Raw genomic sequence first — 57,671 nt, forward strand, 5'->3', positions numbered from 1 at the left:
GTGAGCGGTTGAGCAGCAGGCCGAGGGCGGTGAGATAGGGAGCACAGTGCTGTTGTCGCGTCGCCAGCTCGATGGTCATGGCAACGAACGCCCGGATCAGGTCCGCTTTGGTGTCGTGGCCGATGCGCTCTAGGCTGCCAGCGAGATAGACGAGCTCCGCAGTCAGCTTGCTCCGCGCCAGGATCTTTGCCAGCTCCGGCGCCAGGATTCGCTGTTGCCGTTCGGNGGAAAGTCCGCCGGCCAGCCGCCGCCATAGGATGTGTTCCTGCAGCCGGCTACGCTTGCCGGGAAAGGCAAGCCCGGCCTCGCGCAAACGCCACAGCCCGTCCAGGCGCAGATCGTCCAGCGGCGCGCCGAAACCTGGTCGCAGCAGGAAACCGGCGATGATCAGCCACGTTTCCTCGTGATCTGGTGAGGCAGCGCGCTGTGGCAGGCAGTCTTCCAGAGCCGGCCACAGCGAGCGGACGAGCATCCAGTTCCAATCGGCACGCGCCAGCCCGAGCGCCGATTCAAGACTTCGAAACAAGCGGGTCGCGGTCAGTTTGTCGCGCTGATAGCTGCGGGCGAAGGCGTTACCAATCGCCTCGATGCCGGCGGTAAGGCTCCGGGCATCGACATTGGCTGTCACAGCCGCGGCGCTGACGGCAAGGAGTGCTGCGGAGACATCCTGCGGACGCAAGTTGAACTCCAGTGGCCATGATTGCGGCTGAGCGGGGTCGGTGGACGGCTCGGTGCTGACGCAGGCAAGTTGCAGCAGGCCGAGGTCGTTGATCCGGGCGCGCAGGCTCACCGGCAACGAGCGCAGGGCGTCGCCGTGTCCGCTCGTGACTGCCTTCGCCACCGTCTCCAGCGGCGGCAGCGGGTGAAAGTCGCGGGCATTCCAGGCGACGACATCGCCGGCCCGGCAGTCGCCATGGCGGGTGGAAGAGTAAGCCTGAAAGCGCACCGGCCGATTGACCCGCAGTTCCAGCGCCAGATTGCTGATATCGAAGCTGTCTTCGGGATTAGCGCCGCGCGGCAGGATACAGATCAGCGACGGGTCCTTCTCACCGTCGCCGCTCACACGCTGCGTGCTGTGGGCGGCGATGAACACCGCGCGCGCCGCGCCGGCGGCGATCCGCTCCGCCTTCTGGGCGATCAGCTTGCCAAAGCGGGCGGCACCGCGGGCAACCGCCAGATCCGGCGACGGGTTGTCGAGCAGCAACGGCACCGCGCCATTCTGCCAACTGGCGATAGCGTCGGCCAGCCGCTGGCGCAGCACTTTCGGGTACAGCGAGCCGCCATTGAACAGCACCGCGTCGACGCGCGGCCGGCCGGCGAGGAACTCGGCCAGGTGCCGGGTCACCCGGCTGTCAGTGGCAAAGGGCAGGCCCCATTCCTTCAGCGCTGCGTGCGTCCGCCGGCGGCCGCTCATCGGCGGCGCAGGGGGAAAGAAGCCTTCGAACAGCACTGTGTCGATTTCGCCTCGCGACACCTGGGTTGCGACCGAGCCGGCGAATAGGCTCGAACCACGCGCCGGAATGGCGATCGGGTAGAGTGTATCCGCCGTCGCCTCCGCCGCCAGCGCCAGCTCCTTCAGGTCGCGGCAGCGGGCGACGAGGTGGTGCCATTGGCTGCCGACCAGATGTTCCTCATCGCCGGCGAGGCGGCCTTCCACCAAGTGGGCAAGCGCCAGATCGATATTGTCGCCACCGAGCAGCAGATGCTCGCTGACCGCAACGCGCCGAATCGCCGGCGCCGATTCGGTCTCGCCACCCAGCTCGAACAGGCTGAAGTCTGAGGTGCCGCCGCCGATATCCACCACCAGCACATGCGGCGCGTCGCCGGTGGTGGGCGGCAGTTTCGCTGCCAGATCGGCGGTCGCATCGTGGCGTTCAAGCCAAGCGTAAAAGGCGGCCTGTGGNNATTCTTCCAGCAGGCGAACGCCGGCAGGATAGCCGGCTTCGGCGGCGGCATCCAGCGTCAGGCGCTGTGCTGCGGCATCGAAAGACGCCGGAACGGTGATGGTGATGTCTTGCAGATCGAACTGGAAGTCGACGCCGGCATTGGCGAAACGATCGTTCCAGGCACCGCGCAGGGCGTTGAGGATCAGCGCCGAGGCGCGCAATGGGGAAATCTTCCGCTGCTCGTCGATGTCCTCAGAGCCCCAGGGGAGAAACGCCGCGGCGCGATCGGCGCTGTGGTGCGCGAGCCAGGACTTGGCAGAATGAACCACCCGTCCTGGCGTTTCCGACGCCCGCTTGCGGGCGAGGGCACCTGCGATCCATTCACCGCTTTGGCCGCGGCGGCCCTGCAGCTGGCTCGCCGCTGCTTCTTCCGGTAGATAGAGGAAGGAAGGCAGCGTGGTCGCTTCGGCGACGCTTGCTAGTGAATCCCACTGGACGATGGGGAGAACCTCGGCGGCGGCGTCCCCATCTGTGAGCGGGGCGAACGCCAGCGCCGAGTTGGTGGTGCCGAGATCAATGCCGATGCTGAAGCGGGCCTGCGTCATCGTTACCGCGCGGCCGGATCAATGATCGCCGTGGCGTCGTCGGCATCGACGTCGGCCGAGGTAAGGGCAGCAGCCGGCGGCAAGCGCCAGACCCGCTACTCCGTCCGCACGGTGAATTCGACCTTCCATCGCCGATCCGACTTGGTGTGCTTCATCCACAATTCGAGCGTGCCAAGCTCGGTGATCACCGGATTGATCTGCACCGGAACGGCCGGGCCGGTCGAGAGATCGTCGAGCGTCGGGAGATTGACCTCCAGCCGGCTCGTCTCTTCCAGTTCCCCTTCGGCGTCGGCAAGGATCTGGCCCGGCGTATCGCCACTGCGGACTTCCGAGGAGAAGAAGCGGAACTCCGCCGGGTGGCCGGTGATGAGGCCGAACTCCTTGCCTTCGATCACCAGTTGCGAGCCCTCTTCCATTCCCTGCGGGACGACGCATACCGCTTTCACCGGCGGGGTGAACCCCGGTACCGTCGGCATCGAGGATTCGAGGCCGATGTAGTAGGACCGTGCCGCGCCCGCCTTGATCCGGATGCCTTTGCCGGTAGCCCGGTTGCGACCGTAGACTGAGGCTCCTTTCGCCACCGCCAGATCGGGCTGAAACCCCTGCAGCTCGCGCACCGGCTTGCCATCGTTCCAGGCGGTGAGCAGGCCCAAGATGCGCTCACGGATCACCGCCGCCTTGAAGACACCGCCGTTGAACAGCACCGCGGTGGGGGCGAGGAAATCCTTCGCATCCGCCGCTGCGCCCACCAGGGCGGCCAGCTTCTCGCTCGCCTTGACGTTGGCGAGGCTGCGGCTGAGGAAGCGGGCGAGATGGCGGCTGACCGCCGCATCAGCCGCATAAGGCAGGCCGAACTCCTGCAGGCCGACCCGGCGCCCTTCCCGCGGCATGTCGCTCACCGCCGTCTTGGGGAAGAAGCCGTCGAGGATCACCTGCTCCAGCATGCTACGCTCAAGCGTGGTGGCAACCGTGCCGGCGAACAGACTCGACCCCCGCGAGGGCACCGCAATTGGTGCGGCGGCCAGAGCCGCGTCGTCGAACAGCGCCACCTTGGCTTTCGCAGCGGCGTGGACCAGGGCGAGGAACTGCCAGGCGTCGAGCGACTTGCCTTCGGTTTCCAGCTTCGCCCGCAACGTGTAGGCGAGGGCCAGATCCATGTTGTCGCCGCCGAGCAGGATGTGCTCGCCGACGCTGATCCGCTCCAGCTCCAGCTCACCGTCCGTCTCGTTGACGGCGATCAGGCTGAAGTCCGCCGTGCCACCGCCTACGTCGCAGACGAGAACGATGTCGCCCGGGCTCACCTGCGTCCGCCATTCCTTGCCGGCGTGCTGGGTCCAGGCATAGAAGGCCGCCTGTGGTTCTTCGAGCAGAGTGACCTTGCCGAGACCGGCTGCCTCCGCCGCCTCCGCTGTCAGATTGCGGGCGACGTCGTCAAAGGACGCGGGGACGGTGAGGACGATCTGCCCTTCGGCCAGTTCCCAGCCCTTGGCTTTCGCCGCCTCGCCGTGGCGAAAGGCGTCGCGGATGTGCTGCAGATAGAGGCGCGAACAGTCGAAGGCAGACAGCTTCTTCTCTTCGATCTCTGACTTCCACGGCAGCGCCGGATCCTTCGGATCGATGTGCGGGTTCGACAGCCAGGACTTGGCGGAGGTCACGAGGCGATCAGGGACAAGGGCACCGTGGTCGCGGGCGAACTGACCGATGATCACCAGCCGATCAGCGCTCTCGTTCCACGGCAAGGTGAATGCGTCGGCGGGAAACTCGTCCGGGTGGGCAACGTAAAGCGCCGACGGCAGCGTTGCGATGTCGCCGATCTGGCCGGGACGCAGGACCTGCGCTACCTCAACGAGCTCGGTCGTATCACTCTCCAGGTCGGTGACCGCGATGGCACTGTTGCTGGTCCCGAGATCAATGCCGAGGCTGAAACGGTGAGTCATGGTGTGCAATGATCCGCAGGTGCTAGGAAATAGTGTTGTGGCCGATACTGAAAGTTGCGCCGGTAAGAAATAGGTGCGGCGGGAAGGTGGCACGCGAGCAGCAAGCTTATGCCGGCGCCGCACCTGATCCAGCCGGAGTTACTTAAGCTCCACCTCGGCCGGCGCAATGGTCGGCAACCGGTCACCACCGCTATGCAAAACCCGCGGCAGTTTGACCGACTCGGGCTTCCAGCCGCGGTGAATGAGCGTGCCGGAAAAGGGCGGCTCACCGCTGATCTTGCCGATCAGGCGATATTCGTCCGCGGCATAGCCGGGAGCGACGGTAATGCGGGCGCCTTCTTTCTCATCGCGGACGGGACGGATACGGATGTGGTCCTGCAGCGCCGCCTTGCAGCCGGAGTGGACGACGCGGGCGGCGGCCCCGACCTGTTCGTTGTTGTAGGCGCTGATGTCATCCATCAGGAAATCCACCAACCGCCCCTTGTCCTGCAGCACGGCGAGGAAGCTGACCACCTCCGCCTCCGCCTGCTTGGCGGCTGGTGGCGGCGGCGCCACCGGACGGGCCGCTTCGGCGACCACGGGGGCCGGGCTGGCGCTGCCGGGACGTTGCAGCAGCGCCGACAGGAAGGCGACGACGGCCGCTGCCAAGGCGCCAATGATCAGTTGCGGCTGATAGATGGCTGTCTGGGGGACCATCGTCAGCGCCAGCAGCGCAACGACGACGACCGCGGCGATGAGAGTGACGACGCGCATTGTTCCCAAGTCTCTTCGCTCATTGACGGGGCGCACCTCTGGCGTGGCGCCATGGGCGAGGTGGCAAAGGGCACAGATTCGCCGGTTTGGCAAGAGACAAACCGGCGACGTCGGGAGCCGTTCAGCCGCCGGCGGCGCGGGTCAGCGCTTGGTCCAAATCCTCGATCAGGTCTTCGGCGTCTTCCAGTCCGATCGATATCCGCACCGTGTCCTCAAGAATGCCGAGACGCGCCCGCTCCTCGACCGTCAGCTTCTGGTGCGTCGTTGTCGCCGGATGGGTGGCAAGCGACTTGGCATCACCCAGGTTGTTGGAAATGTCGATCAGATTGAGGGCATTGAGGAAGCCGAACGCCTGCGCCCGGCCGCCACGGACGTTGATGGTGACGATGCTGCCGCCGTCGCTCATCTGCTGGCGCGCTAGGGCGTGATGTGGATGCGAGGCAAGGTAGGGGAAGAACGTCCGTTCCACTCCCGGGTGACCTTCGAGGAAGCTGGCCACCGTGTGGGCGTTCTCACAGTGACGACGGACCCGGAGGTCCAGCGTTTCCAGTCCCTTGACCATCAGCCAAGCGTTAAAAGGACTCAGGCTCGGTCCGGTGTTGCGGATAAAAGGGATCAGCGAGGTTTCAAACCAGCTCTGGTCGGCGGTGAGGATCGCCCCGCCGAGACAGCGGCCCTGGCCGTCGATGTGCTTGGTGGCCGAATAGACGACCACATCCGCCCCGAATTCGAGCGGGTGCTGCAGTAGCGGCGTGGCGAAGACATTGTCGACGATCACCCGGGCGCCGGCGGCGTGTGCCATGGTGCTCACTGCGGCGAGGTCGATGATGTCCAGCATCGGATTGGAGGGAGTTTCAAGAAACACCGCCGCCGCCGGACGGCTAAGGGCGGCCTCCCACTGGTCGAGATCGGTGCCGTCGACGAAATCGGCGCTGATGCCATATGTGGGCAGAATGACCGAGGCGATGTGGTAGCAGGAGCCGAAAAGCGCGCGCGAGGCGACGATGCGGTCGCCGGCACGCAGAAAGCACGCTAATGCCGCGAACACCGCCGCCATCCCGGTGGCGGTCGCGCGGCAAAACGGCGCCCCTTCGATCAGCGCCAGCCGATCCTCAAACATACGCACGGTCGGATTGCCGAAGCGCGAATACTGGTAGCGTTCGATTTCCTGTTTGAACGTCTGCTCTGCCTCTTCGGCGCTCTGGTAGACAAAGCCGGAGGTCAGGAACAGCGCCTCGCAGGTTTCATCGAAGCCCGAGCGCTGAAGACCGCCGCGCACCAGATTGGTGGCGGGACGCCATTGCTTGTTTTGCCGTGCGTTCGTTGTCATCGTGCCATCCTGTTCGCCAATCGCCGAAGGCAGGCGATCGGTTGCCTAGGGTGTCCTGGGCTGAGGATCGGCGGTGCTGCGCCGCCGCTCCGTGGCCCTGCCGCCCAATGCGCGGCTCGACGTGCGATTGTCAAGATCCCATATCGAGATGCGGAGCTGTTGCCCACACTGTCGCCCGAACTATCGCTCACAGGCCCGCCACCAGCTGATCCGGAACGCAAGGACGCCAAACGCCGATGACTGCGCTGATGACCACCGACGATCTTTTCTACCGTCGCACCAATCTGGACCAACGGCGCGTCGAGCGCATTGTCGACGATGCGCTGGCAGGATGTGAGGACGGCGAACTGTTCCTCGAATACGCGCAATCGGAAAGCTTTGTTCTCGATGATGGCTGTCTGAAAAGCGCCAGCTTCAATACCAGCTTCGGTTTCGGCCTGCGCTCGGTCATGGGCGAGGTTACCGGGCTCGCTCATTCCGCCGACCTGTCGGAAGACGCGTTGAAGCGCGCCAGTGCCACTGTGCGCGCGGTGCGCGGCGATACCTCGGTGCGGTTGGCGCCGCCGCCGCCGGGGACCAACGCCAGTCTCTATGCCCCGGACAATCCACTGGATTCAATGCCTTTCGAGGCCAAGGTGGCGCTGTTGCGGCAGATCGACGCGCACGCCCGCCAACGGGATCCGCGCGTCCGTCAGGTGATCGCCTCGCTGGCCGGCTCCTGGCAAGCTGTGCAGGTGGTTCGGCCAAGTGGCCACCGTGTCGCCGATATCCGGCCGCTGGTGCGACTGTCGGTAACGATCATCGCCGGCGATGGCGATCGGCTGGAAACGGGAAGCTACGGCACCGGTGGCCGCAGCGCCTACGCGCCTTTCGTCAGTGAGCCAGTCTGGCGTGGCGCCATCGACGAAGCGCTCCGCCAGGCGCTGGTCAATCTTGACTCGGTGCCGGCACCAGCCGGAGAAATGCCGGTGGTCCTCGGGCCGGGTTGGCCGGGCATCCTCCTGCACGAAGCGATCGGCCATGGGCTGGAAGGCGATTTCAACCGCAAGAAGACCTCGGCGTTTGCCGGTCTGGTCGGACAGAAGGTTGCCGCGGCGGGGATCACCGTCGTCGACGACGGCACCATCGCCGATCGGCGCGGCTCGCTGACCATAGACGACGAAGGCACGCCGTCGGCTAATACGGTGCTGATTGAGGATGGCGTGCTGAAGGGCTTCATGCAGGATCGGATGAACGCACGGCTGATGGGCTTGGCGACCACTGGCAACGGCCGACGGGAGAGCTACGCCCACCGACCGATGCCGAGGATGACCAACACCTACATGCTGGCCGGCAAGCACCAGCCGGAGGAGATTCTCGCGTCAGTAAAGAACGGGCTGTACGCCGTTGCCTTCGGCGGCGGTCAGGTGGACATCACCTCGGGCAAGTTCGTCTTCACCTGCACCGAAGCCTATCGGATCGAAGACGGCAAGATCGGCGCGCCGGTTAAGGGGGCAACGCTAATCGGCAGCGGCCCCGAGGTGCTGACGCGGGTATCGATGTTAGGCAACGATACCCGCCTCGACAGCGGCATCGGCACCTGTGGCAAGGATGGGCAATCGGTGCCGGTGGGTGTGGGTCAGCCGACGCTGCTGATCGATCGCCTCACCGTCGGCGGCACGGCGCTGTAGCGGGAGTGCCTCAGTAGGCGTACTCGCGAAAGACCGGATCGACCGAGCCGTCCCAGCGGCGGCGGAAGGCGCAGAGCAGGTCTTCCGCCGGGGTGAAGTTGGCCTCGGCGATCTGGAACAGTGGTGCCAGGAACATGGTCTCGTCGCGGCCGAGCTTGTCCTCGATGTGGCGGCGGCATAGTCCCTGGTGGGAAATTCGCAGCGCTTCCAGCGCCAGATCGCGCACGGTGCGATTGCGGAAGGGCGTCCCCAGGGCATGGGTGGGCACATCGGCGCGCATCGTCGCCCGCTCTTCCTCTGTCCAGTCCTTGACCAGGTCCCAGGCGGCGTCGCGCGCCACCCTATCGTAGAGCAGGCCGACCCAGAAGGCGGGCAATGCGCACAGCCGGTTCCACGGGCCACCATCGGCGCCGCGCATTTCGAGAAAACGCTTCAGGCGAACTTCGAGAAAGGCGGTGGTGAGATGATCGGCCCAGTCGGTCATCGTCGGGTAGACGCCGACCAAACCCGGCAGCCGGCCGGCCATGAAGGCGCGGAAGGACTGACCGGAGACATCAATGTAGCGGCCATCGCGCTTGATTAAATACATCGGCACGTCGAGCATGTAATCGACATAGCGCTCGAAACCGAACCCCTCATCGAAGACGAAGGGAGCGACGCCGCAGCGGTCAGGGTCGGTATCGGTCCAGATGTGGCTGCGATACGACAGATAGCCGGTGGGTTTGCCTTCGCGGAAGGGCGAATTGGCGAACAGGGCGGTGGCGATCGGCTGCAGGGCGAGACCGATACGGAACATCCGTACCATCGATGCTTCACTGTCGAAGTCGAGGTTCACCTGCACGGTGCAGGTGGCTTGCATCATGTGCAGACCCAAGCTGCCCTTCTTCGGCATGTAATTGCGCATGATGTCGTAACGTGCCTTCGGCATCCATGGCAGATCCGCCAAGGGCCACTTCGGCTGATAGCCGATGCCGAGGAAACCGAGATTGAGTTCGGCGCCGATTTCCTTCACTTGCCGCAGGTGACGGCCGATCTCGGCGCAGGTTTGATGCACATTCTTCAATGGCGCGCCAGAGAGTTCGAGCTGACCAGCCGGTTCGAGCGTGATCGAACCGCCACGCGAGTCGGTCAAGGCGATGATATTGCCGTCCTCCAATACCGGCTGCCAGCCAAAGCGCACCAGACCTTCGAGGACGGCGCGAATGCTGCGATCGCCCTCATAGGGTAGCGGCCGGTAGTCGTCGAGGCGGTAGGCGAGCTTTTCGTGTTCGGTACCGATCCGCCAGTCGCTGGCGGGCTTGCAGCCGGCTTCCAGATAGGCGACCAGCGCCTGTTTCTCTACCGCCGGCATCTCGCCCGCAGTGCCCAGGTCTTGTGGCGATGACATGCTTAACGCACTCCTTCGGCCGCCTGACCGGCCCAACCGCCTGCCAGTGCCTGCCAGCAACTGAGAGCCGCAATGGCGGCAGTTTCCGCGCGGAGGACGAGCGGTCCGAGCGAAACGGCGGTAACAAAGGGCAGTGCCACCAGTTCGTCAAGCTCCGCGGTGGCGAGCCCGCCTTCCGGTCCGATCACGATCCCCGGTGCCAGGTCCGCCGCCACGTCCGTTTCGGTGCCGCGCGCACCCAAGCATGTGGCTTGCAACTCGCGAAAGGGAATGCCTGTGTTGCCGGGCGTCATCACCAGCAGCCGCCGCTCTGGCGGCCAGGCGGCGGCGATGCCTGCCAGCGGTGCGGGCGGCAGCACCGGAGGTATTGTCAGACGGCCGCATTGTTCGGCCGCTTCGAGCGCAATCGCCCGCAGCCGAGCCGAGTTGGTGGAGTGGGCACCGGTGTGCCGGGTGATGATCGGCAGCAGCCGCTCGACTCCCAGTTCCGTTGCCTTCTGCACCACCAGGTCGGTGCAGTCGCGCTTCAGCAGAGCGAAGAGGAGCCACGGCCCCGGTTCGGTTTGTTGTGGCCGCAGACAGCTCTCCAGCCGCAGGGTACAGGTTTTCTTCGCCCGCTCGCTCAGGCAGGCGCGCCACTCGCCGTCGTTGCCGTTGAAGACGCTCACCTCGCCGCCAACGGCAATCCGCATGACATCGACCAGGTAATGTGCCTGACCGCCGGTGATCTCGATCGCCGCGCCGGACGCAAGGAATGGCTGATCGATGAAGAGGCGAACCCGTGGCATCTGCCCGCACCGTTTGAAGGTTTGACCAGAGTACGCGGCGTGAATTTCGCCTACCAGCTTGGCATTTGGCCTATTCTGCTGGCGATGGTGAGATGGTCTGGGGCGAGACGGCCAATGAGGGAGCGATGGAGAACGACGCGGTGATCGGAGCAAGCGACATTCGCCGTGGCGACTGGGTCGACCGACTGGTGCCGGCCAGGGTGCGACCCTTTCTCCGCCTGGCGCGGCTCGATCGTCCCATTGGCATCTGGTTGTTGCTGCTGCCGTGCTGGTGGAGCATCGCGCTCGCCTCGCCCGGCTTGCCCGACCCTTGGCTGCTGTTGCTTTTTGCCCTTGGCGCGACGTTAATGCGCGCCGCCGGCTGTACCTACAACGATCTCGCTGACCGCGACTTCGACGCCAAGGTGGCGCGAACGGCGACCCGGCCGCTGCCGAGTGGCACGGTGACGCCGCGGGCCGCCAAGATCTTCATGCTTGCCCTTTGTTTCGCCGCCCTCGCCATACTACTGCAGTTCAATTGGTTCGCCGTCGGCCTTGGTGCTGCCTCGCTCCTCGTCGTCGCCATTTACCCCTTCGGCAAGCGCTTCACCCACTGGCCGCAGGCCATCCTCGGTCTGGCGTTCAACTGGGGCGCCTTGCTCGGCTGGGCGGCGGTGCGGGGTGAACTGGCGCTGCCGGCGGTACTGCTCTACCTCGGCGGGCTGTTCTGGACCCTCGGCTATGACACCATTTACGCGCACCAGGACAAGGAGGACGACATTCTGATCGGAGTGAAGTCGACGGCGCTGCGCCTCGGCACCGCCTCGCGTCGCTCTATCCTCGCCTTCTATGCCGTTGCCTGGAGCGCCATGGTCGCCGCCGGCCTCAGCGCCGGTTTGTCCTGGCTGTACGTGCTGCTGCTGTCGCCGGTTCTCGCCCACTTCGCTTGGCAGGCGCAACGGGTGAACTTCGACGATGCCGGCGACTGTCTGGCCAAATTCAAATCCAACCAGGTGGCGGGCCTCGCCATCTTCGGTGCCACCGTCTTGGCGCGGGTGGCTGGGTGACGGATGACCCGACGACGAGTCACCGAGTGACGGATAGCCCAGCGACGGATCCTGGCACCGATTTCGCCCCCTTCATCCTCGCCAACACCGAGATCGTCGCCCCGCCGCTGGTTCCGGAACTGCGCCTGCGTTTGGCAACCGAGATCGTCCCTATCTGGCAGGCGACGGAGGCGGTGCTTGAACAGTTGAATGTAGCACCGCCCTACTGGGCGTTCTGCTGGCCGGGCGGTCAGGCGCTTGCCCGCTACCTCCTCGATCACCCGGAACTAATTCAGAGACGGCGCGTCCTTGACTTCGCTGCAGGTAGCGGCGTCGTCGCCATCGCTGCCGATCGCACCGGCGCCCTGGCCACGGCCAACGACGTGGATGCCATGGCGCTCGCCGCCATCGGCCTGAATGCGCAGCTCAACGCTGCCACCGTCGAAGCCGACGGCAACGACCTGCTCGCCGGCCCCGCCGACCGCTGGGACCTCATCCTCGCCGGCGATGTCTGCTATGAGCGCGACATGGCCGAACGCGTCTGGGCGTGGCTGCGCCGGGCGGCGCAAGCCGGGGTGGAGGTTCTCCTCGCCGACCCCGGCCGCAGCTATCTGCCAACGGCCGGTCTGCAACGGCTGGCCGATTATACCGTGCCCACGTCGCTGGATCTGGAGGATCGGACGCACAAGGAAACGACCATCTGGCGGGTTCTCTGAGCCTCCGCCGTCGGCGGTGCCGCGATCAGGTGGTTGATTTCTAGGCACCGCTGCGATTGAGTGTGCCCTCCCGCATTCGGATGGACGCCCCATGGCTTACCGCTCGCTTCGCGACTTCATGACGCAGCTTGAACGCGACGGGTTACTGGTGCGGGTACGTACCGCCGTCTCGCCGGTGCTGGAAATGACGGAAATCCAGACCCGCCTGCTCGCCGAAGGCGGCCCGGCGGTGCTGTTTGAGTGCGTCTGCGGTGACGACGGCAGCCGCTATCCGACGCCGGTGCTGGTCAATCTTTTCGGCACCGTGGAGCGNGTGGCGCGGGGGATGAACCGCCAGCCAGCGCAATTGCGCGAAGTGGGCAACATGCTCGCCTTTCTCCGCCAGCCAGAACCGCCCGGCGGCTGGCGCGAAGCGCTGGATATGTTCCCGCTGCTGAAGACGGTGCTGGCAATGCGGCCGAAGACGGTGGGCAGCGCTGCCTGCCAGGAGGTGGTGTGGGAGGGCGAAGCCATCGATCTTGCCCACTTGCCGATCCAGTCGTGCTGGCCGGGCGAACCGGCGCCGCTGATCACCTGGCCGCTGGTGGTGACGCAGGGGCCCACCGCCGACGACCGCAGCGGCGACAAGCGCGATCGTTTCAACCTCGGCGTCTATCGGATGCAGGTGACTGGACCGCGTTCCACCTACATGCGCTGGCTCAAGCATCGTGGCGGCGCCCAGCAGCATGCCCGCTGGAAGGAGCTTCGCCGCGATCCCTTTCCCGCTGCCGCGGTGATCGGTGCCGATCCCGGCACTATTCTCGCTGCGGTGACGCCGGTGCCAGATACCTTGTCCGAGTATCAGTTCGCCGGCCTGCTGCGTGGCAGCAAAGTGGAACTGGTGGACTGCAAAACGGTGCCGCTGAAGGTGCCGGCGGAAGCGGAGATCGTTATCGAGGGCTTCGTTTCCCTCGATGAGGAGGGTGACGAGGGCCCCTACGGCGACCACACCGGCTATTACAACGCGGTGGAGCCGTTTCCGGTGTTCAACGTCACCGCGATCACCATGCGGCGCGACGCCATCTATCTCTCCACCTTCACCGGTCGGCCGCCGGACGAGCCGTCGATCCTGGGCGAAGCACTGAACGAAGTATTCGTACCATTGCTGACGCAGCAATTTCCCGAAATCGTCGATTTCTGGTTGCCGCCGGAGGGCTGTTCCTATCGCGTCGCCATTGTCGCCATGCGCAAGGCCTATCCCGGGCATGCGAAGCGGGTGATGCTGGCAGTCTGGTCCTACCTACGCCAGTTCATGTATACCAAGTTTGTCATCGTCGTTGACGCCGACATCAATGCCCGTGACTGGAACGACGTCATCTGGGCGATTTCAACCAACGTTGACCCGGTGCGCGACGTAACGATGATCGAGCATACGCCGATCGACTATCTCGACTTTGCATCACCGGTGTCTGGGCTCGGCAGCAAGATGGGGATCGACGCGACAGCGAAGATCCCGCCGGAAACGAGCCGCCCGTGGGGAACCAAAATTCGGATGACGGACGACATCATCGAGAAGGTGAGCCGCAAGTGGCCGGATTACGGGTTGCCCGGGAGCGGTCAAACGATCTGGCGTTAGCCGAACTGGCGTAAGAGTGGCAGGACCAACCGGGAACTGGCCGCCTGCAGGGCAGGCCGGGAAAGGAAGCGGCGGGTGAACGTAGTCGAATTGCCTAAGCGGGCGGGCGGGATTAAAGAGGCGGCCCTTGCGGCGAAGGCATGGCCCTTCGTGGAGGCGCGGGCGCTATTAGCGCGGCTGGGTGATACCCCGCCGGCCAAGGGCTACGTCCTGTTCGAGACCGGCTACGGACCCTCGGGGTTGCCGCACATCGGCACCTTCGGCGAGGTAGTGCGGACGACCATGGTCCGGCGCGCCTTTACCCTGTTGTCCGACATTCCGACCCGGTTGTTCGCCTTCTCCGATGACATGGACGGCTTGCGCAAGGTGCCGGACAACGTCCCCAACAAGGCGATGCTGGGAGAATTTCTCGGCCGGCCGCTCACCGCCATTCCCGATCCCTTCGGCACCCACGAAAGCTTCGGGCACCACAACAATGCTCGGCTGCGCGCCTTCCTCGATCAGTTCGGCTTCGACTACGAGTTTCAGAGCGCTACCGACTGGTATATGAGCGGCCGCTTCGATGCGGCGCTGCTGCGCGTCCTTGCCTGCTACGACGAGGTGATCGAGGTCATCCTACCAACGCTGGGCGCCGAGCGTCGCGCCACCTACAGCCCCTTCCTGCCCGTCTGCGCCAAGACCGGGCGGGTGCTGCAGGTGCCGGTGATTGCGCGCGACCTGACGGCGGGGACCATCGTTTACGAGGACGAAACGGGCGAACTGGTGGAAACACCCGTCACCGGCGGCCACTGCAAGCTGCAATGGAAAGCTGACTGGGCGATGCGCTGGTATGCGCTCGCTGTCGATTACGAGATGGCGGGCAAGGATCTCATCGATTCGGTGACGCTCTCAAGCCGGGTCTGCCGCCATCTCGGCGGCCAGCCACCGCTGAATTCGATCTACGAGCTGTTTCTTGACCAGAACGGCGAAAAGATTTCCAAATCAAAAGGCAATGGCTTGGCGGTAGAAGACTGGCTACGCTATGCGCCGGCCGAAAGTCTAGCCTACTTCATGTACCAGAAGCCGAAATCAGCGAAGCGCCTCTACTTCGATATTATCCCGAAGATGGTGGACGATTACTATACCAGCCTCGCCAGTTTCGCCACCCAGTCGCTGCCGGCGCAACTGGAAAACCCGGTATGGCATGTTCATTCCGGCCGGCCTCCGCAGGCCGAAAGCCTGCCCAGCTTCAGTCTCGTGCTTAATCTGGCCAGCGTCTGTCATGCGGAGGATGCGGCGGTGCTCTGGCACTATCTGTCCCGCTACCGGCCNGGGGTGACGCCCGAAAGCAGCCCCGCCCTGGCGGCGCTGGTGGACTTTGCCATCCGCTACTATCACGAACGGGTGAAGCCGGCGCTGCGCTATCGCGCACCGACGCCGGTGGAGGCCGCGGCGCTGGCTGAACTCGCCAACTGTCTTGCCACGCTGCCAGCGGACAGCAGCGCCGAGACGATCCAGACCACCATCTACGAGGTGGGCAAGCGCCACCCGGGGCTGGGGGACCTGCGGGCGTGGTTCCAGACGCTTTACCAGGTTCTCCTCGGTCAGGAGCAGGGGCCGCGGATGGGTTCCTTCGTCGCACTTTATGGCCTCGCCGAGTCGGTAACCCTGATCCGCGCCGCCCTGTCTCCGGCCCCGGCAACCACATAAGGCAAGCATTGGGCGACGAGGCGGTGAGCCTTCGTTGCCTAGCGGCGCGTAGTATACTGTTTGTGCTCTGGTCCGAAGAGGACACCTGAGCTGCGCCGGCATCGGGCGGCGAAGGGTTATGCGGCGCCTGCTTGCCGGCAGCAGGCGTTGAGGTGGTCGGCGCCCTCTGCCAGAGCGCCTTTGCCTGCAGAGTCAGCGTCCATCTTCGTGTGGACGGGGGGCGCGCATCGACGTATAGATTTGGTGTTGCTGGCGGCTGCGGCCGCACACGATCGGTGCCGGCAGCGAGGTGGCGAGGGCGTGCGGGCTCCCATACTCTCGCCTATGGCATTGGCAGGATGTGTCGTCCGGATGGGTGCCCGCGTCGGCGGAGGCACGATGCCCAATGCCGTAATCTGTTGTGCTTGTTCCGGCGCGAGCCCATAGTATTCGTAGCGACGGCGTCGGTCGGGAGGTGGCCCCGTTAACCGGCGCCCGGCGGCGGGTCGGCCACCTCGACCAAGGCCTCTTTAATCTGCGCTCACGCAGTGTCACCGCATGGCGAAACATGCGTCAGAATACACCTTCAGCTATCCTGGCCTCTCAAGATAATGCTACGGTGATTACAGACTTATCTCTCACAACCCGTGTAGGTCGGATTAGCCTTTAGGCGTATTCCGATGGATGTCTGCCGCCGCAGCGTTCGCCGGCCTCGACAGTCCTGCTTGACCGGGTTGGGATTGAGAGAAAACCCGAATTCCCGTTGCAGAGCCAGCGGCAGCAGCAGAATATTATGCAGCTGGCGGCGCCGCGACCGCACACGATCGGTGCCGGAAGAGACGTGGTGGCGTGCGGGCCTCCATAGTCTCCCTTCCATCACGACGGCCAGATCCTGCGTCCGGCGCACAGTCCATCCCCGCCCCGGTCGTCGTCTTGCATTCCAGCCCTGGATGCTCTCGCCGTCGGCACCCGCGTCTCGGATGCCAGCGGCGAGGAGGTGGTGTCCTCAGCTCCGCCCCACGCTCGCGGCCGCGGCGTCGAGTGCAGCGGCCACGTCATTGATTTGCTGTTCGTCGAGCGGGCGGCGCGCCAGCCGCAGCCGCAGCGCGAGTTGCAAGTTCTCCATCGCCCGGAGAATCTGCGGTGCGGGGCTGGCCTGTTCCCGTCCCGCTTGATCCATGCGGGCGAGAAGAGCCTCAAGCCCCGGACGGTTCGCATCGAGAAAGGCCTGCCCCTGCGCGGTAATCGCGTGCAGCTTCTTGCTGCTCTCGGGCGCGGCGCTGACCGTTACGTAACCGAGTTCCTCCAGCAGGGTCAGGCTCGGATAGATGACGCCGGGGCTGGGGCTGTAGGCGCCGGCAACCCGCTCCTCGATGGCCTTGATGATCTCGTAGCCATGCCGGGGCTTCTCGGCGATGAGATGCAGGATAACCAGACGAAGGTCACCGTGGGCGAAGAAACGGCGAAGGCCGGATCGGCCGCCGCCGTGGTGTCCGTGGTCGCCGTGCGATCCGTGCTGGCCGCGTTCGCCGCGGGCGTAACGTCGGTCATGGTTCGCGTGCTTGGATCGGCTATGGTCATGTCGATCGTGCATAGTGTCTGTCCTGGTTATTTTCGATATAACGAAATAACAGATATATCGAAATATGCGCGAAGGCAAGGGCCGTCCGCCGTTTTTTCCGGCATAGCCACGCGACCGGCGCCGCGCCACTCGCATCGAGGCAGTGGACGGCGCGAAAGGCGTGGTGATGTGGCTGGGCGACGTCGCCGTTGACCGCAGTGCAGGAGTGCCGCCGGCAGCGCGAATGGCGTACGCTCAGGGGCGGCGGAACACGCGGCAATGTAAGCGGGGTATGGCGATGACGGAGTGGCAGCGTGTTGGCCGATATGCTCCCGGTTTCGCCGCGCTCATGCGCTATGAGCGACGCAATCTCCGTTTCGATCTGCTTGCCGGCCTCTCCGTCGCCTCCGTCGCCCTACCGGTGGGCATCGCCTACGCCGAGATCGCCCGCGTTCCCGCCGTCGTCGGCATCTATGCGGCGATCTTTCCCCTCTTCGCCTACGCCATCTTCGGCTCGTCGCGGCAACTGATTACCGGCCCCGACGCGGCAACCTGCATCATGGCGGCAACCGCCATCGCGGCGATTGCCGGCGGCGATTCGCAGCGCTACGCGTCCCTGATGGTCGGGCTGACGCTGATGACCGGTGCCTGCTACTTTGTCGCCGGATTTCTCCGCCTCGGGTTCATCGCCAACTTTCTCTCCCGGCCCATTCTCGTCGGCTATCTGAACGGCATCGCTCTCATGATCTTCGTCGGCCAGGTGCCGCGGCTGTGCGGCTTCGAAGCGGCGAAAGGCGGCTTTCTCGCCCAATCGATCGGCGTTGTGCACCACCTGTCGGCGACGCACCTCCCGACGCTCCTGGTGGGTGGCGGCTTGCTGCTGCTGCTGATCCTCTTGATGCGTTGCGCACCGCGGCTGCCGGCCGCCCTGGTGGTCGCGTTGGTTGGCATCGTCGTAGTGAAGGTTGGCGGGCTGGCCGCCCTGGGCGTTGCCACCTTGGGACCGGTACCGAGCGGACTGCCGCAGTTGCAGATGCCGCTGCTGGCGCGGGACGACCTGCTCCAACTGGCGCGTGATGCCGCCGGTATCATGTTGATCAGCTTTGCCAGCGGTGTACTCACCGCCAAGAGTTTCGCCGAGCGCAGCGGCGATCCGCTCGATGCAAACCAGGAACTGATCGGCTTTGCCGCCTGCAATTTGGCCTCCGGTTTGGCGCAGGGATTCCCGGTCACAGGAGCCGACTCGCGGACAGCAGTGAACTACGCCACCGGCGGGCGCACCCAGTTTGCCGGTATCGTTGCCGGCCTGGCGATGCTGGCCTTCTTGCTGTTCTTAACCGCCCCGCTAGCGCACCTTCCGCTGAGCGGATTGGCGGCGATCATCATCGTCTCCGCCTTCGGCCTGTTCGACCGTACCGCCGTGCACCATCTCGCGCTTGCGAGCCGCAGGGAGCTGCTNTTTTCGCTGGCGACGACAGCGGGGGTGCTCGTCTTCGGCGTGCTGACCGGGGTCATTCTCGCCGTACTCCTGTCTGTCGTCTGGCTGCTGTCGGTCATTTCCCGGCCGAACGATGCCGTCCTTGGCCGGGCCGCCGGCATCGCCGGCTTCCACGACATTAAGGACTTTCCCGAGGTGCAGACCATCCCCGGGCTGCTGATCTATCGTTTCGATGCTGATCTGGTGTTCTTTAACTGCGATTATTTCCGCACCCGACTGCTGTACCAGATCGCCCGCTCGCCGACCCCGGTCGAATGGGTGCTGATCGACGCCAGCCCGATCAACGTGGTCGATTACACCGCGGTGAGAAAGATCGATGCCCTTCGGAGAGAGTTGGCGGCGCGGGGGATCAGCCTTGCCTACGCGCGAGCAAAGCAGTCGCTCAGGCGCTTCTTCAATTCCGATTGGGTCTCGGAGCGGGTGTCAGCTGACAACAACCTGCTGTTCCCCACCGTAACCTCTGGCGTCGAGGCGTTTGCCCGCCGCGCCGAGCAGGTTACCGGCCGAGGACAGGGTTGACGCTGCAAGGGTGGACACTTGCCGGCATCTCTGAGTGTCTGACTCAGAATCGCATAGGTTGTTCAGCCTCTTGCGATACGTCGCGCGAGTAGTTTGACGCTGGCCATCATCATCCAGCATTCGGCGCTGGCGATCGACTTTTCGAAATCCTTGGCGAGGCGGCGGTTGCGGTTGAGCCAGGCGAGCGTCCGTTCGACCACCCAGCGGCGCGGCAGCACCTGAAAGCCGTCGGCGTCGGCGGCGCGCTTGACGATCGCGAGCGTCCAGCGGCCCAGCCGGGCGAGCGCCGCCCGCAGCTTCTCACCGGCGTAGCCGCCGTCGGCAAAGACGTGGCGCAGCCACGNGAACGCGCTGCGGATCGATGCGAGGAGCGACGGCGCGCCGTCGCGGTCCTGAATGCCGGCGGAATGGACGATCGCCGCCACCAGCAGCCCCAGGGTGTCGGTGAGGATGTGCCGCTTGCGGCCGTTGACCTTCTTGCCGGCGTCATAGCCGCACGGCCCGCCGGCCTCGGTCGTTTTCACCGACTGGCTGTCGATCACCCCGGCCGACGGGCTGGCGTCCCGTCCCGCCGCCTCACGCGCGGTCATCAGCAGGTGATGGTTGATCCGCCCCCAGGTGCCGTCGTCGCGCCAGCGATAGAAGTAGCCCTGCACTGTCGAGCGCGGTGGAAAATCCTTCGGCAGCATCCGCCACTGGCAGCCGGCGGACAGGACGTAGAACAGCGCATCGACCACCGCCCGCAGCGCTGTTGCGCGCGGCCGCCCGAGCCGCCACGGTGCCGGCATCAACGGCGCGATCAGCGCCCATTCCTCATCCGTCGTGTCGCTTGCATACTTCAGTCCATCCCGCCGATACTTCGGCCGAGTGATTTCAGTCCAGGGCATCTTCGTGACTCCGTGTTGCTGCCAACCTGGCAGAATCACAACCCACTAAAATCTCTCAACTCTTTTTCGGCCGGGCTCTCAAGGGGGAACTGCGAGATGATGAAAACCTGCTTCGTCGTCATGGGATTCGATACAAAGGTCGACTTCGCGACAGGCCGTAAGCTGAACCTCAATGCGACTTACCACAACCTTATCAAGCCGGCGGTCGAAGCCGCGGGGCTGCAATGCACCCGTGCCGACGAGATAACACACTCGGGGAACATCAACGTTCCCATGTATTTGAATATCCTGACGGCAGACGTCGTCATTGCCGATGTCTCCACCGCCAACTGCAACGCTTTCTACGAACTCGGCGTTCGCCACGCGCTGCGTCCCTCGACGACCATCATCATTTCGGAGGACGGGTATACTTTCCCGTTCGACATAAATCAAATTGCCATTCGGAAGTATAAGCATCTCGGCGAAGACATCGGCGTGAGCGAGGCGAAGAGGTTCACGGCTGAGCTAACAAGAGCGATCACAGAGCTTCTGGCCAAGACACCACCCGATGACGACAGCCCGGTCTACACCTTTCTTCCGCGCCTCAGGCGCCTGCGACTGCCGGACGATCTCAAAGGGACCCCGCCTTCCCCGCCCTCGGTCGAGGCTCTCGTCGCCGCCGCCGCCNNGGCACGGAAGTCCCCCGACGAGACGCACAGCGCGCTGATGCAGAAGGTGGACGAGGCGCAACAACGAGAGGATTTCGTGCAAGCGAAGACGCTGTTGGGTGAGGTACGGGCGTTGCGGCCGAACGAGCCCTACATCATCCAGCGCCTTGCGTTGGTGACCTACAAGGCGAAGCAGGACTCGCCGGATAAGGAGATCGCCGCGCTCAGGGAGGCATGCGATCTGCTTTACGAACTGCACCCCGGAACCACCAACGATACGGAAACGCTCGGTCTCTGNGGGGCGGTCCACAAGCGGCTGTGGGAGAAAGCGAGGGATGAGGTCGCCCTCGACAAGGCGATCCGCAGTTATGAACGCGGATTTTACCTCTGCAATGACTACTACAACGGGATCAATTTCGCTTTCCTGCTCAACATCCGCGCGGCGCATGCCCTCGACTTGGCACGGACGTCGGCTGACCCTTCTTCGGTTGCCTTGCGGCGTGCAGCCGCAATCGCCGACTTTGTCCAGGCTCGGCGGGTGCGTGAGGAGGTCGTCTCGATCTGTGAGCGCTGGCTCGACGCCAACCCCGCCCCCGAGGCAGAAACGGCCATCGGGGCGAAAGTACAGTACCTCAAGAGCAAGTACTGGGTCTTGGCTTCGATGGCAGAGGCGTATCTTGGCATGGGCCAGGACGCAAAAGCAGAAGAAGTCTACACGGTCGTATACTCGATCGCGCCCGAGTCCTGGATGGTTACGACCTCCAGAGAACAGCGCGCGAAGCTCGCTGCTCTGCTCGCGGACCCACCCTTGAAGTACATTACGGTGGTGGACGCTCTGCACCGATCGGTGGGCGAAGCAGCAGCGTCCGCCTGAGGAAACGCAGCGGCGTGGGGAGGGCGGTCGAGCGACCTTCACCACTTGCGCTTCAACCGGTCGCGCTCGGATGTCCTTGCTTCGAGGGCGGACTGCAGGAGGTCGCGCTCCGAGAGCGACGCCTGCAGCCTCGCGATCCCGAAACACGCCATGCCGTGACACTCGGGATCGCGGACGATACTGGCCTGCAGGTGGGGTTGCGGAGGCGCAACGATAGGACTGCATAACGTAAACGTCATGTAAACGCCGTCTCGTTGCTGAACATCCTGATTTATAAGCATTGTCCGGTCGCCTTGTGGGGGCGATGGGCCGTGTCGCCTCCCGCAACCAACAGGAGGAAATGACAATGGCCACATTCATCGGGACAGCTGCCAACGAAACGATCACGCCAGGCAGCGTTTCCGCTACGGTCGCTCGCTCGCCGACAGGGAGCTTCCCGGGAGTCGCAAACGACTCCATCAACGGCGGTGCGGGCAATGATCTGATCGATGCCGCTGGTGGTAACGATACCCTCCTCCTCGGCGGCGACGGCAACGACAGTCTGAGCGGTTCCGGCGGCAGCCGCACGCTTGATGGCGGGACAGGCAACGACACGCTGTTCGGCCTCGAAGGGGGAGACCTGCTGCGTGGCGGCGTCGGCAACGATAGTCTTGCCGGTGGCGACGGACTTGACACCCTCGCCGGTGGTGGGGCGCCGATCTGCTCAATGGCGGTGCCGACAAGTTTATCTACGCGGTGGTCACCGACTCGCCGCTCGGTGCCAACCACGACACGATCCTTGCTTTCGATGGTATCGGTGCCGCCGTCGGTGATCAGATCGATCTTTCGGCCATCGATGCCAGCACGCTATCCCGTCTTATTCATGACGCCGGCTGGGAGGTTGAGATTTTGGGCGACGCTGACTGATGGGACGAGCGTGGGCTTTCGGGTTTTCCCGGCTTGGTCGGATTGGATTTGATGGTGGTGTGGGTGGTTTCCGGGAGGGGTTCGGCGGGGCGTCTCTGGCCCCAGTGCTCAGGATCCGGCGAGGGCGGTGGCGAGGTGGCGAGGTGGCGGATGTGTATGGCGGTGACAAATTAGGCCACGTAGCGGCGGCGATTGGTGCTGCCGCGCCGGAGTAAAATCTGGCCAGTGGTTAGGCGGTCTCTTTTTTGTGGGGGCGGCCGGGGATGTTTGCCGTGGAAGTCTACGCCGCCGTTCGGCATTTCGTTTTCATCGAGGGCAACAGCCGGCGTGAGGCGGCCCGGGTGTTCGGGCTGAGCCGTGAGACGGTTTCGAAGATGTGCCGGTTCTCGTTGCCGCCCGGCTACACGCGAACGAAGCCGGTGAAGAAGCCGAAGCTCGGGGTGCTGCTGCCGGTGATCGACGCCATTTTGGAGGCTGACGGGACGGCGCCTTCGAAGCAGCGGCATTCGGCCAAGCGGATCTTCGAGCGACTGCGCGACGAGCACGGTTATGCCGGCGGTCTGACGGTGGTGAGGGACTACGTCCGGGTTGCTCGNGGGAGATTGCGGGAGACCTTCGTGCCGCTGGCTCATCCGTCCGGTCATGCGCAGGTCGACTTTGGCGAGGCGATCGGCGTGATCGGCGGCGTCCGGCAGAAGATCCACTTCTTCTGCATGGACCTGCCGCAATCGGATACTCCTTTCGTGAAGGCCTATCCGGCGGAGACGACGGAAGCCTTCCTCGACGGGCATGTGTCGGCATTCGCCTTCTTTGGCGGCGTGCCGTTGTCGGTGCTTTACGACAACACGACGCTCGCGGTGGCGAAGATCTGCGGCGACGGCAGGCGGGAGCGCACCCGGGCCTTTACGGAACTGCAGAGCCATTACCTGTTCCAGGATCGCTTCGGCCGTCCCGGCAAGGGCAACGACAAGGGCAAGGTCGAGGGGCTGGTGAAGTATGCTCGATCGAACTTCCTGACGCCGATCCCCCAGGCGGCAAGCTTCGACGATCTCAATGCCATGCTGGAAGAGCGCTGCCGGCAGCGACGAGGCGAACGCGCCGGTCGCCACGGCGAAACCATCGGCGAGCGTCTCGTCGCCGACCTCGAAGCCTTCCGGGATTTGCCGGCGGTGCCATTGGAGCCGAGCGAGAAGCGGGCGGCCCGTGTCTCATCGACCGCCCTGGTCCGCTACCGCGGCAACGACTACTCGGTACCGACGGCATACGGCTTCCGGGATGTTGTGGTGAAGGGCTTCGTCGACGAGGTGGTGATCCTTTGTGCCGGCGAGGCGATCGCCCGGCATCGTCGCTGCTATGGCACGGGCACCTTCGTATTCGAGCCGCTGCACTATCTGGCGCTGATCGAGACGAAGCCGAATGCCCTCGACCAGGCGGCGGCGCTGAAAGACTGGGATCTGCCGGAGGCGTTCCAGCACCTGCGCCATCTCCTCGAGGCGCGCATGGGCAACCGCGGCAGGCGGGAGTTCATCCAGGTGCTGCGGCTGATGGAGGCGATCCCGATGGAGATGGTGGCGAGCGCGGTCAGCGAAGCGATCCGGCTCGGCGTCATCGGCTTTGATGCGGTCAAGCAGATTGCTCTGGCGCGCGTCGAGCGGCGGCCGGCCCGGCTCGACCTGACGGCCTATCCACATCTGCCGAAAATGGACGTCAGGATGACGGCGGCGGCTGACTACGCCGTTCTCGTTCCCGGGACAACGGCATGACCGGCAAGGCGGGCGCTGATGCGATGCCGGCGGGAACGACAAGCGGCACACCGCAGGTTCTGCTGGCGCATCACCTCAAGCAGTTGAAGCTGCCGACCGTTCTGCGGGAATACGACAAGATCGCCCGCGAATGCGCACGCGACGGCGTCGATCATCCCCGCTATCTGCTGCGCCTGGTGGAACTCGAACTGATCGACCGAGAACGCCGAATGGTCGAGCGGCGGATCAAGGCAGCACGCTTCCCGGCGGTCAAAAGCCTCGACACCTTCGACTTCACCGCGATTCCCAGCCTCAACAAGATGCTGGTGCTCGAGCTGGCCCGCTGCGAGTTCATCCTGCGCCGGGAGAACGTCATCGCGCTCGGCAACAGTGGCACCGGCAAGACCCATGTCGGGCTCGCCCTCGCTCTTGCCGCCTGCCAGAAGGGGTTCACCGTCGCCTTCACCACCGCAGCCGCCCTCGTGCACCAGTTGATGGAGGCGCGTGACGAGCGCCGCTTGCTGAAGCTGCAACGCGATCTCCAGTCGGTGATGTTGCTCATCGTCGACGAACTCGGTTACCTGCCGCTGTCGCCGACCGGGGCGGAACTTCTGTTCGAGGTGTTCTCCCAGCGCTACGAGCGCGGCTCGACCCTCGTCACCTCCAATCTGCCGTTCGAGGACTGGACCTCGGTGCTGGGATCGGAACGGCTCACCGGCGCGCTGCTCGACCGCCTGACCCACCACGTCCATATCCTCACCATGAACGGCGACAGCTACCGGTTGAAGCAATCCGCCGGACGTCGTCGTCCCCCCACCGCAGCCGATCGGGCGGAGCAAAACCAGACCNNACCGCCGAGACCGTCGATCCCGAGACCGGCAAAACCAGCAAGCCCTGATCCCCGAGGCAAAGCCGACGCACGGCAAGGGGCCCGATCGGGCCCCTTGCCGTGATTGCACCGCTCTCGCCCAAATGGCCTGCTTTTACTCCGACACCGTGGCCCGGAATTGCTCCGCCGTTGACAGGCGGATCAGCGCCGCGTCTGGACAGGCGGCGGCGAAGGCGAGGCGGACGCGCGACGCGGTCTCGATGATGCGGGCACCGAGCTTCAGCAGTCGCAGTCGGAGGGTGGCGAACTCGGCGACCGCCAGGGCGTGCGTTTTCGGGATGGCGTCGCGCAACTCGAGGATGAGCCAGTAGGCAGCGGTATGCAGCAACAGTCGTACTTGGTTGGCCAGCGGCGAGCGGCAACTGGTGCGGTCCGAGGCGAGCTGGCTCTTGTGCCGTTTGATCAGGTTCTCGGCCTGACCGCGGGCGCAGTAGAGGACCTCGTAGACGTGCTCGGGCGAAGCGGCTTCGAGACTGGTGACGACGAAGCGGATGTCGAGGCCGCGGGTCGTCGCTTCGATGCGGGCGCACGCCCGGCGCTCCGTCTTCCACGGCTTCGCCCGGTAACGGGTCTCGGCGAAGCCGCGCAAGGACGGCCGCTTCTCCAGCGCCCGGCGGGTACGGATGTCGTCGGCGGCCTCGTCGACGAGGCGGTCGAGCATCCCGTTGCCGGGCAGGCCGAACAGATACTCGACGCCGTTCGCCTCGCACCAGTCCATCACCTCGGGCCGGCCGTAGTGGCCGTCGCCGCGGATGGTGAGGCGCGTCTGCGGCCAGCGGCGGCGGACGTGGCGGACGAGCCGGCGCAGATGGTCGCAGATTTCCTTGCCCGACGGCGTCTTGCCCGGGCGGAGGATCACCGCCACCGGGCGGCCGGCCGCGGTGTCGTAGACGTGGATCGGCAGGAAGCAGCGTTCGTCGTAATGGCCGTTGAACAGCGACAGCTGTTGATGACCGTGGACGACGTCGCAGGTGTCGTCGATGTCGAGCGTCACTGCGGCGGGCGGCGCCGGATAGCTCGCCAGCCACAGGTCGAGCAGGACCCGGGGCCGAGCCGGATGACGCTGCGCAGGTCGGGGGCGTTCTCTCANGCGCGAGACGGTCGGCTGCGAGCACAGGTCCCGTCCGCTATCCGGCAGCCGGCCGCAGGCGAGCTTGGACGCCGGATCGAAGCGCAGGCTGTCGAGATCGTCGGCGTCCTCCCAGCCGCAGGCGATGGCGAAGATGCGCGCCCGCAGAATGTCGGCGAGAGCGTGCACGGTCCGGCCCGGATCGCGGTGATCGGGGATCACCGCCGCCAGCTTGCCGGCGATGTCGAGCCGCCGCTCGACTTCGGCCAGCAGCATAACCCCGCCGTCCGAGCTGATCCGGCCGCCGTCGAAGGCGGCGGTGACCTTCTTGCGTCCGACGGCTGGAAACGAGAACGGCAGCGTCGTATCGTCGGTCATGGCGGATGTGGCCGGCCAGGATGTCGTCGAAGGGTTGGCTTCAGCAACCGAATCCTACGCCACATCAACCGCTTACGCTACATCCGCCAGTTCACCACGCCCGCCGTCGTGAATAAGACGGGCTAGCAGCCTGTCGGACTTGCGTCTCGGGCGTCGCCGGACCTGCGTAGGGATCGGTGCGTCGGCGCCTCTGTCAGCGCCATTTTGGGCGGTGCGGTCGCGCTGGCGCGCCTGCGGAACTGGCCGCGCAGGCTAGACGGCGCGGCTGAGGGCGAACATCCGCTTCAGGTTCCATGCCATGGTCACAAGCCTCCACTCGCCACGGGCGGCATTGAGCCCGCGCAGCAGGAACTGCCGGAACCCCAGCACGGACTTGATGATGCCAAACACTGGCTCGGGCGTCTGCTTGCGCAGGGCGTAGAGCGCGCGGCCCTGCGGCGTGCGCAGCCGATACGCCATCGCCTGAACCGGGGTGGGGTCTTCGGGCGCCGGTGGCGCCGCAGCGAAGCGCTCTTGCAGGCTGAGATGATGCGCCTCGCGACCAAGTGCGATCAGCGGTTCGATCCCGCCGGCCACACAGGCCTGCACATTCGCCTCGCTGAAGTAGCCATTGTCCGCCAACAGCATGTCCGGCCTGCCGAGCACGTCCGGCAGAGTGCCGATCTTGTCCAGCATGGGTGTAAGCTGCTGCTTGTCGTTGGGCGCCTGCACCACGTCGGCGACCACCACCAGCAGACTGCCCGCCGCCACCGCCGCCTGCGCATTGTAGCACTGCTCAAAACCGCCGCCCGCCACCGCCATGATGCGGCTTTCCTCGTCGGTCAGATTGATCTGATCCGTGGGCAGCGGCGTCGCCACCGGCGGCTTCGGCTCACGGCCCGTGGGCTTCTTGCCGGTGGCCGCTGCCTTGGCGTCCCGTGCTGCGAGTTTCGCCTGATGGTCTGCCTGCTCCCGTTCGAAGCGTTCCTTCGCGCGGGCCTCGATCTTCGCCCGGGCCTCGGCGAGCCTGGACAACCGTTCCTCACGTCGCGCCAGTTCGTCGGGGATCGACATGCCGTCAGCGATGTCCACCTGGTCCGCCGCTTCTGCCTTGGCCATGAGATCGGCCACTTCGGCCTGCAGTTGGGCCTCCAGCTTGCCCGCATGGTCATAGGACAGCGCGCTGTGCCGGCTGGCATTGGCGTGGACCTTGGTCCCGTCGAGCCCGACCGTTCCCAGCTTCAGCACGCCCATCTCGCGCGCGAGCACCAGCACCTGGACGAACAGCTTCTCGATCTGCGGCAGAAAGCGTCGGCGGAACGCGGCGATGGTGTCATGGTCCGGATGATCGTTCGCCGCGATGAAGCGGAACGCCACGCTGTCATAGGTCGCCCGCTCCAGCTTGCGGCTGGAGAACACCCCGGTGGCGTAGCCGTAGATCAGAATGCCCAGCAGAAGGCTGGGGTGGTAGGACGCTTCCCCAGAGCCACGGTAGCTGCCGGTCATCGGCCGCAGATCCAGCCCCGCGATCACCTCCACCACGAACCGCGCCAAGTGCCGCTGCGGAAGCCACTCGTCCACCGACGGCGGCATCAGAAATCCGCTGTCGCGGTCGATCGGGCGGAAGTTGCTCATGCCGAAGAGGTCCGGGCCGGGGGCGTGAATCCATGCCCGGATTCTATAACCCACAGCTCCGCCTCGCGTTAAGTCCGACAGGCTGCTAGCGCCAATGATCAAGTCCGGTTTGAAGTCGCGAAACTCTTCAAGTGACAAAGCCGGGGCGCCGTAAAGCAGGACGGAGAAGTGCAGTCGCGGATCGCCTGGCCCGGACACGGTGCGTGCTTTCTCCTTGTTGCCGAGTTTGGCGCTCCCATCCGCCCAGGCATAAAGCAAGATGACGTCGACCTCTCCCGATCGGCCCCACAGATCCAAAGTTCGCACATAAGCAAGAGCGGTGATGTCGAGCGTCACCTCGGCGTCAGTGAGAGGGATTGATGGGTCGGTGCCGAATGTACCCTTTGAGTAGGCGTAGCCACCGATCAGGAAGTTCAATCCCACCGGAGTATTGGAGAGTGCTCTCGGTTTGAGGTTCTGGGCATGGGCCTTATCGTTCGCCCCCGCCATTATCAACGCTAATAGCGTCACGCTGATCATATGACGAAAGCGGCGATGCAAGCTGCCCCTCAGTTGGCGACTGTATCGCTTCCGGTTACACGTCTCGGCGCCGCCGATCGCCGCTCAATGGTCATGTATAGGGCGCTACACCGCGCGCCCGTCTTCGCGTCGTCGGTGGATCAGAAGGCGTAGCGCAGCACGGCGGCTAGATCGGCCTTGCCGGGAATATCATCGCGTCGCGCGGCGATCACCTTGCCGCCCGCCTGTAGGGTGCGACGGGCGATCTCGTCCACCACGCCATAGTTCACCGCGTCCGGCGCGTCGTCTAAGGTGACGGCACCCTCGTCGTCAATGAAACCGGAAATGGTCGTGTCCATATCGACGATGAGGGTGTCGACCGCGCCATAGGTCGCCGCCCGCGCCGCCTGGGTGATGTCGGTAGTGGCCCGACCCTGCTGCGTGCGCTGGGCGTACAGTTCATGGAAGGCGGCGATGTCGCCAGCATAGACATTGTCAAGCACGGCCTGCGCCGCAGTTGCCAGTTCGTGGTCTGGTGTGCGGTCGGCGCTGCCGGGGATCACGTGCGCGGCGAGGTTGTGGTAGCTGCATACATGTCGGAAGACCGAGGCGAGCGGTTCGGCCGCGGCGATGATCAACGGCCGGTGCTGACCCGTCAGCACAACGCGCAGTGCTTTGTCGATCACGCGGCTATAGCGGGTCAGCAGGGCGTTCTCGCTGCTTTCCTCCGCTTTGTTCATGTCGCCGGAGCGTTCCTGGTGACTGCGCCGACCCAGCGCGTCCGCCATGCTTTTTGGCAGGCTGGGCACGGTAACCTCGCGCGGTGCGTTGTCCGGCGTCACCTCCACCAGCCGCACCGCACCCATGCTGAGGGCGAGCACATACGCAGTGTGCGGGAAGGTGACCGCGCGCAACAGCGGCTTGAGGTGGAAGCGATCGGAGACTTCGACGAGATTAGTGACGTGGCTGCCCAACTGGAAAGTGAGAATGCGCTCGGGTGTGGCGAAGATCGCCAGGCTATTGGCTTGGGTGACCCAGAAGTCGTCATCCTCGATCAGGTCAGTCACGTCGGCCTCGATAGGTAAGATGCTGCGCTTGTCGATTCCGGCTGCGGTCATTTCGTCAAGCGCGGTCTTGAGCAGGTTTTTCAACTCAATGCGGTTACTCTTTGTTTCTTGTGTCAGCGGCGTGGTCCGCAAATAGATTGACACGGCGGGCGTCGCTCGGATGTTGGCGAGTGTCACGATGTCGTGGGGTGTGGGCAAGTAAGTATGGAGCATTGCATGTCCTTGATCTGAGGCCGTGATCTGATGCTGGCGTCGCGATCATTCCGAGCGGTCGCGTCGCCGGATCTGGGTTTGGCCCCGACGCATCGTTAAGCTCGGGCGATTCAGATCCAGCCCTGTTTTTCTGCGGTAATCTTGATTTTGGCGGCGATGTCCTGCGCCGTGCGTTCGGCCGCGCCTTCAATCGTCTCCGAACCCGACACCTCGCCATAACCTTTCGTCGCGCTGGAGACGACGAGGCCAAGGGGATTGCCGGTTGCAACGGCGACGACAAGCGGAGCGGCGGCGCCAGGCGTCTTGCCGCTGCCTGCATCGACGGTGCCGGAACCCAGGGGGCTCATGCCCTGGGCAGTCATCACGAAGCCATTAACCACCGTCTGCAACTCAGCGCCGCCAGAACCGAAGCCGAGCCCCACACGCTTGGCGGCGCTGCCTGCATCGACGGTGGTAAAGTAGCCGATCAGCGCTATGTCGTTCACTTTCAGCGGCGGTTGGCCTGCTGCCCGCACCGCCGGCAGTCGCATGTTCTGCATCTCGGTTACCAGATCGCTGGCGATTGCGGCGCCCAGTTGACGGCCCAGCGCGTGTTGCTCCGCCGTCGGCTGCGTCGATCCGAATCCCGGGCCCGAGAGCTTAAGGCCGGGTGGAAGGTCGGCAGGGCTTGCGGCGAAATTGTATACAAGGATGCGGTCGGGTTTGACGAGCTTTCCCTGATAAGGCCGATAATCGCTGACTTCGCTTGAGGCGCAGCCGGCGAGTAGGATGAGCGCGAACAAACAAGCGGCGAAGCGACAAATGACCTTCATTACACTCCTTGCCAGTCGAGCGCAGGGCAACGCGGAGGCTTAACTCCGTTTATGGTCCTGGCATTTCGCTACACGAGCGCTGAAGGCCAGCGCCCCCAAGAGTCTTCCATAAGATTCCAATTATTATCGTAGTCAGTTCCCGTCGTGCTGTAAACACCGCTGCGAGTTGTCCCTGTTTACCGGCAGCGCACAACTAAGGCCAACGCGGGTATTTTCATTACCCTCGTTTTTGTTTTCATCGGTGGTTGCTCTGTACCTGCAGCATGTCCGGGCTTGCGTCTACGTATCGAGGCACAGGTGGTTTGTTTGGCGTAAGGAGCGGCGTTTGCGGAGGTCGGAAAATCCGCGTGGATGGTGACGTGGGCCAGTCCTTCTTCTCCAGGCGAAAGCACGCAGAGGACGGCGCGCTTGCCTCGCCGGTGGCGAATCGCGTATCCACTCGGCTATCAGCTGGGAGATGGAGTAGCAGCAGGGATCGCCGAGAAAGGGCGGGGCAATCCGGTACCGCCCCGTTTGTGGGTGGTTTTTCGTGAGTTGGGCGCCAGTGCAGGGTAGATTGACGTTTGTTAATCCGCTGCCGGCCCGAAAACGGTTATCTTCATGACGTGGCCGCGGGCGCGTCGGGACGCGCGAGCAGTTCGCGAGCGAAAGAGGGCAGCGGACGTGAACAAAGTTCTGAACCAGGAAATGCAAAGATTTTCTCGACCGGCGGGGGCAGAGTCGTCGTCGCGTCTTGCCGGTGCTGCCGGCTTTACCTTGCTGGAGATCCTTGTTGTCCTGGTGATTCTCGGCCTGTTGGCGGCGGTCGTTGCCGGCCCGCAGATATTTCGCCAGTTGGGGGCAGCTAAGTCCGAAGCGGCGAAGCTGCAACTGCAACTGGACCGGATCGGCGGGTCGCTCGACCTCTATCGCCTCGACGTCGGACGCTATCCGTCGCAGGCGGAAGGGTTGGCGGCGTTGGTGGATCAACCGGCAGGCGTGGCGCGCTGGAACGGTCCCTACCTGAAAAAACGCGAGTCGCTCACTGATCCGTGGGGGCGACCCTTCGGCTTTCGCATTCCCGGGCAGCACGGTGAATACGACCTGTGGTCCACCGGCGCCGACGGCATCGAAGGCGGCGAGGGAGAAAACCGCGACATCGTCAATTGGTAGCGGCTGCGGCGGCTGGGGGTGATGCAAGGATGGTAACAGGGTGTTGATGGCCGAATGACCGCAGGCCGGTTCCATCGATGGAGGTTGCCGCTGCTGCTGGCGGGCGTGTGCGTCCTGCTCGCCGGGATCCTGGCTTGGCAACTGAACGCACCCGCGCCGCAGCTAGGCAGGAGCCATACGGCGACAAAGGACGACGGCGAGGAGCGAGACGGCAGCCAGGGTGACGATGCAGCTGACAGCGCAGCCGCCGATATAAGCCAGCCCGACGCAGCGGCGGGCGAAAGCAACGAGGCGGCCGACACTGCAGGCGCTGATGACGAAGACGCGTTTCGTCTGCCGCCCATCGAGACCTTCTCAGCCATCATCGAGCGGCCGCTGCTCAACCGTTCGCGCCGACCGACACCGACGCAGGCGGAAGAGGCGGCGGGCCTGTCAACCAGCGAAGGCAAGTCGCCGTTGCTGCTTTCCGGGGTGATGATCGCTGGCAAACGTCGGGTGGCGCTGTTGCAGACCCGGGCATCGCCTCGAACCATTCGCGCCGAAGAGGGTGAGACGATCGAAGGCTGGAAGGTGGTTTCCATCCGACCACAGGCGGTGACGGTGGCAAGTGGCGCCACCCGCGAAGACCTCGCCCTGCCGGATCGGATCATCGCCCCAGGTGCGTTGGTGCAGACGCCGCCGCGCCAACCGGTGCGGCCGGGCGGTGATCCGAACCGAACCGCCAACGCTCCGCCGCCACGACCAGCGCCCGGCCAACCCACCGAGCAAATGCCCGGGGATGTGGATATGGAGTCACAATAGACGCGAGACCGGACGGCGTTCGGGATATATGCGCAAAGACGATGGCCGCAGAACGCCATCGCAGGCTAAAAGGTTCGGGGAAAAATAGGGCATATATTGGCGCTGAACGTCGCCTATTTGGGTTATCTTGACGGCAGGGGAACGGCATGGTCGACGGCGAGAATAGGGGGCCCAGGCCTCGGCGATCGACGATAAGCGCTTGGCACCGCGGCGCGACGGCATGCCGATGACGCGGACGTTTTTGCTCTGGCCAACTGCGCCCCGTCCTGACACCGCTTGCGGCGATGCTGCGGCCATGCGCCGCTGGCGGCGGTTTACCGCGCTGCTGCCGCTGTTGCTACTTTTTCTGCTGCTGGGCTGTGTTGGTTCGCCGATGTACGACACGCGGGTGTCGCCGACGTTGACGGGGACCAGCCCTTGGGCGACGCATCGGAGTGGACGGGGTCGGCGGCGGGGATGCGGCCGGTGGAGGCGCCGGCGTGGACGTCGGAGCGGTCGGCGGAGATGGTGCGCGGCTCGGACGTGCTGGCGCGGCCGCCAGCGGCGGGCGGCGGGTCGGCGGCGTCGGTGCAGCCGGCGGCGCCGGCGGCCAGGTGACGGTGAACTTCGTCGATGCCGATATCCGCGAGGTGGTGCGCGCCATTCTCGGCGATGCGCTGGGGGCGAACTATGCCATCGACCCGGCGGTGCAGGGGACGGTGACGCTGCGGACCAGCCGGCCGGTGCCGCGCGGCGAACTGCTCGGCATCCTCGAGGACATTCTCAGTTTCAACAACGCGGCCCTGGTGCGCAACGGCGCGGCCTACCGGGTGGTACCGGCGGACCGAGCGGCGAAGAGCGGCGGCGGCGTCTCTGCCGGCGGCAGCAACCGTGGCGCCGGGACGGGGACGGTGGTGGTACCGCTGCGCTATGTTTCGGCGGCGGAGATGAAGGGGGTGATCGAGCCCTTGACCCCGGCGGGGGCGGTGGTGCGGGCGGACCCGTCGCGCAACGTGCTGCTGCTGAGCGGCAACGCCGCCGAACTGTCGACGCTGCAGGAGATCATCGCCACCTTCGACGTGGACTGGCTNGGGGGGATGTCCTTCGCGGTGCTGCCGCTGCAGCAGGCGGAGCCGGAAACGGTGGTGGGCGAGCTGGAGGAGATTTTCGGCAACCAGGAGACGGGGCCGCTGGCCGGGGTGGTGCGCTTCGTGCCGATCAACCGGCTGCAGTCGGTGCTGGTGATCACCTCGCGCTCGCTCTACCTGCGCCGGGCGCGGGAGTGGGTGTCCAGGCTCGATCTCGGCAATGAGACGGTGGCGCGCATCTTCGTCTACTACTGCCAGAACAGCCGGGCGGCGGACCTGGCGATGGTGCTGAACGAGATCTTCAATCCTGGTGCGGCGACGAGCAGCCGGCAACTGGCGCCGGGGCTGCGCGGGACGCAGATCGGCGGCGGCAGCGGCACCACTGCCGGGCGCAACCGCCTCGGCAGCAGCGTCACCGGCTTCAGCAACACCGGCGCGGCATCCACCGGCGCATCGACGGGCACGACGTCCACCGGCGGGAGGTCGGCGAGTACGGCGACGGGAGCCGGTGGCGGTACCGGCGGCCTCGGCGGCCTCGGCGGCAGCGGTACCAGCGGGATCGGCGGCACGGCGGCGCAGCGGCGGCAGCAGCAGGCGGCGGGCGGCGCGGCCGGTCTTGGCGGTGGTTTGGGTGGCGGCCTTGGCGGTGGTGCCGGCGGCGAGGAGGCGAACCTGGGCGAGGTGGCGCCGGTGCGGATCATCGCCGACGACGTGAAGAATGCGCTGGTCATCCTGGCGACGCCGAAGGACTACCGGCTGGTGGAAGCGGCGCTGCGCAAGCTTGACGTGACGCCGTTGCAGGTGCTGATCGAGGCGACGATCCTCGAGGTGGTGCTCAACGACGCCCTGCGCTACGGCGTCGAGTGGTTCTTCAAGACGGGCAACAACGAGATCTCGCTGACCGGCCTGGCCACCGGTGCGGCGACGTTCACCCCGGTGGGGCCGGCGCTGTCCGGCTTCAACTATTTCCTCAACACCTCGGACATCAAGGTGGTGGTCCACGCCCTCGATCAGGTGTCGACGGTGAACATGCTGTCGTCGCCGCAGCTGTTCGTCCTCGACAACGAGACGGCGACGCTGCAGGTGGGCGACCAGGTGCCGATCGCCACCCAGTCGTCGACGAGCAACATCTCCGCCGATGCGCCGACGGTGAACTCCATCGAGTACCGCGACACCGGGGTGATCCTGGCGGTGACGCCCAGGGTGAACGCCGGCGGCCTGGTCACCCTCGACATCGTCCAGGAGGTGAGCGACGTGCAGACGCAGACCAACTCCAACATCTCGACACTGACCAACAGCCCGACCATCGCCCAGCGGCGGGTCGAGAGCACGGTTGCGGTGCAGTCGGGGGACNNGGTGGCGCTGGGCGGGCTGATCCGCGACAACCAGACGGCGACGTCGTCGGGGGTGCCGTTCCTGTCGCGCATTCCCTTCATCGGCTGGCTGTTCGGCCAGCGGGCCGAGAGCTCGACCCGCACCGAACTGCTGGTGCTGCTGACGCCCAGGGTGGTGGCGAATCAGGAGGAGGCGGGAAGGCTGACCGACGAGGTGAAGCGGCGGATGACCAACCTGTTTCCGCTGGAAAACCGCCCCCCGGCCCGCAGAGCCAGCGCTTCCTGCAACGCCGCCCCGCCGCAGCGCCGGAACCCCCGCCGCCGCCACCACCACCCGAACCGGCGGCGGCACCAACCGCTCAATCCCAAACCCAGGGCGCCTCGCCGGCACCGGGGTATCCGACGCAGGGGGATACCCGACGACGGNNCCTATCCACCGCCGACAGCGCTGCGGCCAGGATCCACCGTCCCCGAAGTCGGCCGCTCGGCGCCCACCAGCCTGCTGCCCGGGGAATGAGGTGGTTATCGCCGCGTGGGTGGGGTCGCAACCGGCAACGGCAACCGGAGGCATCCCGCCAGCGCGGCATGGTCCTGGTCGCTGCCCTGTGGGTGTTGCTGCTGCTGTCCATGCTGGCGGTCAGTTACAGCCTGACCGCCCGGACCAACGTCACGCTCGCCCGCAACATCGTTGGCGCGGCGACGGCAGAAGCGCTCGCCGATGCCGGTGTCCATCGGATCATCGCCGGTCTCGCCGGGTCGTCCGACCCGCCGCCCTTCCGCCTGGACGGGACACCCTATGCCTGGGCGTTCGGCAACGGCTGGGTGCGGATGGCACTGGAGGACGAAGGTGGCAAGATCGACATCAACGTTGCCGAGCCGAAGCTGCTCTCGGCACTGATGCAGACGGTTGGCATCCGGGCGAAACAGGCCGACGCGCTGGCTGCGGCGATCGACACCTACCGTAAGCTGGTCAGTGATGAAGGCGACGCCGACCGGAATAACGAAACCGGCGGCCAACCGGCGGCGAAGACGGCCGAGGCGGATCAGGAGAGCCGCCCCGCCGGCGCCGCCGACACCGAGTCGCCCAACCGGTCGATGGCGTTCGCGCTGGTGGAGGAATTGCTGCGGGTGCCCGGTGTCAGCGGCGATCTCTATCAACGGATCGCTCCTTTCCTCACCATTTACACCGGGGCCGAAACGCCAGAGGAGGACAACGCCACGCCCGAGGTGGTGATGGCGCTGCACATTGCCGAGTCCGGCGGCGCCGGCGGTGGCGCCGGGGTCAAACAGGCGGAACTGCAGGCCCGCCTCGATCAACGGCGATCGCAGCTGGGTGATGCGGTGCGCACACGTGAGCAAGGCAGCCTCGGTGGCGGTTCGGCTGCCGCCGGCAGTCCCCGCTCGCTTCTAGGGGATAGCGCGGCCGCGGCGAGGCAGGGCAATGGGACGGTGCTTGTTCACGCTGAAGCAATGACCGANGGGGGTAGCGTTTTTGTCCGCGAGGCGGTGATCCGCGTCAGCCTGGAACAATCGCCACCCTACGTCATTCTTGCCTGGCGGCACGGGCGGCGCTGGCTGTTCCCGCTCGAAGCGTCGGCTGCGGGCTAGCCTTTCCATATTGCGTGTGCGGTCTGGCATTTCGCTGCACGTGCGATAGGTTTATGCTGCACATCGTAATGACGACAGCTTCAGCCGGGCAGTGGTATGTGGGGTAAATTTTTCGGTGGCGTAACCGGTTTCGCCTTTGGCGGACCGCTGGGAGCGCTGTTCGGCGCTGCCGCAGGGCACGCGTACGACAAAGTGCGCGAGCTTGATGAGGAAGAGGCGGATCTGCCGCCGGCCGGCAGCGGCTTTGCCGGCAGTCGCGCGGCGAAGGAATCGGCGTTTGGCGTCGCGGTCATCGTCCTTGGCGCCAAGATGGCGAAGGTAGATGGCGTCGTCACCCGCGCCGAGATCGATGCCTTCAAGGCGGTGTTTCACGTNCCCCCCGGCGAAGCGCAAAATGTCGCCCGCATCTTCGACGCGGCCNNAAAGCGTGATGCGCAGGGCTTTGAGCCTTACGCCCGACAGATGGCGATTCTGTTTCGCAACGAGCCGATCATTCTCGAAGAGCTGCTGGCCGGCCTTTTCCAGATCGCCCGCGCCGACGGCGGCGTTTCCAGCGCCAAGCTTACCTTCCTGCGTCGGGTGGCCGAAATCCTCGGCGTCGACGCCAACCGCTTTGCCCGAGTGCGTGATCGTTACCTGCCGTCGTCTGCGCCCGATCCCTATCAGGTTCTCGGCGTCAGTGCCGACCTCAGCGACGATGAAATCAAGAAGGCTTACCGCCGGCTGATTCGCGAGCACCACCCGGACACCCTGGTGGCGCGTGGCCTGCCCCGGGAGTTTGTGATCCAGGCCAACGAACGAATGGCTTCGATCAACGCCGCCTACGACGAGATCAACAAACGGCGCGGCCTCAGTTGAGCGGCCGCGTTCGCCGGCTCCGTCCCTCCGATACTCTTGCGGCGCTGGTGGTGGTTCTCCTCTGGGGGCTCAACTTCATCGCCGGCAAGATCGGCTTGCGCGAATTGCCGCCATTTCTCATGCTGGCGGAGCGGTTCGCCCTGGTGGCGATGCTGCTGCTGCCTTTTCTGCGCCGTATGCCGCGCCAGCGCCTGCCACTGGTGCTGTTGTTGTCGATGGTGCTTGGTGTTGGCCACTTCGGTCTGATGTTTGCCGGTCTCGCCGGCGTCGATGCCGGACCGGCGGCGATCGCTATCCAACTGACCATCCCTTTCAGCGCCATCCTCGCCGCGGTCTGCTTTGGCGAGCGGATGGGCGTACTACAGATCGCCGGGTTGGGGCTGGCTTTTGTCGGCGTTTATCTGTTGGCAGGCGAGCCGGCGCGGCCGCTCAGCGTTTTTCATCTGCTGCTGGTGGTGGGCGCCGCCTTTGCCTGGGCCGTTGCCAACGTGGTGATCAAGCGGCTCGGGCGGGTGAACGTCTTCGCCCTCAACGGCTGGATGGCGCTCTTCGCCACGCCGCAGCTGCTGCTGGTGAGCCTGTTGGTGGAATCGGGGCAACGCCAAGCGGTAGCGGCAGCGGACTGGACGGCCTACGCGGCGGTGGTCTACATGGCCGTCTGTTCGTCGATCATCGCCTACGGCCTGTGGTATTACCTGATTGAACGCTATCCGATGAACATGGTGGTTCCCATGACCCTGTTGTCGCCGGTGCTGGCGGTGCTGCTGGCGGTGCTGCTGCTGGACGAGCCCTTGAACATGGCGACCATCCTAGGCGGTGTGCTGACGCTGAGCGGGGTGGCCATCATCGAGATGCTGCGGCCAGCGAGCGTCGAGGCGGAGCCGTTGCCGTGATCATTGAGCGTCCGTCACCCAACTTCGGCGATCGCGGCGGCCAGCCGGTGGATATGCTGGTCATCCACTATACCGGGATGGAAACCGCGGGCGTCGCCCTCGACCGGCTGCTGGATCCGGCAGCGCAGGTCAGCGCCCATTATCTGATCGACGAGGATGGCGGCGTTTACCGCCTGGTGGAGGAGGCGAAGCGGGCATGGCACGCTGGCGTCTCCTTCTGGCGCGGCGCCACCGACATCAATCGCCGCTCCATCGGCATCGAACTGGTCAATCCCGGGCACCGGTTTGGCTATCGCCCCTTTAGCGAGGCACAGATGGCGGTGCTGGTCGACCTCTGCATCGACATCGTCCGTCGCCATGGTATTCCGGCGCGTAACGTCGTCGGTCATTCCGACGTTGCGCCGCGGCGCAAGGAAGACCCGGGCGAGTTCTTCGATTGGCGGCGGCTGGCCGAGGCACACGTGGGCTTGTGGCCGGGCGAAGCCGACGCATGCAGCATGGACCCGGAGCACGTCGCGGCGATGCTGGCCGCCATCGGCTACGAGACGGTGGATCGGCTGGCCAGCCTGCGTGCCTTCCAGCGCCATTTCCGCCCTGCTCGCGTCAATGGTCGCATCGATTTCGAAACGGCGCGCCGGCTGCAGGCGCTATGCGCGCTGTGTGAGGCAGACAGCGCGCTGGTTACGGACTAAGGTTCGGCGCCCGTCCGCGACAACCGTCGCCAGTGATCGTTCCCGGCGGGCAATCACCGGAGGCAAGGATGTCCCGCAGCCTTATTCGGCTGACTCTCATCACAGTCGCAATGGCGACGCTCGCGGCAGCACCGTTAGCGGCGGCGGAGCGCGAGCTGACGCCACTGGATACCAAGCTGTCCGATGCCGCGATCGACGCGCGGATTCGCTTTATCGAGGAGCGGCTCGACGCCAGCAAGATGCATGGCCAGATCTGGTATTGGAGCTGGTTGAGCGTCAACAGCGTCTCGGCCGTCGGCCTTGGCGTTTTTGCCGGTCTCGCCGACGATAAGGACGATCGGGTCAACAACGGCGTTAACGCCGGCATCGCAGCGTTGGGCGTCGTCGACGTGCTGTTTCGCCCCTTGCAGGCGCGCCTGGGTGCGTCGCCGGTCAGCGGCCTGCCGGAGGAGACGCGCGAGGAAAAGATCGACAAGCTGCGCGCCCAGCGAGGCGTTGTTGCAGGCGAATGCCGAGCGGGCGGAGGAGCGTACCGATTGGCGGATGCACGCGGGGAGCCTGGCGTTGGCCGGGGCAGCGGGATTGGCGATCGGCCTAGCCGGCGATCCGGTGGACGCAGCGATCTCCGCCGCCGCCAACGCCATCGGCGGCGTGGTCTATCTGCTTTCGGCACCGGCCGCTCCGCCGCCGACTGGCGCGATTACCAAAAGATGACGGGCAAGGATGTCGTCACCACCGATATCCGCCTCAGCGTCAACATGCTTCCGGGCGGCGGCCGTCTGGGTCTCGCCTATACTTGGTAGGGTGCGGCGTGAACCGCCCCACCCCGATCCGTCGCGCAGACCTGAAAGCTCCGCTTCGCCAAGTCGATCGCCAAGACATGAACTTCTGGCATGTGTCCCTCTTTCCATTGCGCCACCGTGGCGCTGACCAGCATCGTATGATGCCGGCCGAAGGGGGCATCCACCCCATCAGTTCAGTCTTCTTTCTCGACCGGCTTTCACGCAAGGTGAGCTCCTTGGCGAGAAGGGCAACGAAGCGCGTGCCAATGAGGGCTACCCACGGTGCAGGATCAGCAAATAAGCTGTCGAGTCTAATCCTTGATTAGGGAGCCTTACGCAGCTCCTTCGCTGCGCCTTTTGCCAGCGGTCGGGGGCTCGATTGGTAAAACTGCAAGGTAGTGCAGCCTTTTCACTTCCCGTCTGCCAATCGTCACAGTATCGAGAACGAGACCGCAGGCGAGGGCCATAAACGCCAAAAGCATCAGCCCAGTCGAAAGTACTGCGGTCGGAAGACGTGGCACTAGGCCGGTCGCGAAGTAGTCGAGGAAAATTGGGATAGCGAGCAGAATCGCCGTCACCGCGAACATCGCGGCGATGCTGGCGAAGAACTGCAGCGGCCGCTCTTCCTTAATAAACAGCAGGATCGTGCGGGCGATGCGCACGCCGTCACGTAGCGTATTGAGCTTGCTCACTGAAGCGCCCTGGCGCGCTCGGTAGGTGGTATCGATTTCGCGGACCTTCATCCGCAGTTCGAGCGCGTGGATCGTCAACTCGGTCTCGATCTCGAAGCCGCTGGAGAGCGAGGGAAACGACTTGACAAAGCGGCGCGAGAAGACGCGGTAGCCGGAGAGCATATCGCCGAACTGCCGGCCGAACACGGCGCCAACCATGCCGGTGAGCAGCCTGTTACCGAAACGGTGGCCGAGGCGATAAGCCGCCTGCTCGCTCGTCACCCGCGCTGCATTGACCATGTCGAGCTGCTCGCCGACGAGGGCCGTGATAAGCTCCGGGGCGCGGCTGGCGTCGTAGGTGTCGTCACCATCGACCATGACGTACACGTCAGCATCGATGTCGCCGAACATCCGGCGCACTACGTTTCCCTTGCCCTGTAACGGCTCCCTGCGAACAATCGCTCCAGCAGCGGCGGCAATCGCAGCTGTGCTGTCGGTCGAGTTGTTGTCGTAGACGTGGATCGCCGCAGTCGGCAGCGCGGCGCGGAAATCGGCGACCACACGCCCGATCGTGGTGGCTTCGTCGTAGCAGGGTATAAGAACAGCAATTTTAAGCTGCCGCTGCTCGATCCATCCCGTAAACACACGACCTTCTGTGACCATCGCCTGCTGTGCCCCTCCGCGTTGTTGCTCTATGGGAGCCATTATCGGACCGCCGCTTTCCCTGTTCTAGCTGCCGCCTGAGACAGTCTCGGCCTTAGTGAGGCTCGTGTGGGTATATGATGCCCCAGGCGAGTGAGAGGGGCGGTAGGTCGGCCGCGGTTCGCCAAGGCAGCACGATATTTGGCTGAACCTCCATTGTCGGGAATAACTGTTTTGGATCGCTCCCGGAGAGCCATCCAGGGTAAGTTCCATAAGCCTTGAAGTCCGCTTCCGGGTTCCAGACCACCAAGGCGCCGCGTCGGTTGACGTCCTCGATGTCGATCCACGGGGAGTCGGCGGCAGTCCCGTTACGAACAACCAGCGGATGATCCGGGGAGAAGAAGCTCACATGGCCAGCGATCCACTTGCTTCCAATTACGTAAGCGATGGGAGTGCCGACCTTCGCGTGCCACGACCGGGTCAGCACTTCCGCCAAATCCTCCGCTGGAAACGCCGACTCTTTCGCATTACGGGCGAAGAGATGTGCTCCTGGCCTACCGCTGAGATGGGGAGCGAGAGTGTTTGCCGCCGCGTAGGCAGTGGCAACGAGCCCGAAGGTCATGACCCATGCGCCAAGAAAGCGTTTAAGCCCTCCTTCGCTGACCGAGGGAACCACGAACACCACGGCAAACAAACCGGTGAATGACCACATGGCATAGCTCCAATGAGCCCTGAACCACATGCCGGTCAATGCGGCCAGCGTCCACGTCACGACAATCGGTGCGAGCGCAAAAACGGCAACGAAGCGCCGATCGAACCGGGTCGGTGTTCCCGCGAGCACGATCGACTTCGTGACGTGTCTGGCATCCCGCAGCGCAATGACCAGGAGGGCCGCAAGAGCGACGAGGCCCAGTTGGCTGATTGTGAAGCCCCCGAGCGCGGCGAAGCGCTCGGCGATCCCATCCGTCCTGCGGGCGCTCTCAGCAAATCGGTGAACCGTTGGTAAGTTATGGGTGAAAATCCACCAGAGATGCGGAGAAAGCAGGAACAAACAGACCGCTGCTGTCAGATAAGGACCCGCCTTCTGCAAGCATCGCCGCGCCTGCGGCTCGATGAGTATGAAGCCGATCATGACCAGAGCCAGGATTGCGCCGACATATTTCGCGTAGGCGGCGCCGGCAAGCCAGACTCCCAACAGCAACCAGTCGAGGCGGCGATTGTAAAGGAGAGCACGGTATAGGGACCACGTCGCAAGCGTCCAGAATGGGACCACGATCAGGTCGGGAAAGAGGTTCGGCGTCATGAAATTGAAGAAGACGACGCCTTCCAGGCTCAGAACCGAGACGAAAGCACCGTTGGGTGTGACAATCAGCCGGGCGAGCAGCCAGACGGCAAGAAAGCCGACCGCGATGAGTAGCTGGCTGAGGAGGTAGATGGCCCACCGCTGGTAGCCCACGAGAGAATCCGTAGCACCGATGATCCAAGCCTGCAGCGGCGGGTGAATGTAGCTGAGCTGCCACCCCTGGCCCCAGATCACGCCTTCGACAGTGTCGACGGGCAGCGAATGGGTAAATATCAACGGTAATGCAGTCCAGACAAGAACGTGTAGCGACAGAAAACCGAAGAAAAATAGCGCTAGCGACTGGGATTTCTCCCCGTCGAGAGATAAAATTCGAAGCGTACCGGCGGTTATTGTCATAAAATTACCTAGTCATTGTAGAAAGATATCGCACGCATGCCATACATAATATATCTATCTAATTAATTCCATAAATATGTGTAAAGTTTATATAATAATTATGTCTTCACTTAGACACAAAATATTTTATATTTAACATGATGTTGTGCAACGCCTGTCATTGATTGTCCGATTAGATCGGTATGTTGTAGGCAGCAGCGTGCTGGAGGGTGCCGCCGATGTCGAGGAGGGAGCGGAATGACGTTACTCCCGGACTCCGGACCGGTCGGTTAAAGTGCCGACCGATTTGGAGGGGTGCGATGACCAAGCAGACGAGGCGGTGGTTTCCGCCGGAGTACAAGGAGTAGGCGGTTGCACGCCTGTTGGCGTCGCAGCGCTCTCGGAGGTAAACGGTTTTCCGCCATGTAGCCATTCTTTCGCATGGCCACACGCCGGATAGCGGAAGTCCGCCGGCGAGCGCACGATGAACAGCCAAGCCGCGCAGGCGGCTTCATTCGGGAAGCGTCGCTGTAAGTCGATGAGCGAGGTCGGGACGTCGGACATGGCGAAGCCTCGGGAGCCGGCGCGCTCGCTCTTCGTTCCTATCGACCAACGCCACCTTTGTCGCTACATCTAGCCGTGCCGGAGGCAGAAGGATAAGCCCTCATGTTATTCTTTGGCTACAAGACGATAGGCACGACACTTGATGTTTCCCATTCTGAAATGGGTGACAACGGCAACCGACCTTTGATCTGACGGGCTTCTAGTTCCACATCGTAACAAATTTTCCAATTTACAAATTTGTAAAGTTACAAGGCGACAAATTTGGGCAAGTCTGTTCGCCTTGGTTGTCTCTAAACTGTGTCTAGTGCTTACAGGGGATTGATAATCTGTTGTTATTCGGCGGCGGAAAGGGTGGAAGTGCTGGCGGATCAGGTCATGAGCGGAGAGGAAACATTGTGCTTGCCACGGCGACTTGAACCGCTGCAGCTGTCGTTCTCATCATCGCGTCGGCTAGTACGAGTTCTCGGCTCGATTGTTGAGATAGCGGCTCTGCCGGTGCTGAACACCTTTGAGGGTCTTCTTCCGCGCCGCGGCATAGCGCGGCAACTTGTCGGTAACGATCGCCCACAGCACGAAGCGCAGCTCTTGCAGCAGCTTACGGAAGAGCCGCTTGATGATTCGCATCCGCTTTGCGCAGGCTGCCCTGGCGTTGCGGCGGCGCTGAACGAGGATACCGAGGACCACCTCGATCCTGTCCACCGCGCGCCAGAGATCGTGCCGGACGCTACGGATCCTGATGAACACTTGATCCAGGTACCACCTGTATCCCGGCCCGCCCATCCGCGCCACCACCGGCTGCTAATTTGACAATGTCGTTTCTGTATCAAGGTCGTAACACGCCGTAACAATACGTGCGTTGCACTAGTTGCACCTTTGGTGTGTATGATTGGAACCGGGTGTCACTTAGGAGTTGTGCGACCTGAGTAGCTGAGTAAGAAAAGACACCATGGTTTAGCCGGGTGATAGGTTGCTAGCAGCGTCGAGTGATTTCTCTTTGCGAAGGCGGGTCGGCTGACGGGCGCCAAGTCTCCTACTTCTTGCTCTTCGTACCCCGCCACTGCCCGAACACCGGGCAGAGGTCAGTGCGATTGAACTCGCATCCTGCTATCTGATGCTCGCAAAGGACAAAATCATGCTCCAGGCCCTTGGGACCAATCCGCATCAGCAAATGCGAGTTGGTGAGTTCGAGACATTAACGGAGGGCCTTGATTGGGCCGCGCGCGGCAAGACCGGATTTAACTTCTTTTCCAGTCGCGGCCAACTCGTTGCTTCGCTCAGTTACGCCGAACTACGTGAGCGGGCACGCGACCTCGCATCGCGCTTCGTCGCTAGCGGTTTTGAGCGCGCCGACAGACTAGCAATCATCGCCGAAACGACGGTTGATTTTTCGGTGATATTNTTTGCCTGCCAGTATGCGGGTCTAATCCCGGTTCCGCTACCCCTGAACCTAAGCGTCGGAGGCTATCAGGCTCATATCGAGCGCCTTCGAGGCATGCTCAAGTCGGCCTCGCCGGTTGCCGCCGTCGCCTCGACCGAGCTGATCGGGGCGCTCAGAGAGGCGGCGGGCGGCTGTGCGGGGCTGCGCATGATCGGTTCGCCGGACGACTTCTATGGCCTGCCAGCCGGAAACGGTACGCTTCGCCCATTCGACAAGGATGATCCTTGTTACATTCAGTACTCGTCCGGCAGCACGACAGAGCCGAAAGGCGTCCTGGCAACCCAGAGGGCGGTGACAAGCAACGCCCGGGCGATTGGCCAGTTCGGGTTGCGCCTCGTTCCCGGTGACCGTGCGACGTCTTGGCTGCCGCTTTATCACGACATGGGGCTCGTCGGCTTCTTCATTACGCCGATGCTGTCGCAGGTCACCGTTGACTATATGTCTGCCGTCGCCTTCGCCCAGCGACCCTTGACCTGGTTGCGACTGATCTCCACCTTCGGTGGCACGATCTCTTTCAGCCCGACGTTTGGCTATGAACTCTGCGTTCGCCGCGCCGGTCGCGAGCCGGCTGACGGGCTCACGCTCGGACAGTGGCGNATCGCCGGCGTCGGTGGCGACATGGTCCGCCCGGAAGGTCTCGACCGGTTTACCGAGACGTTCGCCGCATCGGGTTTCGACGCTGCCGCCTTTCTGCCGAGTTACGGCCTTGCCGAAGCAACGTTGGCGGTGAGCTTCTCGCCACTGCGGAGCGGCGTCCGCGTTGACGTGGTCGATCGAGCCGCCTACGAGCGAACGGGACGCGCCGTCCCGCTTGCCAATGGTCGCGCAACGGCTCGCGTGGCGACGGATGCGGCCGCGACGGAGCGTCGGTTTGCATTCTGCGGCCGGCCGCTGCCCGGATCCGCGATTGAAATCCGTGACGATATGGGGCGGGTACTCCCCGAGCGGCAGATTGGTCGTGTTTACGTCCGCGGACCGAGCTTGATGCGGGAGTACTTCGGCAGGCCCGACGCGACACAGGCCGCGCTCGGTCCGGACGGGTGTCTCGATACCGGCGACATGGGCTACCTCGTCGATGGCGAACTCGTCGTCACCGGCCGCAATAAAGACCTGATCATCGTCAAAGGACGCAATCTCTGGCCCCAGGATCTTGAATGGGCAATCGAACGGCTGCCGGATGTGCGCACCGGTAGCGTTGCCGCCTTTTCCCTGGGGCAGGGGGAGGAAGACGAACGCGTCGCGATTGTCGTCGAATGCTACCTACAGGANTCGGACCTCCGACGGAGGCTCAGGCAGGATGTCGCCTCGACGGTCCATCGAATCGCTGGTGTGCATGCCGAAGTCGCCGTCGTTCCGCCTCGCTCGCTGCGATTTACCTCATCCGGGAAGCTCAGCCGCGCGGCGACTCGGTCGCAATATCTCGAAGGTCACCTCAAGCGGTTGACCGACGAGCCCGAGCCCGTCGCGATTGCGGCCTCGGTGTAGCGCTCGCTTGATGCTGCTGTCCGGTCCGCTGTCCGAATGGCCTCATGTCGAAACCAATGCCGACGAAGCAAGAGCTGATTGCCGTAACCGGTGCCAGCGGTTTTATTGGCGGCACCCTCGTTGCCTCGCTGCTTCGGCAAGGCTGGCAGGTTCGCGCCTTGCTTCGCTCACCGGCGCAGCGGCAGCAGGTCGGCGCGCCAGAGGTTGTCATCGGTTCACTTGACGATGCAACAGCACTCGAGCGCCTGGTCGATGGCGTGAGTACAGTCGTTCACATCGCGGGTCTCATCTCTGCAGTGCGGCGGCAGGATTTCTTCGACGTCAATGCCCTGGGTACGGGGCGACTGGTCGACGTTATGCTTGCCGCGTCGCCAACACCTCGCTTGCTTCTTGTTTCGTCGCTGGCGGCGCGGGCACCGCACGTATCCGCCTACGCGGCGAGCAAACGCGCTGCTGAACGTCAACTGGAAAAGTATCAACGTGCCCTCGAATACGTAGTGGTGCGTCCGCCCGCGGTTTATGGTCCGGGCGACCGGGCGACGCTGCAGCTCCTGCAGTTGATTTCACGGCGCTTGGCGCTGGTTCCGGCGTCGCCGGCTTGCCGGTTTTCCCTCCTCTATGTCGATGATCTGGTGGCCTTGCTGACCGACTTGCTACGACAGCCGACATGGCAGGGTACGGTCCTGGAGCCGGACGATGGCCGCGTCGGCGGCTACGCGTGGCGAGACGTAACCGACATCATCGGAGATTGTCTCGGCAAGCCAATTCGCTGCATGTTTCTCCCGCAGCCGCTGCTGCTTGGCGCGGCTTGGCTGTTCGAAGCCGCGGCACGGCTGCGCGGCCGATCGCCAATGCTCAGCCGCGGCAAGGTTCGGGAGCTTTACCATCCGAGTTGGGTTAGCGAACGGAGCGGCTCGACCGAGGTCGGATGCTGGAAACCACACGTGGCGTTCGGTCAGGGGTTTCAACAGGCTTGGCAATGGTATGGCGACGCGGGTTGNGCTTTAGGCCACCGCGAAGCCCGGCATTCCTTACAAATTCGTAAGGCCCGGCTGCTATATCAACATTGCTATGTTAGAGGGATAGGTTATCATAAAACTCATGGTAGAGAAATCGGATATACTTCTGGCTCTTTGCGAACTTCTTGAGCCGTACAACAAGCTTGGGAAGCCGCTTACCAGTGAAACCTTGCTTGCGTCAGATCTGGAGATTGATTCTGTCGATATGATGAATCTGACGATGGAAGTGGAAGATCACTTCAACGTCGACATCCCTATTAATGCACTTGCGGAAGTAAACACCATCGGTGATTTAGTCACCCTGCTCATGCAGAGGACAGGCGGTAGTTGAGTATGGACATAATCGATAAGTACAAGCCGCAATCGCGGCGCCATGACCAATTGCTGATGATTGGATCCGATCCGTTCGCCGTGTCTATTGATGAAATTTACTCGCCCACAGAGGCGCGCATCAATGGCAAGAGAACCATTCTTGTTGGAACAAATAATTATTTGGGTTTAACGCTCGATTCCAAGTGTGTCGAGGCGGCGATCGAGGCGACCGAGCGGCATGGAACCGGAACCACCGGGTCGCGCATTGCCAATGGAACTTATGGTCTGCACCTCGATCTTGAGCGAAAGCTCAGCCATTTCCTCGGCATGCGCAAGGTGATGTTGTTTTCGACGGGTTACCAGGCGAACCTTGGCATGATTGCAGGACTTGCCGGTCCGCAAGACGTGATCCTGGTTGATGCCGACTCACATGCCAGTATCTACGACGGGTGCAAACTGAGCGGCGCTACGATCGTCCGTTTCCGGCATAACGACCCCGCCGACCTCAACAAGCGCTTAGCCCGCCTTCAGGCGAAGGATGGAGGGGTGCTGGTCGTCGTCGAGGGTATCTACAGCATGATCGGCGACGCCGCTCCTCTTGCCGACTTCGTCTCGGTGACGAAGAAGCACGGCGCATCCCTCCTTGTCGATGAGGCACACTCGCTCGGCGTGCTCGGCGAAACCGGCCGGGGCGCCGTCGAGGAAGCGGGGGTGGCTGATCAGGTCGATTTCGTCGTTGGCACGTTCAGCAAGAGCCTCGGGGCGATCGGGGGCTTCGGGGCGTCCAACCACCCGGACTTCGATGTCCTGCGCTTCTGTGCGCGCTCATACATGTACACGGCGTCTCCGTCGCCAGGGTCGATCGCAAGTGTCAGTGCGGCGCTGCGACGGCTGAAGAAGGAACCGGCGATCCGCCGGCGGCTTTGGCGCAATGCCGATGCCCTCCGAGCCGGCCTTCAGGAGGCGGGGCTTGACGTCGTCTCACCGCGCAGTCCGATCGTCGCCATCCGCATGCCGGACGAGGTCACCGCCGTCCGAGGCTGGCACTTTATGATGAGCCAAGGGATATACGCCAATCTCGCGCTGCCGCCGGCGACGCCGAACGGCATGTGCCTTCTGCGTTGCAGCGTCTCGGCAGCGCACACCAAGCGGCAGATTGAGGCGGCCTCACGTCGATTCGGGCGTCTTGCCGAGTACCTCAGCTCAATTACCGCCAGCATAGGCACCGCCAGCGCAACCGCCGACAGCCGCCCCGACTCCCAGCCTGCCGCCGACAATGTCCGCGTCATATCTGGCTTGGTGAGCACGGCGCAGCCCTGAGTCGCAACGAATGCTCGCTCCGTGGTCAACCAGTGGTGGCGTGCCGTGGCGACGGCAGATCCTTTTTGTAGATCCGATATGTTTTTTAGGGTCGGCCGCCGATCGACTCAATGAGCCTTCGGGTCGGCCGGTTGTCTTCGAGAATCCACGACAATTCGGCCGAGTGCGTCCCGCGGCGGCGGTGGTCGTCGCGCACCGCCTGCACCACGCCCAGCATCAGCGCCGTACCGACGGCCGTTCGCTGATAGGCGCGTTTGACACCCATCAATGGCAGCCGGGCACTCCCCGGAGTCCTGACCTTAAGACGCCAAAGAAGCTTCAGCCAACCGAACGGCAGCAACCGTCCATCGAGATTAGCGATGGCTTCGTTGAGGTTCGGCAGGCACACCGCCATTGCCACCGCTTCGCCGTCGATCTCACCGAATGCCACGTCTCCCGACCGCAGCAGAGGTTTGAGGTTGCTGCCGAGGTAGCGCATGTCGGCTTCGGAAAACGGGATGAAGCCCCAATTGCCCGACCAGGCATCATTGAAGATGTCGACGACACGAGCGATTTCCCGCGCGTAGTCGTTCATCCGCAGAGGCCGGAAGCGCAACTTGTCTTCGGCGCTGATCTTCGTGAAGAAGCTCTGCATGGCGGGCGGAAAGTCCTGGGCAATCTCGTACTCGTAGGCGATCAAGTCCTTCGCTCCTGTGTAGCCGAAGGCATCAAGATGAGTTGCGTAGTAGGGGCGAGCATGCCCCATCATGAGCGAAGGCGGTGTCTCGAAGCCGTCGACGAGCAGGCCGCATTCGTCGTTGATCGACAGGCTGAACGGTCCCATGACCCGAACGGCGCCGCGTGCCGCAAGCCAGTCCTCCGCCGTCGAGAGGAGCGCGGCAAAGGTCTCTGCGTCGTCGATCGCGTCGAGAAATCCGAAATGGCCGACTGCGCCAGCACCGTCGTGCGGCACCAGGCCATCGAGCTGGGCACTGATCCGTCCGACGGGATTGTTGCCTTGCAAGGCCACCCAGAAGGCCGCTTCAGCGTGTGCGAAGTAAGGGTTGCTCCGTCGGTCAAGGTGACTGAGGCGCTCGAAGGCGAGGGGCTGCACCCAGGAGCGGTCGGTCGCGAACACGTGGCGCGGGATGTCAAGAAATTGCCGCATCTCCCGGCGAGTCCGCGCTTCAACGATGCGAAGACCGCCGACGGGGCCAAGCGCTCCGGTTGCCGCCCCCGAGCGTGCTGCCAAATCTCCACCAACCGATTTTCCACTCATTTCCATGTCGACCAAGTTTCCAACGCGGCTCGGTTGCTTTCTACTTAGCCCTGGGAGCGACCGCTACCCGCTATTCGTGCCATTGGCGCCCTGACGGGGATCGCCTGATACGGATGTCGCGAATTACGGAGAACGTAGGAAGAGAAAAGAGCAAGATGGAACAGAAACCGGCGATCCGGCCCTGCATCTTCATTCAAGCCAACGATAAGCAACTCCTCGGTGCGCTCGTCGCCCAATACGCCCTCTATCGCATGTCCCGGCATGGGGACGTCTTCGACGTGCGAATCATCCATACCCGCGATTATCCGTTTCTCAGTGCGCGGNNCGACGGGCAACTCTACCTCCGCGACGGGATCAAACGCCTCTGGCGCGATGACGACCTGCAATCGTTCACCCCGCTTCGATTCCTGCCGCCTGAATTGATGGGATACGCCGGTCGCGCGCTGATCATCGATCCGGATGTGTTCGCTGTCGGCGACATCTGGGATCTGCTGTCCCGCGACATGCAGGGCCATGCCGTCCTCTGCCGGAAGAAGATCGACGGCGCTTTTGCATCGAGTGTCATGCTCCTTGACTGCGCAAAGCTGACGCATTGGCGCTGCGAGGAGCAGTTTAGCGAGATGTTCGCGTTCACCCGCGACTATACCAAATGGATGTGGCTGAAGCTCGAGCCGCGCGGCTCGATCGGATTGTTCGAGCGGACCTGGAACGACTTTGATCGCCTGACCGCCGATACGAAACTTCTTCATAATACGCGCCGGCTGACGCAGCCCTGGAAAACCGGCCTCGACATCGACTGGACGCCAAGCGAACGCTTCCGCGCCACCCGTTGGCTGATGCGTGTCCGGCGGAGCGTCTTCGGCGAGTACGCCCTGCTCGGCAAATACCGGCGCCATCCCGATCGCAAGCAGGAGCACTTCTTCTTCGGACTGGTCCGGGAATGTCTTGCGAAGGGGATCGTCAGCGAGGATTACCTGCGCGAGGAGATGCAGCGAAATCACCTGCGCCACGATGCGATGCGGCTCATCGAGGTTGCTCCGCCGCTGCCGGGGTAACCGCTCCGGCGATGGCGCCGCCGCCCGTGTCGCGCGCAAACAGCGCCCGAACGCGGGCGAGCGCGACCGCTGGGCACTCCGTCTCGCGCTGTCCGCTGCCGTGGAATTCCTCGCCGAGCCAAGCGGCCCTCCCGGTTGTGACCAGGCGCTGATGGATGCGATCGAGGTCACGGGTCATCCGGCTGGGGGNAACATGCACGAGATTTCGATAAAGAAAGGCCTTGAGGCGGTCGAGACGACAGCGCTCGCGCAACCGCTGCAGCACGTCGCGCCAGGACCAAGAGGCTAACGGCGCTTCTGCCTTGGGTCCGAGGTCGAACATGTAGACCGGCTTGCCTGTGGCGCAGGCCTCCGTGAGCATACTGATGCTGTCGCAGGTGACGACGAAGGCATCCGCCAGCGCCAGGAAACCGAAATAAGGATTATCTGTCGCCTGTGGTTGCCATAAGTGGACGTAGGCAGGAGCAGCCACCGCTTCAGCGACTGCGTCGGCCGCGTCCGCCGCGGTGCGGGAACTCGTCGAGACCAGGAGCGAGCCACCGCGCGCGTTGGCGAAGGCGCTGGCCTGTTGGGCAAGCCGCTTGGCCTTGTATGGATCGAGAGCATAAGGGCCGCCTGTTCCACCAACCAGAACGGCGATAAAAGGACGTGGCAGGTGGGCAAGACGCGGCAGCCATGTTCGGGCCGCCTCGTCGAGGCGCTCCGCCGAAACGCGATGCAGGCAAAGCGGCAGCTCGAGGACGTTCGGCCGCAGCCGCAGCCGGTACTGCGGCTGCGTAATAACCAGGTCGAAGTTTTTCAGGAATGCCCAGGGGCGGCCAATGTGGACGTAGCGGACGGGATGATCTGCCTGCCGTTGGATCCAGCGGCAAACCGGCTCGTTGCGCATGCTTGCGGAGATGATCAAGTCGGGCCAGGGAGCAGTCAGCGGATCCGACTTCTCCTTCAGAATACCAGCCAGCGTCGTGGGCCGCAGGACGTCGATCGTTCGGCCGTAAGGCCGATAGGCGAGCCGCTTCACCTCGTAAGGCCAACCGAGGCTTTCCGCCAACGCCAGGATCTGCTCGTTGTCGCCAGACCGGTAGCAGAGGATCGCCCACACCCGCGGCGGTGATCCCGGCGGAAGCGGCCGCGTCGCGGGCGTGCTCTCCGTCTTGCGGCGGGGAGCGACGGCGGGCGGGCAAAGAAGCGCTCCCGCGGCGCCTTGGTGATCGATGTCATGCATCGCGGCCAGACTCTCCAAAACCGAACGAGTGTTTGACGGGGTCGGCGGGCACGTCCGGCCAAGCGGCGCGGCACGCCGAGGCCGCCGTCAACCAGCCAACGCTGGCCGCGACGAGCGCGCCCACCCCCGCGCCATAAAGCACATCCACGCCATAGTGGTATCCGGCGAAGACGGTGCTGATGGCGAGACCCACGAAGAGGGGCACGAACAACGCAGGGGCAACACCAAACCGCACAGCGTAGATCACCACCACGAGCGCCACCGCCACGTGGCTGGAGGGAAACGCGCCGCCGACGATGGTGCCGGTGTCGAATATCCAGCGTTCGATCGCAGTGATTGGACCGCCGTCAGGCGAGAGGACGGGGCCCGGGTAGTCAGGCCAAAACACCGGCCCCCGCCGGCGTGACGAGGAAATGCAGATAGCAGACCCAGAACGTCAGCGAGACGGCGAGGATGAACTCACGAAACGGCGCGTACGACCCGCCGCCGCGCAGGTAAAGGGAAAGCCGACGGCAGGGATCAAGAAATAGTAGGATGCGTAGCAGATAAAAAAGATCTCGGTCAGCCAGGGCGTTGCATGCGCCTGCAGAATCGGCGTCAGCACCGCACCGAAAATTGCCTGGTCGGCTGCCACAAGGTGCGCATCGATCAGCCCCGGACGAAGGATGTGGATCATCCTTCCCAAGCCTTCGAAGAACGGGGTGCAAAGAAGGACCGGATACCACCAGCGCAGCCACCGGCTCAACGCGCTATTCCAAATGCGCGGCAGGACGAGGGCGCCCATGCCCAAGGCGCCGATCGCGAGATGGAAGGCCATCAAATGCAGCGGCGCCGCAACCCGTTGGAATCCCAGGCCAAGCACCCCCAACAAGATAAGGATGATGGTGAGATAGGCAAAGAACGCGACGTCCTGCGCACCGCAGACAGCTCGCACTCGCTTAAGCGCCGCGACCACCACTTCGAGCGTACCGCACCGGGCGCCCGTGGCTGCGTTTTTCACACAAGTCCCTCTTGTTGCGACAACGGATCGGCCTTTAGCGAGAAACTCTCCCCGCGTCTCACGGAGAGTGATCCGGCTGTCACCACGCAGACCTCGTGACCTGTGCAACCGGTAGTGCTATATGCACGATTCCTTTTGATCCATTTGTGACGAGAATGCAAGCAACCACACAAATGCAGAAATGGCACCGGGCCAGACGGCAGTATCTGATCAAGCGCGGCGAGAGAATCGTTCGCAGAATTGATCGCTATGTGGCAACTCAGTCAGTGATTCCCGTCCAGCCGGTTTTCGATCCGTCGATTTTCCCGCAGCTTCGTGACATCGAAACGAACTGGCTCGATATCCTTGCCGAGGCACGACAGATTCTCCGCTTCCGCGACCAGATTCCTCGGTTTCAGGATGTTTCTCCCGATCAATATCGGATCTCCCAGGGCGATCAGTGGAAGACATTCTTCCTGCTCGGTTTCGGCTTTCGGTCGGATGTGAACGCCCGTTTGTGCCCGAAAACGATGACGCTACTGGACAGCCTGCCCGGATTGCAGACGGCCCTNTTTTTTTCCATCCTCGCGCCGGGAACACTCATTCCGCGGCACAAGGGAGTGTCGAAGAATCTGGTCAACTGTCACCTCGGCCTGATCGTGCCGAAGAACCGCGAGGCCTGCTACCTGGAGTGCGGCGGCGAGCGACTGCTCTGGCAGGAAGGCAAGGTGATCGTGTTCGACGATACTTATCCACACGAGGTGCACAATCTCACCGACGAGGAGCGAGTCGTGCTGATGCTGCAGCTTGAGCGCCCGCTGCGCTGGCGCGGCAAGCTTCTGGCAAAGACGATGATGTGGCTCCTGAAGCGATCGGCGTACGTCGCTGATGCTCGCCGCAATCAACAGCACTGGGAGGCGCGGCTGATGGCATATTTGAAATGCCAGGGTTTGCAGCCGGAGTGACTTGCCTCTGCGGGGGTTCCACTTGCTTTCCGCCATCCACGTCCGGCCCCGGAGAGGCCGGACGCCATTTTCGCACCGCGATCGGAACCACGGCGAGGATGAAAAGTGCGACCAACGGCAGAAGCAACTGCGGCTGCCGCAGCACATATGTTGCCGAACGATCGGCGATCTCCGCCAGCGAGGCAAGGCCGCTGCCCACATTGGCGGTGAGCACGCAGATCGGCAGGATGCCAGTGAAGGTTGCCACTAGCACTATCGAGAGGGGGACAGGGAAAGGCACGGGGGCGAGATTGGCGATCCACGCCGGCATCCCTGGTAGCAGGCGAATCGCCAGGAGATAGCCAAGGGCGTTTGACCGCATTGCTTGCTGCATTGTGACCAAACGGTCCGCCATCAGCCTCGTCACCAGCCCGGATAGCAATGCCCGGCCGACAAGGTGGACAAGGCAGGCACTCAATGTTGCCCCAGCAGCGCTGAGCAGACCACCGGCGAGCGTGCCGAACAGGTACCCCCCAGNGAGCATAACGAGGATGGCGCTGGGAAAGGGGGTCAGAGTTCCCGCGGTAACGAATGCCACGTACGCCGCAGCGGCGGCCACCGGATGGGCGCGAACCAAGGCGACCACAGTGGCCTGCGCGACAGAAAGCCAATCGAGAAGCCCGTTGTCGCCGATAGCGAAAAGCAAAATCCCGACAATAATCAGCATGAAAGAGGCTGTGCTGATGGCAATCGAACGAGCAATTCTTCTCATATCAGGCTCGATTCGCTGACCAAATCCACATCCAACTGCACGAATTCATCGGCTGCGTCCTCTCCTCGCTGAAAACCGAGCGCACGGTCTGCAAAGTCTACCAGACCCGCACTCACGCGCGTGCCGATGTGTTCGACTACATCGAGCGGTTCTATAACCCCCAGCGAAAGCACTAGACCATCGGCTATCTCAGCCTTCTGGAGTTCGAGTGGATCGCTGTTACAAGCTAAACAACTTGGCCACCAAACCGGCAGCAGCTCAATTACATAAACATGAAAGCAAGCGTAGCCTGTGTGTGGACGGCCCCCTGGGTGCAAGGGGTGAGGGGGAGAAAATCTGATCTGGTGCGATGGCAGTCGTGTGTCCGGCCTGTTTTGCGCGGCACGATGTCCGCTGGCCCAGATGGGTTCCGCGATCCACGCCCAAACGGATTAGCGGCCTTGATGGCCACCGGGCTACCCGGGTTCTGTGGATCGTCGGCTCGACCGATCAGCATCTCTCCGTCCTCAGCCCTGCACCTGCGGCATCAACGAGTGGTCAAGCGGTTGCCGGCTGGCGATACGCCTCTCCACTCGTCATCATCGCCCAGACGATGCGCGCCATCTTGTTGGCCAGGGCGACCGCCGCGAGCTTGCGCGGCCGCCTTGCCAGCAAAGCGATCAGCCACGCCGAGGCCTTTCCCGGCTTGGCCTGTCGGATCACCGCGGTCGCTCCCAGCACCAGCAACTGGCGCAGCCGCTCGTCGCCGGCGCGGCTGATCCCGCCCAGCCGCGTCTTGCCGCCGGTGGAATGCTCGCGCGGAGTCAGCCCCAGCCAGGAGGCGAAATGCCGCCCCGACTTGAACTGGCTGAAATCGACCCGCAGCACCAGGCTCAACGCGCCGATCGGCCCGATCCCCGGCACCTCCGCCAGCATCTTGCTGGTTGGCGTCTGTTTGTGTTGCGCCACCAGCCTGGCGTCGACTTCGGCCAGCCGCGCATCCAGCCGACCGATCTCGGCGCCCAGCAACGCCAATGCGTCCCTCGCCGGCGTCGGCAGCTCCGCGTCCTCTGCCACATCGGCCAGCAGCTTTGCCACGCCTTGGCGGCCAAGGCGGCCGACATGACCGAACTCGGCCGCGTGTCCGCGCAGCGCGTTGACCAGCTGCGTGCGTTGGCGCACCAGAAGCTCGCGCACCGACAGCAGCATCGCGTTGGCCTGCTGCCTCGCCGACTTGACCGCGACCTCGCGCATCTCCGGCCGCGCCGCGGCTTCGCTGATCGCCTCGGCATCGTTGCGATCGTTCTTGCCGCGCTTGACGAAGGGTTTGACGTATTGCGGCGGGATCAACCGCACCGTGTGGCCGAGCCCAGCCAGCACACGGCCCCAGTGATGCGAGCCGCCGCAGGCCTCCAGCACCACCTCCATCGGCGGGCGGCGCGCGAAGAATGGTACCATGTCCTGGCGGCGCAGATTGCGGCGCAGCACCGCCCGCCCGTCGGCATCCGTGCCATGTAGGGTGAAGACGGACTTGGACGTGTCGATCGCAATGCGGGTAAGCTCGGTCATGGACGGCTCCTGTTCACTTCGACAGCGAACCTTGGCACCAGATGCCGCGGGGCCGTCTACCCCAACGGATAAAATCCAGATACATCTGTCAGCTGCATCCAAGCGTCCGTCGGAACGATGCCCTTCGCCGCCGGCGGACGATTCAGCCCTCTCACGGCTACGGGTCGAGGTTACGACGCCTCATCGATTTGCGCAGGATACCGGATATCGCAAGCGAAAACATGAACCGTGTGTGGACGGCCCCCTGGGTGCAAGGGGTGAGGGGGAGAAAATCTGATCTGGTGCGATGGCAGTCGTGTGTCGGCCTGTTTTGCGCGGCACGATGTCCGCTGGCCCAGATGGGTTCCGCGATCCACGCCCAAACGGATTAGCGGCCTTGATGGCCACCGGGCTACCCGGGTTCTGTGGATCGTCGGCTCGACCGGATCAGCATCTCTCTTCCTCAGCCCTGCACCCTTGGCATCAAAGAGTGGTCAGGCGGTGGCCGGCTGGCGATACGCCTCGCCGCGCGTCATCATCGCCCAGACGATGCGCGCCATCTTGTTGGCCAGGGCGACCGCCGCGAGCTTGCGCGGCCGCCTTGCCAGCAAAGCGATGAGCCAAGCCGAGGCTCTTCCCGGCTTGGCCTGCCTGATCACCGCGGTTGCTCCCAGCACCAGCAGCTGGCGCAACCGCTCATCGCCGGCGCGGCTGATCCCGCCCAGCCGCGTCTTGCCGCCGGTGGAATGCTCGCGCGGAGTCAGCCCCAGCCAGGAGGCGAAATGCCGCCCCGACTTGAACTGGCTGAAGTCGACCCGCAGCACCAGGCTCAGCGCGCCGATCGGCCCGATCCCCGGCACCTCCGCCAGCATCTGGCTGGTTGGCGTCTGTTTGTGTTGCGCCACCAGCCGGGCGTCGACCTCGGCCAGCCGCGCATCCAGCCGACCGATCTCGGCGCCCAGCAACGCCAATGCGTCCCTCGCCGGCGTCGGCAGCTCCGCGTCCTCGGCGACGTCGGCCAGCAGCTTTGCCACGCCTTGG

Annotated in this window: 43 protein-coding genes and 3 pseudogenes (2 of these 46 only partly in view); 24 read left to right on the forward strand and 22 right to left on the reverse strand. The window is 64.0% G+C overall.

Annotated elements, in window-relative coordinates:
• The 4 genes from HQ394_RS10715 to metZ all read right to left on the reverse strand — a co-directional run.
• Nucleotides 1–2,491, reverse strand: partial view of a hsp70 family protein gene (locus tag HQ394_RS10715; protein WP_190260243.1) — the 5' portion only. The gene continues 329 nt to the left of window position 1, outside the view; the window shows 2,491 of its 2,820 coding nt (coding positions 1–2,491); its start codon is at nt 2,489–2,491; the stop codon falls past the left edge of the window.
• A gap of 95 nt (nt 2,492–2,586) precedes the next feature.
• Nucleotides 2,587–4,428 carry an Hsp70 family protein gene (locus tag HQ394_RS10720; RefSeq protein WP_190260244.1) on the reverse strand — a complete coding sequence of 614 codons (1,842 nt, stop codon included), beginning with the start codon at nt 4,426–4,428 and terminating at the stop codon, nt 2,587–2,589.
• Nucleotides 4,429–4,566: 138 nt separating this feature from the next.
• Complete coding sequence (locus HQ394_RS10725; protein WP_223292086.1) at nt 4,567–5,181, reverse strand: DUF2760 domain-containing protein; 615 nt, start codon at nt 5,179–5,181, stop codon at nt 4,567–4,569.
• A 121-nt stretch (nt 5,182–5,302) separates the two neighbouring features.
• Nucleotides 5,303–6,511 (reverse strand): O-succinylhomoserine sulfhydrylase, encoded by a 1,209-nt coding sequence (gene metZ / locus HQ394_RS10730; protein WP_190260245.1) that lies wholly within the window; start codon nt 6,509–6,511, stop codon nt 5,303–5,305.
• 236 nt (nt 6,512–6,747) lie between these two features.
• Between metZ and tldD the strand changes: the two genes are divergently transcribed.
• Complete coding sequence (gene tldD / locus HQ394_RS10735; RefSeq protein ID WP_190260246.1) at nt 6,748–8,181, forward strand: metalloprotease TldD; 1,434 nt, start codon at nt 6,748–6,750, stop codon at nt 8,179–8,181.
• 10 nt (nt 8,182–8,191) lie between these two features.
• Here the strand turns inward: tldD and HQ394_RS10740 are convergent, their stop codons facing one another.
• Together HQ394_RS10740 and HQ394_RS10745 are read right to left on the reverse strand one after the other, a co-directional pair.
• Complete coding sequence (locus HQ394_RS10740) at nt 8,192–9,568, reverse strand: glutamate--cysteine ligase (RefSeq protein ID WP_190260247.1); 1,377 nt, start codon at nt 9,566–9,568, stop codon at nt 8,192–8,194.
• Nucleotides 9,569–9,570: 2 nt separating this feature from the next.
• A complete protein-coding gene (locus HQ394_RS10745; RefSeq protein WP_190260248.1) occupies nt 9,571–10,356 on the reverse strand; it encodes a 16S rRNA (uracil(1498)-N(3))-methyltransferase in 786 nt (261 codons plus the stop codon).
• Nucleotides 10,357–10,481: 125 nt separating this feature from the next.
• Here HQ394_RS10745 and ubiA point away from each other — a divergent pair, with 125 nt between their 5' ends.
• The 4 genes from ubiA (at nt 10,482) to HQ394_RS10765 (ending at nt 15,401) form a co-directional block, all read left to right on the forward strand.
• Nucleotides 10,482–11,402 carry a 4-hydroxybenzoate octaprenyltransferase gene (gene ubiA / locus HQ394_RS10750; protein ID WP_190263259.1) on the forward strand — a complete coding sequence of 307 codons (921 nt, stop codon included), beginning with the start codon at nt 10,482–10,484 and terminating at the stop codon, nt 11,400–11,402.
• A gap of 26 nt (nt 11,403–11,428) precedes the next feature.
• Complete coding sequence (locus HQ394_RS10755; RefSeq protein ID WP_190263260.1) at nt 11,429–12,097, forward strand: class I SAM-dependent methyltransferase; 669 nt, start codon at nt 11,429–11,431, stop codon at nt 12,095–12,097.
• Between the two features lie 91 nt (nt 12,098–12,188).
• On the forward strand, nt 12,189–13,712 hold the full coding sequence (locus tag HQ394_RS10760) for a UbiD family decarboxylase (RefSeq protein ID WP_190260249.1): 1,524 nt from the start codon (nt 12,189–12,191) through the stop codon (nt 13,710–13,712).
• A 90-nt stretch (nt 13,713–13,802) separates the two neighbouring features.
• Nucleotides 13,803–15,401, forward strand: a complete 1,599-nt coding sequence (locus tag HQ394_RS10765) for a lysine--tRNA ligase (RefSeq protein WP_190263261.1) — start codon at nt 13,803–13,805, stop codon at nt 15,399–15,401.
• A 985-nt stretch (nt 15,402–16,386) separates the two neighbouring features.
• Here HQ394_RS10765 and HQ394_RS10770 read toward each other — a convergent pair.
• Complete coding sequence (locus HQ394_RS10770) at nt 16,387–16,974, reverse strand: PadR family transcriptional regulator (protein WP_190260250.1); 588 nt, start codon at nt 16,972–16,974, stop codon at nt 16,387–16,389.
• A gap of 316 nt (nt 16,975–17,290) precedes the next feature.
• Between HQ394_RS10770 and HQ394_RS10775 the strand changes: the two genes are divergently transcribed.
• On the forward strand, nt 17,291–18,958 hold the full coding sequence (locus HQ394_RS10775; protein WP_456151584.1) for a SulP family inorganic anion transporter: 1,668 nt from the start codon (nt 17,291–17,293) through the stop codon (nt 18,956–18,958).
• Nucleotides 18,959–19,020: 62 nt separating this feature from the next.
• Here HQ394_RS10775 and HQ394_RS10780 read toward each other — a convergent pair whose 3' ends face one another.
• Nucleotides 19,021–19,845 carry an IS5 family transposase gene (locus tag HQ394_RS10780; RefSeq protein ID WP_190260252.1) on the reverse strand — a complete coding sequence of 275 codons (825 nt, stop codon included), beginning with the start codon at nt 19,843–19,845 and terminating at the stop codon, nt 19,021–19,023.
• A gap of 705 nt (nt 19,846–20,550) precedes the next feature.
• Between HQ394_RS10780 and HQ394_RS21555 the strand changes: the two genes are divergently transcribed.
• The 4 genes from HQ394_RS21555 to istB all read left to right on the forward strand — a co-directional run bounded on the left by HQ394_RS21555 (nt 20,551) and on the right by istB (nt 24,967).
• Nucleotides 20,551–21,366, forward strand: coding sequence for a tetratricopeptide repeat-containing protein (locus HQ394_RS21555; RefSeq protein WP_456151585.1), 816 nt, complete (start codon nt 20,551–20,553; stop codon nt 21,364–21,366).
• Between the two features lie 346 nt (nt 21,367–21,712).
• Complete coding sequence (locus HQ394_RS20485; RefSeq protein WP_263053717.1) at nt 21,713–22,324, forward strand: calcium-binding protein; 612 nt, start codon at nt 21,713–21,715, stop codon at nt 22,322–22,324.
• A gap of 211 nt (nt 22,325–22,535) precedes the next feature.
• Nucleotides 22,536–24,035: an IS21 family transposase gene (istA, locus tag HQ394_RS10795; RefSeq protein WP_190260254.1), complete on the forward strand. Its 1,500-nt coding sequence runs from the start codon at nt 22,536–22,538 to the stop codon at nt 24,033–24,035.
• 23 nt (nt 24,036–24,058) lie between these two features.
• Entirely contained in the window at nt 24,059–24,967 is a 909-nt protein-coding gene (gene istB / locus HQ394_RS10800) for an IS21-like element helper ATPase IstB (RefSeq protein ID WP_190263263.1), read from the forward strand.
• Between the two features lie 30 nt (nt 24,968–24,997).
• Here istB and HQ394_RS10805 read toward each other — a convergent pair whose 3' ends face one another.
• From HQ394_RS10805 to HQ394_RS10820, 4 genes are all read right to left on the reverse strand, one after another.
• Nucleotides 24,998–26,350: an IS1380 family transposase gene (locus tag HQ394_RS10805; RefSeq protein WP_223291517.1), complete on the reverse strand. Its 1,353-nt coding sequence runs from the start codon at nt 26,348–26,350 to the stop codon at nt 24,998–25,000.
• A gap of 252 nt (nt 26,351–26,602) precedes the next feature.
• Nucleotides 26,603–27,964 (reverse strand): IS1182 family transposase, encoded by a 1,362-nt coding sequence (locus tag HQ394_RS10810; protein ID WP_190260069.1) that lies wholly within the window; start codon nt 27,962–27,964, stop codon nt 26,603–26,605.
• A gap of 659 nt (nt 27,965–28,623) precedes the next feature.
• Nucleotides 28,624–29,742: a baeRF11 domain-containing protein gene (locus HQ394_RS10815; protein ID WP_223291518.1), complete on the reverse strand. Its 1,119-nt coding sequence runs from the start codon at nt 29,740–29,742 to the stop codon at nt 28,624–28,626.
• Nucleotides 29,743–29,852: 110 nt separating this feature from the next.
• Nucleotides 29,853–30,524 (reverse strand): DUF4410 domain-containing protein, encoded by a 672-nt coding sequence (locus tag HQ394_RS10820; RefSeq protein ID WP_190260256.1) that lies wholly within the window; start codon nt 30,522–30,524, stop codon nt 29,853–29,855.
• Between the two features lie 693 nt (nt 30,525–31,217).
• On the opposite strand from HQ394_RS10820, the gene gspG reads away from it, so the two are divergent.
• The 8 genes from gspG (at nt 31,218) to HQ394_RS10860 (ending at nt 39,762) form a co-directional block, all read left to right on the forward strand.
• Nucleotides 31,218–31,706, forward strand: coding sequence for a type II secretion system major pseudopilin GspG (gspG, locus tag HQ394_RS10825; RefSeq protein WP_317628939.1), 489 nt, complete (start codon nt 31,218–31,220; stop codon nt 31,704–31,706).
• Nucleotides 31,707–31,760: 54 nt separating this feature from the next.
• Complete coding sequence (locus HQ394_RS10830; RefSeq protein WP_190260258.1) at nt 31,761–32,507, forward strand: hypothetical protein; 747 nt, start codon at nt 31,761–31,763, stop codon at nt 32,505–32,507.
• Nucleotides 32,508–33,106: 599 nt separating this feature from the next.
• Entirely contained in the window at nt 33,107–35,425 is a 2,319-nt protein-coding gene (gene gspD / locus HQ394_RS10835; protein WP_456151586.1) for a type II secretion system secretin GspD, read from the forward strand.
• A 311-nt stretch (nt 35,426–35,736) separates the two neighbouring features.
• Nucleotides 35,737–36,516, forward strand: a complete 780-nt coding sequence (locus HQ394_RS10840; protein ID WP_456151587.1) for a hypothetical protein — start codon at nt 35,737–35,739, stop codon at nt 36,514–36,516.
• Nucleotides 36,517–36,612: 96 nt separating this feature from the next.
• Complete coding sequence (locus HQ394_RS10845; protein WP_190260261.1) at nt 36,613–37,374, forward strand: TerB family tellurite resistance protein; 762 nt, start codon at nt 36,613–36,615, stop codon at nt 37,372–37,374.
• The gene (locus HQ394_RS10850; protein WP_190260262.1) at nt 37,371–38,267 is read left to right on the forward strand and encodes a DMT family transporter; all 897 of its coding nucleotides are present in this window, start codon (nt 37,371–37,373) and stop codon (nt 38,265–38,267) included. Before HQ394_RS10845 ends, HQ394_RS10850 begins: the two co-directional genes overlap by 4 nt.
• A complete protein-coding gene (locus HQ394_RS10855) occupies nt 38,267–38,959 on the forward strand; it encodes an N-acetylmuramoyl-L-alanine amidase (protein ID WP_456151588.1) in 693 nt (230 codons plus the stop codon). The genes HQ394_RS10850 and HQ394_RS10855 overlap by 1 nt, the downstream gene beginning before the upstream one ends.
• A gap of 68 nt (nt 38,960–39,027) precedes the next feature.
• Nucleotides 39,028–39,762 (forward strand): hypothetical protein, encoded by a 735-nt coding sequence (locus HQ394_RS10860; protein WP_223291519.1) that lies wholly within the window; start codon nt 39,028–39,030, stop codon nt 39,760–39,762.
• Nucleotides 39,763–40,073: 311 nt separating this feature from the next.
• On the opposite strand, the gene HQ394_RS10870 is transcribed toward HQ394_RS10860, so the two are convergent.
• The 3 genes from HQ394_RS10870 to HQ394_RS10880 form a co-directional block, all read right to left on the reverse strand.
• On the reverse strand, nt 40,074–41,117 hold the full coding sequence (locus tag HQ394_RS10870) for a glycosyltransferase family 2 protein (protein WP_456151417.1): 1,044 nt from the start codon (nt 41,115–41,117) through the stop codon (nt 40,074–40,076).
• Nucleotides 41,118–41,169: 52 nt separating this feature from the next.
• On the reverse strand, nt 41,170–42,753 hold the full coding sequence (locus HQ394_RS10875; protein WP_190260264.1) for a glycosyltransferase family 39 protein: 1,584 nt from the start codon (nt 42,751–42,753) through the stop codon (nt 41,170–41,172).
• Nucleotides 42,754–43,746: 993 nt separating this feature from the next.
• Nucleotides 43,747–44,076, reverse strand: coding sequence for a DDE-type integrase/transposase/recombinase (locus HQ394_RS10880; protein ID WP_190260265.1), 330 nt, complete (start codon nt 44,074–44,076; stop codon nt 43,747–43,749).
• Nucleotides 44,077–44,428: 352 nt separating this feature from the next.
• Between HQ394_RS10880 and HQ394_RS10885 the strand changes: the two genes are divergently transcribed.
• The 4 genes from HQ394_RS10885 to spt all read left to right on the forward strand — a co-directional run bounded on the left by HQ394_RS10885 (nt 44,429) and on the right by spt (nt 48,870).
• Complete coding sequence (locus HQ394_RS10885; RefSeq protein WP_190260266.1) at nt 44,429–46,219, forward strand: fatty acyl-AMP ligase; 1,791 nt, start codon at nt 44,429–44,431, stop codon at nt 46,217–46,219.
• A gap of 56 nt (nt 46,220–46,275) precedes the next feature.
• Nucleotides 46,276–47,367: an NAD-dependent epimerase/dehydratase family protein gene (locus HQ394_RS10890; RefSeq protein WP_190260267.1), complete on the forward strand. Its 1,092-nt coding sequence runs from the start codon at nt 46,276–46,278 to the stop codon at nt 47,365–47,367.
• A complete protein-coding gene (locus HQ394_RS19915; protein WP_223291521.1) occupies nt 47,321–47,569 on the forward strand; it encodes an acyl carrier protein in 249 nt (82 codons plus the stop codon). The genes HQ394_RS10890 and HQ394_RS19915 overlap by 47 nt, the downstream gene beginning before the upstream one ends.
• 2 nt (nt 47,570–47,571) lie before the next feature.
• A complete protein-coding gene (spt, locus tag HQ394_RS10900) occupies nt 47,572–48,870 on the forward strand; it encodes a serine palmitoyltransferase (RefSeq protein WP_190263266.1) in 1,299 nt (432 codons plus the stop codon).
• 85 nt (nt 48,871–48,955) lie between these two features.
• Here spt and HQ394_RS10905 read toward each other — a convergent pair whose 3' ends face one another.
• From HQ394_RS10905 to HQ394_RS10925, 4 genes are all read right to left on the reverse strand, one after another.
• Nucleotides 48,956–50,128, reverse strand: coding sequence for a GNAT family N-acetyltransferase (locus HQ394_RS10905; RefSeq protein ID WP_223291522.1), 1,173 nt, complete (start codon nt 50,126–50,128; stop codon nt 48,956–48,958).
• Nucleotides 50,129–51,151: 1,023 nt separating this feature from the next.
• A complete protein-coding gene (locus HQ394_RS10915; protein WP_190260269.1) occupies nt 51,152–52,408 on the reverse strand; it encodes a mitochondrial fission ELM1 family protein in 1,257 nt (418 codons plus the stop codon).
• Nucleotides 52,401–52,796, reverse strand: a complete 396-nt coding sequence (locus tag HQ394_RS10920) for a phosphatase PAP2 family protein (RefSeq protein ID WP_190260270.1) — start codon at nt 52,794–52,796, stop codon at nt 52,401–52,403. Before HQ394_RS10920 ends, HQ394_RS10915 begins: the two co-directional genes overlap by 8 nt.
• A 48-nt stretch (nt 52,797–52,844) precedes the next feature.
• Nucleotides 52,845–53,408 carry a hypothetical protein gene (locus HQ394_RS10925; RefSeq protein ID WP_190260271.1) on the reverse strand — a complete coding sequence of 188 codons (564 nt, stop codon included), beginning with the start codon at nt 53,406–53,408 and terminating at the stop codon, nt 52,845–52,847.
• Between the two features lie 173 nt (nt 53,409–53,581).
• Between HQ394_RS10925 and HQ394_RS10930 the strand changes: the two genes are divergently transcribed.
• The gene (locus HQ394_RS10930; RefSeq protein ID WP_456151589.1) at nt 53,582–54,352 is read left to right on the forward strand and encodes an aspartyl/asparaginyl beta-hydroxylase domain-containing protein; all 771 of its coding nucleotides are present in this window, start codon (nt 53,582–53,584) and stop codon (nt 54,350–54,352) included.
• A 202-nt stretch (nt 54,353–54,554) separates the two neighbouring features.
• Here HQ394_RS10930 and HQ394_RS21185 read toward each other — a convergent pair.
• Nucleotides 54,555–55,103 (reverse strand): annotated as a pseudogene (locus tag HQ394_RS21185) (VTT domain-containing protein); the annotation flags it as partial.
• A 62-nt stretch (nt 55,104–55,165) separates the two neighbouring features.
• Here HQ394_RS21185 and HQ394_RS10935 point away from each other — a divergent pair.
• Nucleotides 55,166–55,279 (forward strand): annotated as a pseudogene (locus HQ394_RS10935) (IS3 family transposase); the annotation flags it as partial.
• Nucleotides 55,280–55,640: 361 nt separating this feature from the next.
• Here the strand turns inward: HQ394_RS10935 and HQ394_RS10940 are convergent.
• Together HQ394_RS10940 and HQ394_RS10945 are read right to left on the reverse strand one after the other, a co-directional pair.
• On the reverse strand, nt 55,641–56,651 hold the full coding sequence (locus HQ394_RS10940) for an IS110 family RNA-guided transposase (RefSeq protein WP_190260272.1): 1,011 nt from the start codon (nt 56,649–56,651) through the stop codon (nt 55,641–55,643).
• Between the two features lie 473 nt (nt 56,652–57,124).
• Nucleotides 57,125–57,671, reverse strand: a pseudogene (locus HQ394_RS10945) (IS110 family RNA-guided transposase) (it continues 463 nt past the right edge of the window).

Source organism: Defluviicoccus vanus, from assembly GCF_014672695.1.
Lineage (GTDB): Bacteria > Pseudomonadota > Alphaproteobacteria > Rhodospirillales > Defluviicoccaceae > Defluviicoccus > Defluviicoccus vanus.

Bases quoted from the DNA above. Each gene is read 5' to 3' on its own strand.
- HQ394_RS10720 (WP_190260244.1), bottom strand. From the start codon at position 4,428: ATGACTCACCGTTTCAGCCTCGGCATTGATCTCGGGACCAGCAACAGT.
- HQ394_RS10725 (WP_223292086.1), bottom strand. From the start codon at position 5,181: ATGCGCGTCGTCACTCTCATCGCCGCGGTCGTCGTCGTTGCGCTGCTG.
- metZ (WP_190260245.1), bottom strand. From the start codon at position 6,511: ATGACAACGAACGCACGGCAAAACAAGCAATGGCGTCCCGCCACCAAT.
- tldD (WP_190260246.1), top strand. From the start codon at position 6,748: ATGACTGCGCTGATGACCACCGACGATCTTTTCTACCGTCGCACCAAT.
- HQ394_RS10740 (WP_190260247.1), bottom strand. From the start codon at position 9,568: ATGTCATCGCCACAAGACCTGGGCACTGCGGGCGAGATGCCGGCGGTA.
- HQ394_RS10745 (WP_190260248.1), bottom strand. From the start codon at position 10,356: ATGCCACGGGTTCGCCTCTTCATCGATCAGCCATTCCTTGCGTCCGGC.
- ubiA (WP_190263259.1), top strand. From the start codon at position 10,482: ATGGAGAACGACGCGGTGATCGGAGCAAGCGACATTCGCCGTGGCGAC.
- HQ394_RS10770 (WP_190260250.1), bottom strand. From the start codon at position 16,974: ATGCACGATCGACATGACCATAGCCGATCCAAGCACGCGAACCATGAC.
- HQ394_RS20485 (WP_263053717.1), top strand. From the start codon at position 21,713: ATGGCCACATTCATCGGGACAGCTGCCAACGAAACGATCACGCCAGGC.
- HQ394_RS10810 (WP_190260069.1), bottom strand. From the start codon at position 27,964: ATGAGCAACTTCCGCCCGATCGACCGCGACAGCGGATTTCTGATGCCG.
- HQ394_RS10815 (WP_223291518.1), bottom strand. From the start codon at position 29,742: ATGCTCCATACTTACTTGCCCACACCCCACGACATCGTGACACTCGCC.
- HQ394_RS10830 (WP_190260258.1), top strand. From the start codon at position 31,761: ATGACCGCAGGCCGGTTCCATCGATGGAGGTTGCCGCTGCTGCTGGCG.
- HQ394_RS10860 (WP_223291519.1), top strand. From the start codon at position 39,028: ATGTCCCGCAGCCTTATTCGGCTGACTCTCATCACAGTCGCAATGGCG.
- HQ394_RS10870 (WP_456151417.1), bottom strand. From the start codon at position 41,117: ATGGCTCCCATAGAGCAACAACGCGGAGGGGCACAGCAGGCGATGGTC.
- HQ394_RS10875 (WP_190260264.1), bottom strand. From the start codon at position 42,753: ATGACAATAACCGCCGGTACGCTTCGAATTTTATCTCTCGACGGGGAG.
- HQ394_RS10880 (WP_190260265.1), bottom strand. From the start codon at position 44,076: ATGGGCGGGCCGGGATACAGGTGGTACCTGGATCAAGTGTTCATCAGG.
- HQ394_RS19915 (WP_223291521.1), top strand. From the start codon at position 47,321: ATGGTAGAGAAATCGGATATACTTCTGGCTCTTTGCGAACTTCTTGAG.
- spt (WP_190263266.1), top strand. From the start codon at position 47,572: ATGGACATAATCGATAAGTACAAGCCGCAATCGCGGCGCCATGACCAA.
- HQ394_RS10905 (WP_223291522.1), bottom strand. From the start codon at position 50,128: ATGAGTGGAAAATCGGTTGGTGGAGATTTGGCAGCACGCTCGGGGGCG.
- HQ394_RS10940 (WP_190260272.1), bottom strand. From the start codon at position 56,651: ATGACCGAGCTTACCCGCATTGCGATCGACACGTCCAAGTCCGTCTTC.